Origin of the sequence: Dyella sp. ASV21, from assembly GCF_016428975.1 — a bacterium.
In the GTDB taxonomy this organism is placed as follows: Bacteria; Pseudomonadota; Gammaproteobacteria; order Xanthomonadales; family Rhodanobacteraceae; genus Dyella.
On sequence record NZ_JAELTT010000007.1, the window covers coordinates 57,672 to 109,702 of the forward strand.

At 63.1% G+C, this 52,031-nt stretch carries 37 protein-coding genes; 12 read left to right on the forward strand and 25 right to left on the reverse strand.

The genetic code is table 11. From position 1 onward, the window contains the following. Window positions 1–972: 972 nt before the first annotated feature. The 12 genes from JHD67_RS04160 to JHD67_RS04215 all read right to left on the reverse strand — a co-directional run bounded on the left by JHD67_RS04160 (window position 973) and on the right by JHD67_RS04215 (window position 22,152). Window positions 973–1,299 (reverse strand): MazG nucleotide pyrophosphohydrolase domain-containing protein, encoded by a 327-nt coding sequence (locus JHD67_RS04160; RefSeq protein WP_199097611.1) that lies wholly within the window; start codon window positions 1,297–1,299, stop codon window positions 973–975. 321 nt (window positions 1,300–1,620) lie between these two features. Further along, window positions 1,621–3,201 carry a response regulator gene (locus tag JHD67_RS04165; RefSeq protein ID WP_199097613.1) on the reverse strand — a complete coding sequence of 527 codons (1,581 nt, stop codon included), beginning with the start codon at window positions 3,199–3,201 and terminating at the stop codon, window positions 1,621–1,623. A 30-nt stretch (window positions 3,202–3,231) separates the two neighbouring features. Beyond that, complete coding sequence (locus JHD67_RS04170; RefSeq protein WP_199097615.1) at window positions 3,232–3,672, reverse strand: response regulator; 441 nt, start codon at window positions 3,670–3,672, stop codon at window positions 3,232–3,234. Then, complete coding sequence (locus JHD67_RS04175; RefSeq protein WP_199097617.1) at window positions 3,669–5,465, reverse strand: ATP-binding protein; 1,797 nt, start codon at window positions 5,463–5,465, stop codon at window positions 3,669–3,671. The genes JHD67_RS04170 and JHD67_RS04175 overlap by 4 nt, the downstream gene beginning before the upstream one ends. 176 nt (window positions 5,466–5,641) lie before the next feature. Continuing rightward, window positions 5,642–7,987, reverse strand: a complete 2,346-nt coding sequence (locus tag JHD67_RS04180; protein ID WP_199097619.1) for a GH92 family glycosyl hydrolase — start codon at window positions 7,985–7,987, stop codon at window positions 5,642–5,644. A 124-nt stretch (window positions 7,988–8,111) separates the two neighbouring features. Further along, window positions 8,112–11,015, reverse strand: coding sequence for a TonB-dependent receptor (locus JHD67_RS04185; protein WP_199097621.1), 2,904 nt, complete (start codon window positions 11,013–11,015; stop codon window positions 8,112–8,114). 173 nt (window positions 11,016–11,188) lie between these two features. Beyond that, complete coding sequence (locus tag JHD67_RS04190; protein WP_199097623.1) at window positions 11,189–12,277, reverse strand: glycosyl hydrolase family 18 protein; 1,089 nt, start codon at window positions 12,275–12,277, stop codon at window positions 11,189–11,191. A 21-nt stretch (window positions 12,278–12,298) separates the two neighbouring features. Continuing rightward, a complete protein-coding gene (locus JHD67_RS04195) occupies window positions 12,299–13,855 on the reverse strand; it encodes an alpha-L-fucosidase (RefSeq protein WP_199097683.1) in 1,557 nt (518 codons plus the stop codon). Window positions 13,856–14,008: 153 nt separating this feature from the next. Further along, window positions 14,009–15,046 (reverse strand): glucokinase, encoded by a 1,038-nt coding sequence (locus JHD67_RS04200; RefSeq protein ID WP_199097625.1) that lies wholly within the window; start codon window positions 15,044–15,046, stop codon window positions 14,009–14,011. 297 nt (window positions 15,047–15,343) lie between these two features. After that, complete coding sequence (locus tag JHD67_RS04205) at window positions 15,344–17,800, reverse strand: GH92 family glycosyl hydrolase (protein ID WP_199097627.1); 2,457 nt, start codon at window positions 17,798–17,800, stop codon at window positions 15,344–15,346. A gap of 56 nt (window positions 17,801–17,856) precedes the next feature. Further along, window positions 17,857–19,302: a glycoside hydrolase family 125 protein gene (locus JHD67_RS04210; protein ID WP_199097629.1), complete on the reverse strand. Its 1,446-nt coding sequence runs from the start codon at window positions 19,300–19,302 to the stop codon at window positions 17,857–17,859. Window positions 19,303–19,329: 27 nt separating this feature from the next. After that, window positions 19,330–22,152, reverse strand: a complete 2,823-nt coding sequence (locus tag JHD67_RS04215; protein ID WP_343214302.1) for a glycoside hydrolase family 2 protein — start codon at window positions 22,150–22,152, stop codon at window positions 19,330–19,332. A 311-nt stretch (window positions 22,153–22,463) separates the two neighbouring features. Here JHD67_RS04215 and JHD67_RS04220 point away from each other — a divergent pair, with 311 nt between their 5' ends. The 5 genes from JHD67_RS04220 to JHD67_RS04240 all read left to right on the forward strand — a co-directional run bounded on the left by JHD67_RS04220 (window position 22,464) and on the right by JHD67_RS04240 (window position 28,799). Further along, complete coding sequence (locus JHD67_RS04220; RefSeq protein WP_199097631.1) at window positions 22,464–23,516, forward strand: LacI family DNA-binding transcriptional regulator; 1,053 nt, start codon at window positions 22,464–22,466, stop codon at window positions 23,514–23,516. Window positions 23,517–23,531: 15 nt separating this feature from the next. After that, a complete protein-coding gene (gene gluP / locus JHD67_RS04225) occupies window positions 23,532–25,232 on the forward strand; it encodes a glucose/galactose MFS transporter (protein ID WP_199097632.1) in 1,701 nt (566 codons plus the stop codon). A 10-nt stretch (window positions 25,233–25,242) separates the two neighbouring features. Next, entirely contained in the window at window positions 25,243–26,220 is a 978-nt protein-coding gene (locus tag JHD67_RS04230; protein ID WP_199097634.1) for a carbohydrate kinase, read from the forward strand. Then, window positions 26,217–27,434 carry an AGE family epimerase/isomerase gene (locus JHD67_RS04235; protein WP_199097636.1) on the forward strand — a complete coding sequence of 406 codons (1,218 nt, stop codon included), beginning with the start codon at window positions 26,217–26,219 and terminating at the stop codon, window positions 27,432–27,434. The genes JHD67_RS04230 and JHD67_RS04235 overlap by 4 nt, the downstream gene beginning before the upstream one ends. A 408-nt stretch (window positions 27,435–27,842) precedes the next feature. Then, the gene (locus JHD67_RS04240; protein WP_199097638.1) at window positions 27,843–28,799 is read left to right on the forward strand and encodes a transporter; all 957 of its coding nucleotides are present in this window, start codon (window positions 27,843–27,845) and stop codon (window positions 28,797–28,799) included. A 61-nt stretch (window positions 28,800–28,860) separates the two neighbouring features. On the opposite strand, the gene JHD67_RS04245 is transcribed toward JHD67_RS04240, so the two are convergent. Continuing rightward, complete coding sequence (locus JHD67_RS04245) at window positions 28,861–29,490, reverse strand: hypothetical protein (protein WP_199097640.1); 630 nt, start codon at window positions 29,488–29,490, stop codon at window positions 28,861–28,863. A 307-nt stretch (window positions 29,491–29,797) separates the two neighbouring features. Here JHD67_RS04245 and JHD67_RS04250 point away from each other — a divergent pair, with 307 nt between their 5' ends. Together JHD67_RS04250 and JHD67_RS04255 are read left to right on the forward strand one after the other, a co-directional pair. Beyond that, window positions 29,798–30,613, forward strand: coding sequence for an SDR family oxidoreductase (locus JHD67_RS04250; RefSeq protein WP_199097642.1), 816 nt, complete (start codon window positions 29,798–29,800; stop codon window positions 30,611–30,613). 175 nt (window positions 30,614–30,788) lie between these two features. Further along, complete coding sequence (locus JHD67_RS04255) at window positions 30,789–31,202, forward strand: DoxX family protein (RefSeq protein WP_199097644.1); 414 nt, start codon at window positions 30,789–30,791, stop codon at window positions 31,200–31,202. A 91-nt stretch (window positions 31,203–31,293) separates the two neighbouring features. On the opposite strand, the gene JHD67_RS04260 is transcribed toward JHD67_RS04255, so the two are convergent. After that, on the reverse strand, window positions 31,294–31,614 hold the full coding sequence (locus JHD67_RS04260; RefSeq protein WP_199097646.1) for a hypothetical protein: 321 nt from the start codon (window positions 31,612–31,614) through the stop codon (window positions 31,294–31,296). A 388-nt stretch (window positions 31,615–32,002) separates the two neighbouring features. Here JHD67_RS04260 and JHD67_RS04265 point away from each other — a divergent pair, with 388 nt between their 5' ends. Beyond that, window positions 32,003–32,797, forward strand: a complete 795-nt coding sequence (locus JHD67_RS04265; RefSeq protein WP_199097648.1) for a TorF family putative porin — start codon at window positions 32,003–32,005, stop codon at window positions 32,795–32,797. On the opposite strand, the gene JHD67_RS04270 is transcribed toward JHD67_RS04265, so the two are convergent. From JHD67_RS04270 to JHD67_RS04280, 3 genes are all read right to left on the reverse strand, one after another. Continuing rightward, window positions 32,744–33,520, reverse strand: a complete 777-nt coding sequence (locus JHD67_RS04270) for a response regulator (RefSeq protein ID WP_199097650.1) — start codon at window positions 33,518–33,520, stop codon at window positions 32,744–32,746. The two genes, JHD67_RS04265 and JHD67_RS04270, sit on opposite strands and share 54 nt — an antisense overlap. Further along, window positions 33,520–35,097 carry a DUF4118 domain-containing protein gene (locus tag JHD67_RS04275; RefSeq protein WP_199097651.1) on the reverse strand — a complete coding sequence of 526 codons (1,578 nt, stop codon included), beginning with the start codon at window positions 35,095–35,097 and terminating at the stop codon, window positions 33,520–33,522. The genes JHD67_RS04270 and JHD67_RS04275 overlap by 1 nt, the downstream gene beginning before the upstream one ends. Before the next feature lie 165 nt (window positions 35,098–35,262). Beyond that, a complete protein-coding gene (locus tag JHD67_RS04280) occupies window positions 35,263–35,682 on the reverse strand; it encodes a hypothetical protein (RefSeq protein ID WP_199097653.1) in 420 nt (139 codons plus the stop codon). Window positions 35,683–35,917: 235 nt separating this feature from the next. Here JHD67_RS04280 and JHD67_RS04285 point away from each other — a divergent pair, with 235 nt between their 5' ends. The 4 genes from JHD67_RS04285 (at window position 35,918) to JHD67_RS04300 (ending at window position 41,364) form a co-directional block, all read left to right on the forward strand. Continuing rightward, window positions 35,918–36,436, forward strand: a complete 519-nt coding sequence (locus JHD67_RS04285) for an RNA polymerase sigma factor (protein WP_343214303.1) — start codon at window positions 35,918–35,920, stop codon at window positions 36,434–36,436. Further along, the gene (locus tag JHD67_RS04290; protein ID WP_199097655.1) at window positions 36,429–37,496 is read left to right on the forward strand and encodes a FecR domain-containing protein; all 1,068 of its coding nucleotides are present in this window, start codon (window positions 36,429–36,431) and stop codon (window positions 37,494–37,496) included. The genes JHD67_RS04285 and JHD67_RS04290 overlap by 8 nt, the downstream gene beginning before the upstream one ends. A 113-nt stretch (window positions 37,497–37,609) precedes the next feature. Further along, entirely contained in the window at window positions 37,610–40,084 is a 2,475-nt protein-coding gene (locus tag JHD67_RS04295; RefSeq protein ID WP_199097657.1) for a TonB-dependent receptor, read from the forward strand. Continuing rightward, window positions 40,084–41,364 (forward strand): histidine-type phosphatase, encoded by a 1,281-nt coding sequence (locus JHD67_RS04300; protein ID WP_199097659.1) that lies wholly within the window; start codon window positions 40,084–40,086, stop codon window positions 41,362–41,364. The genes JHD67_RS04295 and JHD67_RS04300 overlap by 1 nt, the downstream gene beginning before the upstream one ends. Before the next feature lie 344 nt (window positions 41,365–41,708). Here the strand turns inward: JHD67_RS04300 and JHD67_RS04305 are convergent, their stop codons facing one another. From JHD67_RS04305 to JHD67_RS04340, 8 genes are all read right to left on the reverse strand, one after another. After that, window positions 41,709–42,056, reverse strand: a complete 348-nt coding sequence (locus tag JHD67_RS04305; RefSeq protein WP_199097661.1) for a hypothetical protein — start codon at window positions 42,054–42,056, stop codon at window positions 41,709–41,711. Window positions 42,057–42,434: 378 nt separating this feature from the next. Next, window positions 42,435–42,701 carry a hypothetical protein gene (locus JHD67_RS04310; RefSeq protein WP_199097664.1) on the reverse strand — a complete coding sequence of 89 codons (267 nt, stop codon included), beginning with the start codon at window positions 42,699–42,701 and terminating at the stop codon, window positions 42,435–42,437. Window positions 42,702–42,768: 67 nt separating this feature from the next. Next, window positions 42,769–42,945, reverse strand: coding sequence for an antitoxin Xre/MbcA/ParS toxin-binding domain-containing protein (locus JHD67_RS04315; RefSeq protein WP_199097666.1), 177 nt, complete (start codon window positions 42,943–42,945; stop codon window positions 42,769–42,771). 14 nt (window positions 42,946–42,959) lie between these two features. After that, the gene (locus tag JHD67_RS04320; RefSeq protein WP_199097667.1) at window positions 42,960–43,325 is read right to left on the reverse strand and encodes a hypothetical protein; all 366 of its coding nucleotides are present in this window, start codon (window positions 43,323–43,325) and stop codon (window positions 42,960–42,962) included. A 2-nt stretch (window positions 43,326–43,327) separates the two neighbouring features. After that, the gene (locus JHD67_RS04325; protein ID WP_199097669.1) at window positions 43,328–43,729 is read right to left on the reverse strand and encodes a hypothetical protein; all 402 of its coding nucleotides are present in this window, start codon (window positions 43,727–43,729) and stop codon (window positions 43,328–43,330) included. A 569-nt stretch (window positions 43,730–44,298) separates the two neighbouring features. Beyond that, window positions 44,299–44,655 (reverse strand): hypothetical protein, encoded by a 357-nt coding sequence (locus tag JHD67_RS04330; RefSeq protein ID WP_199097671.1) that lies wholly within the window; start codon window positions 44,653–44,655, stop codon window positions 44,299–44,301. A gap of 8 nt (window positions 44,656–44,663) precedes the next feature. Then, a complete protein-coding gene (locus tag JHD67_RS04335) occupies window positions 44,664–46,682 on the reverse strand; it encodes an RHS repeat-associated core domain-containing protein (RefSeq protein WP_199097673.1) in 2,019 nt (672 codons plus the stop codon). Beyond that, window positions 46,679–50,473 (reverse strand): RHS repeat protein, encoded by a 3,795-nt coding sequence (locus JHD67_RS04340; protein WP_199097675.1) that lies wholly within the window; start codon window positions 50,471–50,473, stop codon window positions 46,679–46,681. The genes JHD67_RS04335 and JHD67_RS04340 overlap by 4 nt, the downstream gene beginning before the upstream one ends. Between the last annotated feature and the right edge of the window lie 1,558 nt (window positions 50,474–52,031).

A 52,031-nucleotide genomic window follows, 5' to 3' on the forward strand; every position in this document is an offset into this window, starting at 1 on the left:
ATTGCCCTTAAAGATCAGCCAATCGGCACGATCGGCTGAGATTACTTAAACTTCCTGCTTCGAACCGTAGGCCGATCCAACGAATTCATCATTCCAGGCCATCAACCTGTGCTTGAGCGCAGTGCGATTCATCACCATGGCGGCAACTTCCTTGAAATTGCATCCCTGCCAACCATCCGCCCTGGGTTGCGATTTCACCCGGTCAACGCAACACCCCGACACTGCGCCAGCAGAAGGTGCGTTGACGTGGCATCCAGGCTCAGATTCTTTGCTCGAGGGCCAGCAGGCTGGACGTGCCCTAAATCCAGTGCTACTCCGACCTATTGGCACAGCAGGATCGTTAGAGAGGCTGCCAAGAATGCGTGGAAGATTGATATTCCACGCAAAGCGATTTCTTCAAAGTGTTGCGTTGACCGGCTGACGCCGCACTTGAAAGCATACCCAAGCGCTACCGCCGAGAGGCTGCGCACATACCCGGCATTTCCGCCGAGGCACAGCGCCCTTTCGCCTTTATCGGCCGTCGAACCTACCGCGCCGAATAATCGCTGGCGGCTCGGCATCCACTACATGGCGGTATGCGTTGAGTGCTTCTTCTTCCGCCTCTAAGGTTGGCACCAATGCGCTCAGCCGGCCCGATGCCTCACAGAACTTCGTGAACTGAACAGAGCAAGCCTCGCAGCCGCACTCGCCGGCGCAGCGAAGCCCGCATGCCGGGTTACAAACGCAGGGGATGGGGCTGGCGAGATCCACGTTATATCCCGCCGTCTCGGGATAGCGCTTGAGGCCTTCAGCTGTTGGTTTGGACATTTCGCCTCCCTCTTATCGAACTCCCCACTTCGGATGCCTCGTGTCCAGCGTCCGAGACGTGTGTTGTTCCAAGTATCACGGATCCAGGTGATCTCAGTCTCTCCGCAGCCAGCCTGCAAGGCACTTTTCTGCGCGCTCTCAGCGTGCAGGAGTACTTCCTCTCGATTAGGTGCGCAACTCACCAGATACATACTCGACGAGCTCTTCGGTGTTCTTGACAAACGCCGCCTCCAAATCGATGCCACACTTATTTGCCAGAACCATGATCGACCACAGGCAGTCCGACAATTCATGACCAAGCTTGGCTTTGCAGTCATCAATATCTCGGATACCCGCGTTTGCCTGGATCAGTTTCGCCAGATCGCCCACGTCCCCCACGAAGCCAAGCGCGAGTTCTGTGGTGGTCCAGATGCGCCCCCATCGCTTGATCTCCAGCTGTTCATAGAGATCGTTTAGCTGTAGCGCTGACTTTTCAAGATCACTGAATTTCATGTTGATGGCACCTGACACTGATCATACGGCGCGGTGACGGCAGCGCCCCTGTACGCGTTTGCCTAGCTTGGTCACTCAATCATGGGCGTTGCCGAGCAGCCTCTTCCCGGGTGATAGGTTTGCCGCGCGCCCGAAACACACCGTAATCAAGGGAACGATAGTCACCTACTGAAGCCACGTCTTCTACAGCGACTGGCTTGGCGCCACGTGTAATGTTCCGGCAGTTGCAAACCGTAGCGCTGAAACGGCGATGTGTCGCCCTATGTGCCGCACTGGAACCACGCTCTCCCAGGCAGCCCCGGGGAAATGCGCACCGGCAGCCTACGGCGCGCCCTCTGGCAGGCTTCCCGCGCTCGCCTCCAATGCCTCGCGCACGGTGCGCAGCAGCTTCTGGGTCGAGATCGGTTTGTCGATCAGGTAGAGATGTTCCATCACCGGCAGCTCATCCATGTCGGGCGGTGCATCTGGCCGTGCCAGCAATAGCACGGCCCGGCGATAGCCATGATCGAACAGCGCGGCAAGAGTACGCACGCCCGTGAACAGGTTCATGTCGGCGTCCAGCACGACCAGATCCGGCACGCCTTGCGCCTCGATCCATTGCAGTGCCGCCGTACCGCTTTGGCTGGCGTGGGCCTGGTAACCCCAGGAGTCGAGCGTATCGACCAGCAGCGAGAGCTGGCCGGCTTCTTCCACCACCACCAGTACACGCTCGGCTTCGCCTTGCAGGTTATCGCTCTCGTCCTGCTCGCTGGCCTCGGCGCCGCGGTCCAGCAGGGGAATATACAGATGGAACTGGGTGCCGCGGCCCGGCTGGCTATCCACCCGCATGACACCGCCGTGCGCGGTAACGATGCGCTTGCAGGAGATCAGGCCCAGGCCGGTGCCGGTTTCCTTGGTGGTGTAGAAGGGTTCGAACATGTGTCGTAACGCGTCCTCGTCCATGCCGGTGCCGGTGTCGGCCACGGTCAGACACAGGTAGCTGCCTTCTTCGGCCTCTTCGTCGCCGACAAAGAAGGTGTCGTCGAGCACTTTCACGCTCGTTTCAATGCGCAGCTCGCCGCCCTCGGGCATGGCCTGGATCGCGTTGAGACTGAGGTTGAGCAGGCACTGCTGCAATTCGGTGTGGTTGCCGTCGAAGGTCAGTTCGGGATCGCTCGCGGACAAATGCAGCGTGACCGAACGCGGCACGCTGCCTTGCAGCAGCAGGTTCAGCGCCTCCAGCAACGCGCCCACGCGCACCTGTTCCGCGCGGCGCGCGCCACGTGCGAACGACAACATGGATTGCACCATGTCCAGGCCGCGCTTGCCGCAGTCGCGCACCAGGCGGCCCAGGCGCGGATCTTCCTGGTAGTCCTGCAGGCTGTCGCCGGCCAGCAGCAGCGGTTGCAACAGGTTGCGCAAATCGTGGCTGAGTCCGCCGGCCAGCATGGCGAGGCTTTCGAAGCGCTGCGCGCGAATCAGTTCGGTCTCGGCGCGGCGACGAGCGCGTTGCGCTTCGGCTTCGCGTAGTGCGCGACGCACGGCCGAGGCCAGTCGCGCGGGGTTCTGCTTGAGTATGTAGTCGGTAGCGCCGTTACGCAGTGCCTCGATGGCGGCTTCCTCGCCCAGCGTGGCGGAGACGAAGATAAAGGGCAGATCCTGGTCGCGCTCGCGCAATAGTTCCAGGGCGCGCTGGCCGGAAAAGCCGGGCATGCTGAGGTCGGACAACACGATATGCGGGCGAAAGCCTTCCAGGGCGGAGAGAAATTCCGGCTCCGCGTCGACCAGATGCACGTCGTAGTCGATGGCATCCGCGTCGAGCTCTGACAGCACCAGCTCCGCATCGAGTTGGCTGTCCTCGATCTGCAGTACGCGAATTTTCGGAAGTACCCGGTGTTGCCTGTCCACTTTCTGCGACTCCATCGTGAGCATCCTGCCCGGTCGTTGCGCGGCTTATTCGGGCGCCTGGTTCAACACAGCCCAGAACTGTCCAACTGTGCGCACCGCTTCAAAAAACTGTTCCACGTCGACGGGTTTGATCACGTAGGCGTTGGCACCGATATCCCAGCTGCGTGCCAGGTCGCTCTCTTCGCGCGAGGAGGAAAGAATCACTACCGGCACGCGACGGAAACGATCGTCCGCGCGCAATTGGGTAAGCACTTCCAGGCCGCTCATGCGCGGCATTTTGATATCCAGCAATACCACGGCGGGATCGATCGGTTCGCGCCCGGCCCATTCGCCTCGACAATAGAGGTAGTCCAGGCAATCCACACCGTCTTCCAGGTGCACCACGGGGTTGGCGAGGTTGGCTTCAGCAAGCGCATCCATCGCCATTTCGGCATCCGCAAGACTGTCCTCGACGAGCAAGATGGCTCGTATATCGCGATGGTTCATAACCGCCTCTGCGCAAAGCTTTCCGCCAGATCGGATGCGGGCAGCGTGAAATGGAAGCGTGCTCCCATCCCGGGCACGGCATCGGCCCAGACGCGCCCGCCGTGACGGGTAATGATACGCCGCACATTGGCCAGGCCAATGCCATTTCCCGGAAATTCGGAAGCGCGATGCAGTCGCTGGAACACGCCGAACAGCTTGCCGGCGTATTGCATGTCAAAGCCGGCGCCGTTGTCGTTCACTACAAACTCGTAACTGCCATCGCGGTGGCGCTGCACTTCCACGTCGATGCGCGCCACTTCGCACTTGCCGGTGTACTTGACCGCGTTGCCGAGCAGGTTCTGCCACACGGTACGCAACATGTTCTCATCGCCGATCACGATCGGCAGCGGCGCGATGGACCACACGATATGGCGGCCATGTGCATCGATCTCGGCGAGCACGCGCGCTTCGTCCGCCAGCGATTGCATATCTACCGGCTGGAGGCGTAGCGCACCGCGACCCAGGCGGGAGAACACCAGCAGATCCTCGATCAACAAGGCCATGCGTCGGGAGGCGTCGTTGATCACTTCGATGTAATGGCGTGAGCGTTCGTCCGCGCCCTCGCCCAGGTGTTGCTGCAACTTGCCAGCAAAGCCGCTGATGTGGCGCAGCGGCGCGCGCAGGTCATGCGAGACCGAATAGCTGAAGGCTTCCAGTTCTCGGTTCACATCGGAGACCTGCTCAACCTTGCCCTCGAGCTGGCGGTTGAGCTCCTTCACCTGCTGCTCCACCAGGGCGCGCGCGGTCACGTCGCTGAGCGTAATCAGCAGCACGGGATCGCCGCCGCCATCCTGTTCCAGGCGGCGGGCGTTGATCACCACGTGACGGTCCACGCCATCCACGGTGCGCTGGACCAGTTCGTAATCCCACAGCTCGCGATCCAGCAATAGCACGTCGTTGAGACGTTGCAGCAAGGCGCTGTCGGTCCAGGCGCCGTCGCCGATCTCGGTTAGCGGCATCGATTGGCGGAAATCGGGTGGCAAGCCATAGAGCTCGCCAAAGGCGGCGTTCACCAGCAAGGTGCCCAGGCTGGCGTCCAGCAAGGCAATCGGCTCGCGCACGGCCTGCACGATCAATTGCGAGCGCTGCACGGCCTGCCCTTCGCGTACCTCGGCCATCAGGCGACGACTGATCTGGCGCTCGGAGACGATCACCACGATGGTAAGCAGCACCACCTGCGCAATGGCGGTGATGGCCAAGGCCAGGCTGCTGTTGAAGGCCTCGCGGGAGGCTTCATCGCGACGCTGCAGCAGCACGCTGTTCTCGTTGCGCACGATGCCATCGATGAGGTCGTCCATCTTGAACAGCGCGCCGGAGTCGCGCATGGCCTCGACCGCGCCCTGCGGGTCGCCATGCTCATGGCGCAGCACCGCCTGGCCACTGAGCGCCATGCGCCCATTGACGGTGGCATTGAGCGAACCGATCAGGGCTTGCTGGTCGGGGCTATCGCGCGTCATGTCGCGCAGCTGCGCGAGCAGGCCGGGCACCTCATGTTCGGCGCGGGCGGCCCGCATGCGTACCTGCGGGTCGGTGTCGCCGTGGATCAGGCGGTAAATGGCCGCTTCGCTGTCGCGGGTGACATAGGCGATGCGATAGGTCAGCGATTTGACTTCGGACGAGTGCGTGACGCGCTCGTTGGCGCTGATGGCTTCTGCCGCGCCACTGCGCGTGACGATGTAGGGCAGCGCCACAATAACGAGCACGGCGGCCAATAGGCCACCGAGTCGCCAGCGCAAGGCCATGCGATCCCTCATGGCTGGCCGGAGTGTCGACGCTAATTTCCAGTGTGAGCGCAACATGTCCGGCATAGTTGCAGAATCACCTGGGCAATTGCCACCTTCCTGCCTCGGCTTTTTCCTAGGCCTTTAGTAAGCGCCCGCCGAGGGCGCGCGTTCTGCGCGCCATGTCACGGCAAGCGTCGCATCGGGCCTCAGAACCCGCCCTCGCTCATGGAGGAAGGACGGCTGCCGGGCTGCTGGCCCCAGGCCTGGTTGGGCTCGGCCTGCATGGTGAAGTGCAGTTCGCCACCCGCCAGGATCTCGCCATGGCGCAGGAACACGCGATCGAGCGGTTTGCCGTTGAGGGTGACACTGCCCACGTACGGGTGGCTGCCATCGAGGGGCGAGGCGGTCACCGTGAAGGACTTGCCGTTAGGCAGGTGCAAGGTGGCACGGGACACGAACGGGCGACCGATAGCGTATTCGTCGCTGGCCGGCGTCACCGGGTAGAAGCCCAGCGCGGTAAAGATGTACCAGGCCGACATCTGCCCCAGATCGTCGTTGCCGGCCAGCCCATCGGGCCGGGCGGCGTACTGGGTGTCCATGATCTGCTTGAGGCGCTTCTGGGTTTGCCAGGGGGCACCCGCGTAGTCATACAGATACGCCAGGTGATGGCTGGGTTCGTTGCCATGGGCATACCAGCCGATCAGGCCGGTGATGTCTTCGACATGGGCGAAGCGCGCCGGGTCGACCTTGGCATCGAACACGCTGTCCAGCTTGGTTACAAAGGCGGCGTCGCCCCCCAAGGCCTTGACCAGCGCGGCGACGTCCTGCGGCACGTACCAGGAGTATTGCCAGGCGTTGCCTTCGGTGTAATCGGTGCCGTAGCCGGCGGCGTCCGGGTCGAACGGCTCACGGAAGGCGCCATCGGTCTTGCGCGCACGCATAAAGCCGGTCTTGGGATCGAACGCGTTGCGCCAGTTGCCGGCACGCTGCCGGAAGGTGGCGGCTACGTCGGCGCGGCCCATGGCCTTGGCCATTTGCGACAACGACCAGTCGTCATAGGCGTATTCGAGCGTCTTGGACGCGCCCTCGGGTTCTTTGTCGATGGGCACGTAGCCTAGCTTCATGTAGTCGCCCAGGCCGCCATACGGCGCATAGGTGGCACTGGCCACCATGGCCTTCAACGCGGCGTCCGCGTCGAAACCGCGCACGCCCTTGACATAGGCATCGGCGATCACCGGCACGGCGTGGTAGCCGATCATGCACCACGTCTCCAGGCCCTGGTATGCCCACACCGGCAGGATGCCGAACGGGCTGGCCTCGCGTGAGGCGATCAGCGAGCGCACGAAGTCGGTGCTGCGCTGAGGCATCAGCAGCGCCATCAGCGGCTGCTGGGCGCGGTAGACATCCCATAGCGACCAGGTGGAGTGGAACTCGAACGATCCATTCGCATCGGTGGCCTGATGCACCGCACCGTCCGGACCGCGGAACTGACCGTTCACGTCCATGCTCAGCGTGGGCGACAACAAGGCGTGATAGAGCGAGGTGTAGAAACTGATGCGCTGTTCCTTGGGCGCGTCCACGTCGATCACCGACAGCGCGTGGCTCCAAGCGCTACGCGCTTCGGCGCGGCGGGCATCGAAATCCCAGCCCTGCCCTTCGGCATCCAGGTTGGCGACGGCATTGGCTTCGCTCACCGGCGAGATCGCCACCTTCACACGCAGCGGCTGCTTCAACTCACCGAAGTCGAACACGCCGACGAGTGCGCGACCGGCCTGGGCATCGTGATCCTCGGCTTGATGGCCGGGACCTTTGAAGCCCTTGTAGGTGACCTCGGCCTCGCGGTTGTACAGCGTGCGCGATTGCAACGGCTGGGAGAAGCGCATGGCAAAGCACAGCTCGCGACCCGGTGCCCAACCGCGCGTGGTGCGGCAACCGGTGACCGTGCCGTCCTCGCGCACGCGCAGGCTGGACCACAGCACTTTGCCATCGTAGTCGTAGATGCTCGGGCGCAGGTCGAGCAGCACATGCGCTGGCTTGCCGGCTGGAAAGGTGTAGCGATGCCAGCCGATGCGACGTCCCGCCGTAAGTTCGGCGCGCACGCCGTAATCGCTGAGTGTCACGGCGTAGTACCCGGCCTCCACCTGCTCGCTCTGGTGACTGAAACGCGAGCGATAGCCGCTGCCGGGCCGCGCCGGATCACCCGGCTCCAGCCGCACGTCGCCGGCGATGGGCATCACCAATACATCGCCCAGGTCCGAATGACCCGAGCCGGAAAAATGCGTATGGGAAAAACCGAGCAAGCTGGTGTCGCCGTACTGGTAACCAGCGGCCCATTTATAGGCCTGCTTGAAATTCGGCATTGCCGTGTCGGGCGACAACTGGATCATGCCGAACGGCACCGTGGCGCCAGGGAACGTATGACCATCGCCACCGGTACCGATGCGCGGATCGACCTCTGCTGCATGATCACTGGTACCAGCGGATGCCACCCCGGGCGATAGCGCCAAAGCGAGCATCAACGGGAGCCAGGAGCGGGACGGAAGATGAGCCATCGGATTCCCTTGCAGCGAGGTTGGATCGTTTGAAATCTAACAGCGTCCTTGCCCTCGTGCACGCCGCGCCGCGCATGGCGGCGCCGCGCAGGACGGGCCAACAGGGCCCGTCCTTGATGACACGTCAGTCGATCTTCCAATCCAGTGACAGGAACACCTCACGACCGGTGTAGTTCGCGCCCTGCTGGGTCGGAATGAACTCGAAGCCGCCCGAGTAGTACGGGATGGCGCCCACCTTGTTGAAGATGTTCGACACGTTGAGGCCGGCCTTGAGACTCTCGTTGATGCGATAAGACACCGAGCCGCTCCAGATGATCCACGGCGCCACATGACCGCGATAGACCACGCACTGCGGATCGCCCAGCGCCGGCTGGATGCCGTTGGGCAGCACTTCGCAACCGCCGTAGTTGTTGGCGCGCAGCTCACCCGAACGCTCGCCGTGCAGGCTCGCGTCCCAGGCGTTGTAGTGCCACGCCAGGTTGCCGGTGATCTTGCTCGCCACGTACTGGTAGCGGGTGTTCAGCAGCGGATCGGACGCGAGGTCACGCTCCTTGAACGAGAGGTTGTTGGTGTAGTCCAGGCCGAAGTTGAAGCTGCCCCAACGCGAGGTGTTGAACTTGTAGTTCAACGACGCGTCGACGCCGCTCACATACAACGACGCTTCGTTGATCGGGCCCACGGTGGCGCTGACGATATTGCCCGCGTTGTCGCGCACCACGTTGCGGATCGCCAACTGGCAGTACTCCGAGCCCAGCGGATGCGCGATATACGGCGCGCCGCTGACGGTCTGACCGGTGAGGCAGCCCGCCTCGTCGGTAAGCAGCGTGTTGGTGTCGATCCACTTGATCGCGTTGTCGATACCCATGTGCCAGTAGTCGGCCGACACCGACAGACCTTCCACGCCGGGTACGTCCCACACGAAGCCGTAGGTCCAGGAGTGGCCGGTTTCCGGCAGCAGGTTGCGGCTACCGCCCGAGTACTGATTGAAGAAGGTGGCGTGCTGGTAGTTCTGGCAGGTGCGATTGCCTGTCTGGATGCACTGCAGCGGATCGGCGTAGTCGCCCACGGTGGTCACCGAGTCGGCCAGGTAGATGGCCTGCATGTCCGGCGCGTGGAAGTTGGTGCCATAGGTGCCACGCAACAGCAGGCCATCCAGCGGACGCCACTCCAGCGACGTACCCCAGGTGCGGGCGATGTCGGCGAGGCTGGCGTCGCGATACTTGTCCAGGCGGCCGGAAATCGTCCAGGTCAGCGTCGATGCGAGCGGCACGCGGAACTCCGTCGCGGTCGACAGACGGCTACGCGTACCGCCGCCGGTGATGTAGTTCTGGAACGGATCGCCGAAGGTGGTGGTGTTGCCACGCGGATCGGGCGCTAGGCGGAAACCCTGATGGTTGCCTTCCACCACGCCGGCAAAACCGATCGGGCCGGCCCAGGTGTTGAACAGGTCACCGTTGACGTTGAAGGTGGCCTGATCCATCCAGGTATAGGCGCTGTTGACGCCGCCCACGGCAAAGCTCTGGTAATCCGACGGGGAAATCGGGCTCCAGAAGCGATTGCTGTTGAGTGCGTAGGTCGGGTACGCCGTGCCGTTGACGGTGGTGGTTCCGACCTGCGGTCCGAAGAAGTAATCGAACATGCCCTGTTCGTTCAGGCCGGTGTAGTGCTCATGCACGATGTACTTGCTGGTGCCGAGGTTCAGGTCCCAGTTGAAGCGGTCATCGAAGATGGTGCCCTTGAGGCCCGCATGAATATCCCAGTTCTGCTCGTAGTCGTGGGTGTTGCCGTAGCCGCCCAGTTCCTGCGGGGTAAGCTGGCGGTTGTAGTTGCTGATGACCTGACCCGAGGTCTGGTCATAGAAATTGTTCGGCAGGCCAGCCATGGGATACAGCGCGGGCAGCGCCGTATTGGTGATGCCGGTGCTGTCCTTGAGCGACACCGAGGCGTAACCCTGCAGCGAGGAGCTGAAGTCGTAGTCGCCCGCCACATACACACTGTCGCTGCGCAGGCCCGGCGAAAGCACCCAGTTGGCAAAGGCGGCATTCTGCGTGCACGACACGCCGGCATCGGTGATGTTGGTGGGGTCCACCGTGTTGCCATTGGTGGCTACGGTCTTGTGATCGTAGGCCGAGAAATTGTTGCCAAACTTGCCGCACGCGCCGGCGGGCGGTGCGATGTAGTTGCCGGCTGCGTTCTGCAGCGCCGCACCGTTGGAGGTGGGGAAGCCGAACATGCGCGCGCTCGCGTTCCAGGAGCCGTAGCCGGCGTCGCTTTCGGCGTCGGTATAGGTTCGGTCGCGGCCGAACAGCGCCGAGCGATTGGTGTGCTGGTAGTTGTAGATCACATGCCAGCCATCACCCGAACGGCCACCCAGGAAGTTGATGTCGCCGTAGTTGCGGCCGCCACGCGTGGCGCCGCCGCCGGTGATCTGCAGATCGTCGCCCTGGTAGGTCTTCTTGAGGATCACGTTGACCACGCCGGCCACCGCGTCCGAACCGTAGATCGACGAAGCGCCCGTAGCCAGCACTTCAATATGATCGATCATGCCGACCGGGATGTTGGCGTAGTTCTGGAACGTGCTCTGGCCTGCGCTGGGCTGCGGGTAATCGGGAATGCGATGACCGTCCACCAGCAACAGACTGTGGTCCGGACCCAGGTTGCGCAGGTTGATCGGGCGGGCGTTGACCGCCGTATTGCCCCAGGTGGATACGCGATCGGAGAACTCCGGCGTGGCGACCTGCGGCAACGAATTGAGGAATTCGAAAACGGTGGTGAAGCCCTGGGCCTTGATCTGCTCGGCGGTGACGATCACCACCGGCGCGGGGCCTTCGATCTCCGAACGCGGAATGCGCGAACCGGTGACTACGACCTTGTCCAGCGTCACGGGCTTCTTGTTGGCATTGTCTTGCGAGGTGTTCTGGTTCTGCTCGCCGGTCGGTGCGCTGGTGGTCTGCGCGTACAGCGGTGTGGCGAGCGCCCAGGCCAGCGAACTGGCGAGCATGGCGCGACGCAGGTGAATACGGTTCATCTTGATTCCCTCCCGAATGCTTTGTGTGGTGTTGGCCGTCATCGTTCTCTCCAAAGCGATGGCGGCTGGTGTTGTGCGTGTTGTTGTTCCGACGTTCGCAACGTAGGCCGGCGTCGGTTCCGGCCTGCCCCGGCAGGAAAACCCACGGCGAGGGGCTGCGCCGCGGGTGAGGTTCATGGCTGCTGGGCGGCGCCCTCGGCGGCACGCAGCGTTACCAGCGGATGTCGTTCGGGCAGTTCGTTCCACACTGCCGGGTCTTCGGCGCCGAGCACCCAGGAACAGAAGCCTTGCAGACCCTGCTGCTTGACCAGCGCATAGCGGTCGCGGAAGGCGTGCGCGTCGGGCAGGAACACCCATTCGCGCATCTGGTCACGGTAGAAGTAGAACCAGCTCTCGTGCTCCACCGGATCCCACTGCACCGTGGCGCCGTATTGGCGGGCCAGCGGCAACGAGACGTCCGCGTCGATGTATTCGGCGGTGATGTTGGAAGACTCCTTGCCGTCCTCGCGCACGGGGTTGCCCGCATACCAGTGATAGCCGTACAGCGCGATGCCCAGCGACAGCTTTTCCTTGGGTACGCGACCCAGTGCGTAGGTAAGGTGTTCCATGGTCCAGGGCATGCCCGCCACTGGACCGGGCGTGGTCCAGCGCGTGTGCTGGTCATAGGTCATCAGGCAGACCAGATCCAGCGCCTTGCCCAGCGCCTCCAGGTCATAGGCGCCGCGCCAGTATTCCCACATCCACTTGCTGAACTCGCCACGCCCGGCGTGGCCCGGCGCGTCGGGCACCACCGCCATCGAAAGCTGCAGGCCGTGTTTATGCAGGGCATCGGCGGTTTCGCGGGTCAACAAGGTAAGCGCATCGCGATCGGTCCAGGCGATATTTTCGAAGTCGAACTGGAAGCCACTGAACCGGTATTGCTGCGCCTGCACGATCAGCGCATCGATCATCGCGCGGCGCGCCTTCTCGTCGCCCAGCAGTTGGTGGAATGCCGCGCGATCGCCACCCGCCGAGACGATGGGCATCACCGTGACGTCGTTGGCCTTGGCGATGGCCATGACGCGCGGATTGGGCGCGCCCGATACCAGCCCATGCGCATCCACCGCATACCAGGTAGGCACCAGCACATCGATGCGGTTGGCGTGACGCTCAAACGCGTCGATCGATTTCTGCTGATCGAGCATGTAGAACATCGCGCTCGGCGCACGCGCATGAACCGCAACGGGCAACAACAGGCACAGCACAAGCAGAAGACGCTTCATCGGGCGGTTCCGTGCGATGGGTTAATGACTGTCCGCGCCAATGCGATAGGCATAGGCATGGACGCCCGACGGCTGGGCCGGGAGATCGAGATGCAGGCCTTGTGCGTCCTGCGTAAAGCGCACCGGTTTGCCGGTGGCAAGCAGGGTCACGCTGCGCACCTTGAGCGCGGGCGTGATGGAGCGAATCAACGCATGACCGTCGGCGGGCCAGCCCAGTTCAATGGCGTAGAGCTGCGCGCCCTTGGTGGTGAAACGGAAATCCTCGGCGGTATACGGCTTGGTCTTGGTGTCCTGCATGGTGCCAGCCACGACTTGCGTGGGGCCTTCACCGTAGTGCTGCCACGGCCGTGTGCCGTAGATGGCCTCGCCGTTGGCCTTCAGCCATTGCCCCACCGCCAGCAGGATGCCGCGCGCCTCCGGCGGAATGCTGCCGTCCGCCTTGGGGCCGATATTGAGCAGCAAGTTGCCGTTCTTGCTCACCACGTCGGCCAGCAACTGCACGATCTCATCCGGCGACTTGTAGGTATCGCCTTCGGCGTAGCCCCACGAATCGGGGCTCACCGAGGTTTCGGTTTGCCAGGGCAGTTCGCGGATATCCGCTGCCTGACCACGCTCGATATTCAGCGTGCCAGTGCCCGGGCTCATGTCGTTGAGCTTGTAGTTGAGCACCACGCCCTGCGCACGCGCGGTGGCCTGGTTGTAGTAGAAGGCCGCGAACTCCGCGAGCGCGCCACGGAAGCGTGGCTGGCCGATCCACCAGTCGAAATACATCAGGTCGGGCTGGTAGCGCTGCACAATCTCCGAGGAACGGGCCAGCCAATCGTCCAGATAGGCATCGGACACGTAGGTCCAATCCACTTCCTGACCATCCTCGCCCTTGGCCGAACGCGAGGGGTGCGCCGGGCCGTACAGCGCGGCGTAGCGCGGATCGTTCACGTCCGAGTCGTAGCCACGGCCGTACTCGAAGAACCAATCATGCTCGGCGCGATGCGAGGAAAGGCCCAGCTTCATGCCTTGCGCGCGGATCGCCTTGGCAAGTTCGCCGATCACATCGCGATGCGGGCCCATCTTCACTGCCGTCCAGTCCGACAGCTGCGAGTCGTACATGGCAAAGCCATCGTGATGCTCGGCCACCGGCACCACGTAGCGCGCACCCGCCTGGCGGAACAGCGCGGCCCACGCGGTCGGATCGAAATGCTCAGCCTTGAAACGCGGAATCAGATCCTTGTAGCCCACCTGCGGCATCGGCCCATAGGTGTCTACCTGATGCTGGTGATAGTTGGCGTATTCACCGCTGCGCTCGTACATGTGGCGCGGATACCACTCGCCCTTGTACGCCGCCACCGAATACACGCCCCAGTGGATGAAGATGCCGAACTTGGCGTCGCGATACCACTCGGGCGCGCGATACGCCCCCAGGCTTTGCCAGTCCGGCTGCATCGGGCCTTGCCAGGCGACCTGCCGCGCACGCGCGAGCACGTCGCGGCGCGCGGCGTCGTACGGCTGATTGGCGGCCACCCACTGGCGTTCGATGGTAGCGGTGTCGGGTGCCTGCGTGGCAGGCGCGTCGCCAGCCATCGCCGGCGCGATACAGCAGCCCAGTCCCACGGCGAGTAGGCGACCTAGCGAACGACGATCCAGCAGCGACGACAACACGGACATGGCGAGTACTCGTCAAACGTGGCGGAATGGATGGCGCGAAGAAGGAAAGAACGAGGAACGCGGCGGCACTTAGCCGGTGGCGGGCGGAATGGATCGCTCCATCAGCCAACTGGCGGCGCCGATCACCCCGAGCTGGGCGTGATCGACCACATGCACCGGCACCGTTTGCTGGAACGGGCGCATCACCCCCTTGTCGAGAAAGCGCTCGACGAAGGCGCTCTGCGCCAGGAAACCGGTCATGCGCGAGAGGAAGCCGCCGGCCAGATAGATGCCACCGGTCGCGCCATAGAGCATCGCCAGATCACCCACGAACGAACCCAGCCACGCGCAGAACAACTGCAGCGTTTCCGCCGCCTGTGCGTCCTGGCCGGCACATGCGGCGGCTACCACCGTCGCCGGCTCGTCGGCCACCGGCGGCACACCTTCCATGCGGCACAGCGTCTGGTACAGGCGCAGCAGGCCGGGGCCCGACAACACGTGGTCGTAAGGCATGTGCGTATCGACGGGAACCAGGGCCTGCAACACCTGCTGCTCGCGGCCCACGCGCGCGGCCAGGGCGATATGGCCCGCCTCCGTGGCAAGCACGCGCGAACGCGTACCGGGCAAGCGCACTGCCACACCCAGCCCGGTACCGGGCCCGACCACCACTACCGGACCGGGCGTGGTTATCACCTCGCGCGGCGCGTGGACGGTGGTGACACCACTGTCGTGCAGGTAAGCGGTGGCATGCGCCAGCGCTTCGAAGTCATTGAGTACGCGCACTTCATCCAGGCTGAGCGCCTGTTCCAGCGCGGCCGGCTCGATCGGCCAATGCAGATGACGATTGATGACGCGCCCGTCGTGCAGATAGCCCGCACAGGCCAGCGCGAAGCGACGCGGCTGCGCGTCGTGTTCCTTGCAGAAGGCGCGCACGATGGCGTCGATGCCGGGATACGCAGCGCACGGATAGACGCGATAGGCCGATACGTCCGGGCGCGTGATGCCGGCGCCCCGTTCGGTCTGCTGGAACGACACCAGGCCAAGGCGGGCATGGGTGCCGCCGACATCGGCGGCGAGCAGGTACGACGGCTCCGCCGTGGGGCGAAGTGACCAGGCGTGCTCAGCCATGCAGATGCGCTCCGCATTCCGGAGTCGGCCGGGGTGTCATCAAGCCATCCATCCGCTTTCCGCTCCGCATGTCCCCTCCAGCCGCCTGGGCGTCTTCTGAGTGCGCTATCCAGCGCGGCATTTAGATCGATACAAATTTTTGACCGCGATTTAGATCGAGGCAAGTTGCAGCGCAACACTTCTTGCGCGAGTCTTACGAGAGGGTGGCGCCACACCCCACCAAGCCCAACGCGGGGGCACCTCGAGCCTCTCCCCTACCCGTTCCGGCGGCCTGTCGACCGCCGGAAGCGAACTCACTCAGCCCAGCTGTACCGGCACCGTGGCGGCCTGCCCGAATGCAGGCGGTCGGTCGGCCGGGTCCGCACCGAACGCCTTGTTCGGCGTGCTGCCCATGCGGAACTCCAGCGTGCCGCCCGCGGCCAGTTCGGCGTGGCTGATCCAACTGCGCGTCCATGGTCGGCCGTTCCATTGCACCGACTGGATATAGGCCTGCCCCGGACCGTTGCCGACCGTGCGGATCTCAAGCGTGCGGCCACCCGCCAGCGTGATCTGCGCGCGATCGAGCACCGGGCTACCGAACACGTAGTTGGTGCTCACCGGATCGACCGCATACAGGCCCATCGCGCTCATCACGTACCACGCGCTCATCTGGCCGCAGTCCTCGTTGCCGGCCAGGCCATCCGGTTCGGCGGGATACATGGTTTCCAGCAGCATGCGTACGCGGGCCTGCGTCTTGTGATGCGAGCCGGTATACGCATACAGATAGGCCACGTGATGGCTGGGCTCGTTGCCGTGCGCGTACTGGCCAACCATGCCGGCGATATCCGGCGGCGCATCCGCCGGCAACTCCGAGCTGATGGTGAACAACTCATCGAGTTTGCGCTCGAACGCCTGCTGGCCACCGAACAGTGTCATATAGGCGTACAGATCGTGCTGGTTGAGGAAGGTCGCCTCCCACGCATTGGACTCGGTGAAGTCACGCCACTTGGAGGAGTGCCCCATGCCACGCGGGTCGAACGGCTCCAGCCACGCGCCATCGCTGCCGCGCGGACGCATAAGGTCCTGGCTCTTGTCGAACACGTGGCGATAGTTGCGCGAGCGCTCGCGCAGCGCCTTGGCATCGTCCGCGGCGCCGGCCGCGTCGGCCATATGCGCTACGGCCCAGTCGTCATAGGCATATTCCAGGGTCTTGCTGACCGCCTCGCCTTCCTTGTCGCTGGGGATGTAGCCCAGCTTGCGGTAATACGGCAGGCCTCGGTAATCGTCCTCCATCGCGCGCTTGCGATAGATCGGCCACGCGCGCGCGTAATCGATGCCGGTGAAGCCCTTGGCCTGCGCCTCGGCGATGACCACCGCCGAGTGGTAACCGATCATGCAGCCGGTCTCCACGCCTTGCAGCGGCCACACCGGCGGGCCATCCGGGCTCTCCTCCGCCATACGCACCAGGCCATTGACGAGGTCGGGCACGCGATCGGGCTGGAACAGCGTGAGCAGCGGATGCAGCGCGCGGTAGGTATCCCACAGCGAGTACGTGCTGTAGTTGTTCTGCCCCGTGGGGAGCTGGTGCACGGCCAGATCCATGCCGCGATAACGGCCATCCGCATCGCTGAACAGCGTGGGCGCCAGCATGGTGTGATACAGCGCGCTATAGAACGTGCGCAAGGTCGGCAGCGAGGTGGATTCGACCTGGATGCGACTCAGCTCGCGCTCCCAGGTGTCGGCCGCGGCCTGGCGCACGCCGTCGAAATCCCAACCGGGAATTTCCTCCAGGTTGCGCAGCGCGCCGTCGATATCCACTGCGGAAATACCCACCTTCACCAGCAGCGGGCCGTGGCCGACCTCGTTGAAATGCAGCACGGCCTTGAGATGCGTGCCCTTGGCCTCGCCCATGCCACTGGGCAGCGCGGCGTCTTCGGCATACAACGTCGCCTGCGAGAACGGGCGCGATACACGCATGGCGAAATAGATGTGGCGACCGTTCGCCCACTGGTGCACGCGTCGGCCACCCACCAGCAGATCGCTGCCTAGCAAACGCAACTGCGCATCGCTTACGGCGGCCGGCGTCTTCGCGTCATCGTGGTAGCCGTGCGCCAGGTCCACCACCAGATGCCCATCGCCATGACCTTGGAAGGTGTAACGATGCAAACCCGCCCGCAGCGTGGAGGTCAGCTCGGCAAGGATGTCGTGATCGGTCAGGTGCACGCGGTAGTAACCCGGGCGCGCCTGCTCGGAAGCCTTGTCGTAACGCGAGCGATAGCCGCGACCCGGCTGGGCTTTGCTGTCGGGCGACAGCTGAGGCGTGGCACTGGCGACACCATCGAAGCGCGAACGATAGTTGTGGTCCGGCAGACCACGCTCGCCCGCCTGGATCAGCACCGGGCCGCGTGCCGGCATCACCAGTACATCGAGCATGTCGCTGGCGCCGGTGCCGCTGAGATGCGTGTGCGAAAAGCCCATGATCGACCCGTCCGCCTGGTGATAGCCCGAACAGGCATCCCAGCCGGAATCGTGCGTATCGGGGCTGAGCTGCACCATGCCGTAAGGCATCGAGGCGCCCGGATAGGTATGCCCGTGGCCACCGGTGCCGACGAACACGTCCACATAGCGAGATACCCCTGTCGCCGGCGCCATCGCGCCGCCCGCACCGCTCTTGGACATGGCGGCATCCGCCAGTTGAGATGCCAGCGAAGGAAGCGGTGTGCCGAGTACGGCCAGCGCACCCATGCCTTGCAGGAATTGTCGGCGGGACACCATGTGGGGATTCTCCGTGGAAGCGTTCGTAGGGTGGCAGACAGGTGGTCGATATCGGCTTATCCGCCGCGCAAGAGCTGCGGGTAGCGCCGATGGATATCGATGAGGAGTTCGCCGAACAAGGTGTTGGCCCAGGCGAACCAGCTGCGGGTGAAATGCGTGGGATCGTCCTGATCGAAGGCTTCATGCATGAAGCCGGTCCCGGCATCCGTATCGCGCAGCCAGGCGAGGCATTGGCGGATCAGCGCGGGATCGTCGCTGGTCTGCGCATAGATCATGATGGACATGGGCCACACCATGCGCAGCCCTTCGTGCGGGCCGCCGATACCTTCCGCGGCGCGCCCCTTGAAAAAGTACGGGTTGTGCTCGCTCCACACCAGGGCACGCGTGCGCTGGTACAACGTATCGGTGCGATCGCAGCAACCGAGGTACGGCAGGCTGAGCAGGCTGGGCGCATTGGCGTCGTCCATGAACAACTGGTTGCCGTAGCCGTCGATCTCGTACGCCCAGTGTTCCTGTCCCTCGGCATCGCGCATGCGGCCATCGCGCTGCACCGCCTGTTCCACTTCGTTGGCCAGCGCGGCGCAGTCGCTCGCGAACGCTTCGTCGCGATGGATGGCGCGCGCCATCTGCGCCAACTGGCGCAGACTCACCACCGCGAACAGGTTGGCCGGCACGAACAGCGGATACAGACAGGCATCATCCGAGGGCCGGAACATGGAATGAATCATGCCGTTGGGCCGCGACGGGTTGCCGTAGCCCTCCAGAAACTGGCTTTCGGTCGGCCGCTCGGAGGTGCGCTGGAAGCTGTACGGCCCGCGCCCGTGCAAGCGCTGCTGCTCGCGGAACGTGCGCAGCACGAGTGCCATGGCGGCGCGCCAATCGTCATCGAACGGCGTGGTGTCGCCGGTCGCCTGCCAGTAGCTGTGCGCCAGGCGAATGGGATAACACAGGGAGTCGATCTCCCATTTGCGCTCGCCCACCCCTGGCTTCATGTCGGTGTGATCGTGCTGCGCCCAACTCAGCGGCGCGGCCTTGGGATCGGGCAGGAACGCATTGGCGTAGGGATCAATACGGATGCACCGCGCCTGCCGGCAGATCAAGCCGCGAAACATCCGCCGCAGTGGCGCGTCGTGCGAGGCCAGCGGCACGTACGGCATCACCTGGGCGGAGGAATCGCGCAGCCACATGGCTTCGATATCACCCGTAATCACGAACGTATCCGGCTTGCCGTCCAGCGTGCCCAGCTCCACCGTGGTATCGAGGGTGTTGGGGAAGCAGTTCTCGAACATCCAGGCGAGCTTGGGATCGACGATGGCCGACTTCACCCGGGCGAGCTGCTGCTCCACGGCGCCGCTGACGAACTTGCGCTGCCCCCGGGGCGGGCGACGGCTGGCGTATCGGGCGCCAAGCTTATCCACCGCGCCGGCCACCGTCGGAAACGCCAAGCCACCCGACGCGGCGGTAACGCCCAGCCATTTCAGCAACTCACGGCGCGTGGGCATAACCCTTCCCCTCGATCACGCTGGTGCTCATTTCGCGATTTCTCCATGCATCACGCCCGCAAGATCCTGGACCTGCAGCGCATGCAACAACTCATCCCGTGTCGCCTTGGTGCGTACCGTCACGGTGACGCTCTCGCCCGGAAGCAGATCGAACGCGTTCTCCGACAACTCGGTATCCACGTCGCCGAAGGACACCCATACATCGCGCGCCAATACGTCGCTGCTCAAAGTAAGCGCATAGCCATCCACCGATGGCTGCAATTGGGTATGGATAACCGGCGTTGGCAACGGCAGGCTCTTGGCGTGATCGAAGAACACCAACTGGCGCGACACCACCTGATCGCCTTCCACCAGCTCGAACACGGCCACGCTATGCATCGGGTCCGCGCCATGCAGCAGTTGCTGATCGGTGAAGCTGGCGACCTGGGTGCTGCTGAGCGGCGGCATGGTCACCACGCGCTGGTGATCCGACGACACCTTGCCGGCGAAATCCATCACCCGCACGCGCCAGTGCACGCCAGCCGAAGCCGGTCGATCCGAGACCAGCGACACGGTGGTGGCGCCATCCTGACGCAAGGCGGCGATCAGCAACGGCGCATAGAAGCGCCGGGCGTGGAACTGCAGCGCCTTCCAGCGACCGAAATAGTCGATGCTGGACCACGAGGCGCCCGGCCACACGTCGTTGATCTGCCAATACAGCGAGCCCATCGCCTGCGGGCGCGAGGCGCGCAGGTGCTCGGCCGCCAGGCCGATGCCATCGGCCTGCATCACCTGGCTCAGGTAGACAAAGCTGGGGAAATCGCGCGGCGTACCGTATTCGCGCTCGATATAAAGCAGCAGGCGCTTGTTGCCATTGCCGCCATCGTACTTCTGGTGCGCGCGCATCACCGGGGTTTCCACCGCCAGATCGTCAGGTGCGGCGAAGGCCCGCACGGTACGCATCACCGGGAACGATTGCAGGCCATATTCGGATTGGAATCGCGGCGTCACGTTGAGGTATTCGGTCACCGGCTTGGCGGCGCCGGACCATACGTCCCAATAGTGGTAGTCACCATCGGTGAGGACGTTGGCGGGGCCATCGTAGTCGGTGCTTGGCGTGCTCGCCCAGTAGGGCACTTCGGCGTCATAACGCGTCACGACATCACGCAACACATTGCCGAACAGGTTGACCATGCCGATCACGATGCGCTCACGGTCGTCCGCGCTGATCGATTGCTTGAACACCGCGCGATCCGCCCAGGATTCCCAGCCGGTTTGCACCTCGTTGTTGCCACACCACAGCACGATGCTGGGGTGATTGCGCAGCCGCGTGACCTGCTCGATCGCCTCCTGCCGTGCATTCTCCACAAAGGCGCTGTCGTTCGGTGGAATGGCGCCGCCGAACATGAAGTCCTGCCAGATCAGGATGCCGAAGCGATCGGCCAGCTCATAGAAGCGATCGGGCATGTAATAGCCGCCGCCCCACACACGCAACATGTTCATGTTGGCGTCGCGGGCGGAGGCCAGCACGTCGTGCATGCGCAGTTCGTCGTCGCGCGAGGGGAACATGTCGAACGGAATGACATTGGCGCCCTTGGCGAATACCGGGATGCCATTGATGACGAAGGCGAAGCTCTTACCCCAGCGATCGTTCTGGCGGCGCAGCTCCACGCTGCGCAAGCCCGTGGCGCGCTCAGCGACATACACGGTGCCGTCCGCATCGCGCAGGCGCAGCTTGAAGGTGTACATGTCCTGCGCGCCATAACCGACCGGGTACCACAGGCGCGGTTCGGCGAAACGCACGGGCAGGCTGATCTGCCGACTGCCTGGATCGACCGTGACCTCGCGCTCGATATGGCCGGCGACCTGGCCATCGGGCCCCACCACATCCATGCTCGCCTGCAGCGGCTGGCTGGTATCCACCTCCACATCGACCTTGGCATTGACGTGGGCGGACTCGGCGCTGACCTGGGTCTGCTCGATATGGAAGTCGGCGACACGCAGCGCATCCCAGCTGTCCAGATGCACGTCGCGCCAGATGCCTTCGGTAACGATGCGCGGCCCCCAATCCCAGCCGTACTGGTAGTTCGCCTTGCGCACGTAATTGGCGGTCTGCTTGCCCTTGGGCTCATCGCCAAAGGCGGAATCGAACTCTCCCGGCAACGCATACGGCTGCTTGAGCAACCACGGCTGCAAGCGCTTGATGGGCGAGTACAGGCGCACTTCCAGCGTGTTGCCGCCAGCGTGCAGCAGTGATTTCACCGGCACCGACCAGCGCCGGAACATATTGTCCGCCGCCAGCAACTTGCTGCCATTGAGATAGACATCCGCGTACGTATCGAGTCCGTCGAACACCAGTTCGACGTGCTCGCGTGACAAGGTCGCCGCGTCCACCGTGAAACTGGTGCGGTATTGCCAGTCGGCCAGGCCCACCCATTGGATCTGCGCTTCGTTGTCGCGATAGAACGGATCGTCCACCAACTGCGCCGCCAGCAGATCGGTCTGTACCGTGCCCGGTACCGAGGCGGCGCGCCAACGGGTGACCTTGGCACGCGTGGCCGCGGCGGCTTCGCCGGGCGCCAGCCGGAATTGCCAACCTTCATTGAGCAGCTGCGTGCTCAGCGGCGCGGCGGCGCCGATGGCGGGCCACAGACAGGCCAGCAGAAAACTCGCCCAACCGCCGAGCCGGCGCACGGCGCGCCCACTGCGATCAATCTTCTCCATGCTGCCTGCGTCGGCGCGGGTGCCCGGTGCGATCATCTGGATCCTTGAGTCTTCGGCCACAGGATCCGCGTCGATACGGCACGAGGCACGGCGGGCTGCCGCGCGGAGCACGGCCAGCGACACCAGCCACCCCGGCTGCAATGCCACGAATCCAACCACTATCGCTTACCACCAGCCGGCGAAATGGCCGCCCAAATACGTCCGTCGACATGCTCCGCCGAAGGCCGTACCGCACCGTCGCGAGCCCTGCTCGCGGCAAGTGCGAAAAGCTGCGCGCGAGCACTCATCCGACGTCGCGCGCCGGCTTTGAGCAATCGCAGCCAATCCCCGATTTAGATCGATCTAGGTCCTACGGTAGCATCGTGTCTCAAATCGATGCATGCCGCAGTGCAATATGGATTGCAGCGGTGGGATTTCGGTTACATTTGGATCGTTCCAATCAGCGGATTGTTGACGACATGGCCAAGGAAAGCTCCGCCCCTGTCCACCGCAAGACCACGCTCAGCGACATTGCCGCTGGCTGCGGCGTATCGCGCGCCACGGTGTCGCTGGTGTTGCGCGGCAGCCCGCTGGTGAACCAGCGCACGCGCGCCAAGGTGGAGGAGGAACTGCGCCGGCAGGGCTACGTCTACAACCGCGCGGCCGCCAACCTGCGTCGTCGCACCTCGTCTAGCATTGCGTTGGTGGTCAACGAACTGGCCAACCCGTTCTTTGCCGAATTCGCCGCCGGGGTGGACGAAGCGCTCGGCGAAGCCGGTTTCGTCACCCTGCTCGGCAGCACCGGCGAATCGGCGCAACGCCAACAGGCCGTGCTGGGTTCGCTGGTCGAACATGGCCCTGGCGGCATCATTTTGTCGCCGGCCGAAGGCAGCGAAGTGCGTGAAGTCCTGTCAGCCGTCGGCAGCCACACGCCGGTGGTGCTGTTCAATCGCGAACTCGGCGGCCGACTGCCGGCGTCCTCGCATTGGGATCGCCTGATGCTGGACAACGAGCGCGGCACGCGCATGGCAACCGAACACCTGATCGCGCATGGGCACCGGCGCATCGCGTTCTTTGGCGGCCACGACGATGCCAGCTCCAGCCGCGACCGCTACGCTGGCTACGCCAAAGCAATGCAGGCGGCAGGGCTGCCCATCGCGCCGCACTGGCGGGTGGAAAGCAAGCCCACGCGCACCGATGCGGTCGCCGCCGCGCACGCCCTGTTCCAAGGCGAGCCCAAACCCACTGCCGCCGTCTGCTACAACGACGCCGTGGCGCTCGGCCTGATGCTCGCCTTGCACCAGCGCGGCCTGCAACCGGGCCGCGACTTTGCCCTCACCGGCTTCGACGACATTGCCGAAGCCGCCCTGAGCATGCCGCCGCTGACCACGCTCTCCACCGCGCCGCGCGCGCGTGGCCGGCAGGCGGCGGAGCTGCTTCTTTCCCGCCTGCAAGATCCGCAGGCCAGCGCGCGCGCCATCGTGGCGCCCGTGGAACTGGTCGTGCGCGAAAGCAGCCGCACTCTTTCCTGACGAACGGAATCCACCATGGCCTTTGCTGCTCCACCCAACCCGTCGGCGGCGACGTCGTCGACCACCGGCAACACGCGCTACACCGATTTCCCGATGGCGATGGCGGTGCTCACCACCATCTTCTTCATGTGGGGCTTCCTCACCGTCCTCAACGACATCCTGATCCCCCATCTCAAGGCGGTATTCGAGCTCAACTACGCACGCGCCATGCTGGTGCAGTTCACCTTCTTCGGTGCGTATTTCCTGATGTCGCTGCCGGCCGGTCGCCTGGTGGCCGCGCTGGGCTACAAAAAGGGCATCATCGCGGGCCTGGCGATTGCCGCGCTGGGCGCGTTCGGCTTCTGGCCGGCAGCGCAGCTGCAATCCTATGCTGCCTTCCTCGGCGCACTGTTCGTGCTGGCCACCGGCATTACCGTGCTGCAGGTCGCGGCCAACCCGTACGTGGCGCTGCTGGGTCCTGAGCGCACCAGCTCCAGCCGCCTCACGCTCGCCCAGGCGATGAACTCGCTGGGTACCACGCTGGGTCCACTGTTTGGCGGCCTGGTGATTCTCGCCGCCGTTTCCGCGGGTGTGCCGGAAGCCGTGCGCAAGGCGCCGGAAACCGTGCAACTGGTGCAGACCATCAACAACGCCGCACCGGCCGACGTCGTCAACGCGATTCAGCAGGCACCGGCCGACCGCCTGGTCGCCGCGCTCAACGATGCCTCCGGCGCATCTCTCGACCGTCTGCCGGCCGCGCCGCTGACCGCGACGCTGGCGCATCTGCCGCCCGAGCAACTCGCCAACGTGCTCGACAAACTGTCGGGCGATGTGCTGCTCGATACCTTGTCCGCCCAGTCGCCCCAGCAATTGGCCGCCCTGCCCGCCAACCGCCTGACCGATGCGCTGGACAAGCTGATCGCTTCACGCCTGGACAGCGCCCAGGCCGCGCGCTTGAGCGCGCTGCGCGCCAGCCTGCTACCGGAGACCCAGCAGCAGCTGCAGGATTACCGCCAGAAGCAGGCGCAGATGGTACAGGTGCCGTATCTGGGCCTGGGCCTGGCCCTGCTGGCGCTCGCCGTCGGCGTAGGCCTGTTCAAGCTGCCCGCGCTTACCGAATCCACCGAACAGGCCGACGCCGGTCAGCACACCCTGCTCGATGCGTTGCGTCACCCGCACGTGCTGTTCGGCGTGCTGGCGATCTTCTTCTACGTTGGCGCCGAAGTCTCCATCGGCAGCTTCCTGGTGAACTACCTGTCGCTGCCCACCATCGGCCACATGAGCGAACAACAGGCATCGCATTACGTGTCCATGTACTGGGGCGGCGCGATGGTCGGTCGCCTGGCCGGCTCGTTCCTGCTGGTGCGCTTCAACCCGCGTCGCCTGCTGGCGACCTTCGCCGCCATCGCGGCGCTCCTGTTGCTCACCACCATCCTCACCAACGGTCCGGTGGCGATGGTCAGCGTGATCGCCATCGGCCTGTTCAACTCCATCATGTTCCCCACCATCTTCGCGCTGGGCATCGAGCGTATGGGCCCCCTCACCGGCAAGGCTTCCAGCCTGTTGATCATGGCCATCGTGGGCGGCGCCCTGCTGCCCTGGGCCCAGGGTTTCCTGGCCGACAGCATCGGCGTGCAGCATGCCTTCGTATTGCCGCTGCTGTGCTACGGCTACATCGTGTTCTATGGCCTGCGCGGTTCGCTGATCCGCACGGCCACGCCCGTCGCTTCCCGCTGAGTGCTGCCCGATGTCACGTACCATTCTTTGTTTCGGTGAAGCACTGATCGATTTCCACAGCGAAGGCGGTGACGCCTTCGGGTTTCCGCGCAGCTTCGTGCCCTATGCCGGCGGCGCGCCGGCCAACGTGGCAGTGGCCGTGGCGCGCCAAGGCGGCGCGGCGGCCTTCGCCGGCATGCTTGGCAAGGATCTGTTCGGCGACTTTCTGCTGGACAGCCTGCGCCGCGCGGGCGTCAATACCCACAGCGTCGCACGTACCGCCGAGGCCAACACCGCGCTGGCTTTCGTCTCGCTGGATGCACATGGCGAACGCAGTTTCAGCTTCTACCGCCCGCCATCGGCCGACCTGCTGTTCCGTCCGGAGCATTTCCACGCCGATACCTTCCGCGACCTTGCCGTGTTCCACGTCTGCTCCAACAGCATGACCGACGCCGCGCTGGCCGAAACCACACGCGAGGGCATGCGCCGCGCACGTGCGGCCGGCGCACTGGTGAGTTTCGACCTCAACCTGCGCCCGGCGCTGTGGCCGCACGACACCGACCCGCGCGCCGCTGTGTGGCCCGCGTTGCATCTGGCCGATGTGGTGAAGCTGAGCGCGGAAGAGTTCGCCTGGCTCGCTGTCGATGGCGAAGAAGCCGCGCTTGAGCAGCTTTGGCAAGGCCATGCGCGCCTGCTGGTGGTAACCGACGGCTCCCAATCGCTGCGTTGGTTCCATCCGGATGCCGATGGCGAACTGCCCGTGTATGCCGTGCCCGCCGTGGACACTACCGCTGCCGGCGATGCTTTCGTGGGCGGCCTGCTCTGCCAGCTGGGCAAGCTCAGCGGCGGCGCAGCCAGTCTCGACCACCTGGTCGCCGAACTGCCGCGCCTGCACGCCACGCTGCGCTTTGCCGCCGCCTGCGGCGCACTTACCGTGACCCGCCAGGGCTCGTTCACTGCGATGCCGGACGAGGCCGAGGTGTACAGCTTCATGGAGACTTACGCATGACCACGTCGACGCTGCCCGATTTCCGCAGCGAAACCTTTCTGCGCGAACACATCGCCCGGACCATGGCCTTCTACCATCCGCATGCGATCGACCCCGCGGGCGGCTTTTTCCACTACTACAAGGACGATGGCACGATCTACGACCGCAGCCACCGTCACCTGGTGAGCAGCACGCGCTTCGTCTTCAACTACGCGATGGCGGCACGCGAGTTCGGCAAGCCCGAATACCTCGACGCCGTCCATCACGGCCTGCGCTACCTGCGCGAGGTGCACCGAAACCCGGTCACCGGTGGCTACGCCTGGACCATTCGCGACGGCCAGCCCGAAGACCGCACCAATCACTGCTACGGCGTGGCCTTCGTGCTCCTTGCCTACGCCACCGCGCGCAAGGCCGGTGTCACCGAAGCCGATGCCTGGATGGACGAAACCTGGAACCTGCTGGAGCAACGCTTCTGGGACGCCGATGCCGGCCTGTACCGCGACGAAGCCGACGCCGAATGGCATTTCAGCGACTACCGCGGCCAGAACGCCAACATGCATATGTGCGAGGCGATGCTCGCGGCCTACCAGGCCAGCGACGAGCCGCGCTATCTGGAGCGCGCACTCACCCTCGCCGATCACATGACGCGCCGCCAGGCCGCCAAGGCCGATGGCCTGGTGTGGGAGCACTACGACGTGCACTGGAACGTGGACTGGAACTACCACCTGGACGACCCCAAGCATCTGTTTCGTCCATGGGGTTTCCAGCCCGGCCACCAGACCGAGTGGGCCAAGCTGCTGCTGATCATGGAACCGCTGCTGCTCGAACGTGGCCGCGAGGAAAACTGGCTGGTACCCACCGCCAAGCATCTGTTCGACGTAGCGCTCGCCCGCTCCTGGGACGAAACGCACGGCGGCATGTGCTACGGCTTCGCCCCGGACGGCACGGTGTGCGATGACGACAAGTACTTCTGGGTACAGGCCGAGTCGCTCGCCGCCGCGGCCCTGCTGCACGCACGCACGGGTCTGGCCGAATACGACGCATGGTATGTGAAGCTGTGGCAATACGCCTGGCAGCACTTTGTCGATCATCGCTACGGCGCGTGGTTTCGCATCCTCACCCGCGACAATCGCAAGTACGACGAGGACAAGAGCCCTGCCGGCAAGACCGACTATCACACCATGGGCGCCTGCTACGAAGTGATGGAACTGGTGCGCGAAGGCGGCGTGCCCTGAATCCACACGGCTGGCTGCCGTCATCGACGGTAGCCAGCACTGGCGCAGGTGACGCCGCTTGCGCTGTCTTGGCTGCTCAGCGCTTGCCACGCCCTTTCGCGCATCGGCACGCCATCGCCAGCCACCAGGGCATCGCCAGGGCGGCCCTACCGCCCCAAGTCAAGACATCCAGACGTCCCTATGGATCGTCATCGCCTCGATACACAACGCACACGCGCGCTTAAGAAGCCGGTGCACGCGCGGTTGACGCACAGCATGCTGCAATGCGCGAGGGAGTGAGTGCTTTGCCGTGGGGACGGCAGGCATTGCGCAACGGGGTAATGGGGGTATCGACAGGCGGCGCTTTCGTCGGCCACCGACCAGACGCACCGTGCGATGCCGAGGGTGGTTCCGCACTTTTCCGAGGGCATGGCGATGCGCCCGTGGTCGTTCGTGGCTGGGCTGGCGATGCTGATGGGCGCTCAACCGACGCTAGCGGCGGCGGAAGAGTCCGGACATGCGCTCGTCATCAACCCTGACCCTGGCGACACACCTGGCTTCGCTACGGGCCCGGCCTGGGCCTGGTACAGCGGCGCGATGTACAGCCGGGGTGCCCTGCTCCCCTCTCCCGCCCTGGGCGAACTCAGGCAACTGGCGCCGGACATCCCGGTGATGGCACCGTTATCGGCGACCGTGGGCGTGCACTTCTGGGGACTTTCGCGCGGCGGCTGGAGCTTTGCCTCACTGATCGTGCAGCCTTACCTGGTGCCGACCGCGCCCGTCATGCTCGGACCGGCCAGCGCCGATGCACAGGCAGCGGATGGCTGGGGCCGACCGGCGAGCGTGGCGTTTACTCCCCTGGTGGCGAGCTATCGCATCAATGCCACCGATCGCATCGCGTTCTCGCTTGGCGTTTCCGCTACCACCAACAGCTATCAGGGCGGTACACGCAGCAGCAATACGCTCAACGTGTGGTCGCTGGTGCCCAAGGTCGCCTATACCAAGGAGTTTGCCGGGGCAGACGTGGAGTCCTCCACGGTCCTGGCCGTGGGTACCTTCTCGCGCGACGCCGTAGCGACATATCAGAACGGAGCGATGGGGCGCATCGAAACACTGCTGATGAAGCGCGAACCGGGCGGCTGGAGTTTCGGGGGCGTGGCGGCGGCGATCGAGCAGAGCACCATTCCCACCGGCATCCTTCCTGGCCACATGCCCGGCTACAACAGCGTGGGCGGCCTGGCCATCGGCGCAGGACCGCAGCTGAATTGGAGCACGCACTGGCAAGGCAGTCGCGTCGAGCTGCAATACCGCTGGATTCATGAGTTCCGCGCACCCAACGGACGCACCGACCAACCCATGCTGCTATCGGCCACACTGCACCTGTAGCGGCGCGCCACGCTGACCATGGCGCCCCGGGAGAGCCTCGGCACTCCCGGGGGCAACCTCATCAGCCCTTGGGCTTGGCCTTCGGCGTTACCGTCACCGCCAAGGCTTCCACATAGGTAATACGTACCATGTCGCCTACTTTCAGCTTGCTCATGCGGGCCTGACGCGCGGGGTCCTTCACCTCGATCACGCGCTCCTTGCCGTCGGCGCCGGTAAGCGTGACCGTGTGATGCTTGAGGTCCACCGCGGTGAGCTTGCTGGTGACCGAAATGGAGCGACCGGTGGCCATGCCCGGCTTGCCCTGCAGCGCACCGGACGACGTACCCGATTCCACCTCGGTGCCCGCCGCCACGCTATCGGCGGGCAGCAACTCCAGCGCAATGGCCGACTGATAGTGCGCGGTGACCTGATCGCCCGGCTTGAGCTGGTCGATATGCACCTCCGGCCCGGCCTCCACCGTCACCTCCTTGCCCTTGGGGCCTTTGAGCGTGACAAAGCGGCTCTGCTGATCCACCGCCACCACGGTCGCAGTCAGCGTCTGCTGGTCGCGCGCCAGCTCGCTGGCGGTACTGGTCACGGTGGATGCGTGAGCCATCTCTTGCGGCTGCGCCATCGCCGCCATCGGCAGGGCCAGCGCCAGCGCCAGCGCTGCGCCACGCAGGGACGAAACGGAAAGTTGCGACTTGCTCATGCGGGATCTCCTTTTGAATGTCATGGGCCGGCTCGGTCAACGTCAGCACCGGCCGGTACAACGCATTGCCGGCAGCCGCGGGAAACGAAACACCTCGACGCTACGCGCGCCAGCACGTGTCGTGCGGGCTATCCCCAGGTATCAGAAGGACCTTGCGCGCAAAACCACGCTACCGCGCCAGGTACTTCTACCTACCCGCCAGTGAAGGCCGCGTCCCGCCTTCACTCGTTAGGGGCGTGACATCCACCTGCCGGCATGCCTAATGTGGCGAGCCGCGCTCGCCCGCACCCGCTACTGGAGGTTCGTTGTGTCATTCACCGAATCGATCGATACCGCGCTGGTTACCGGCGCCTCCGCCGGCATCGGCGCCACCTACGCCGACCGCCTGGCCCAGCGCGGCCATCCCCTGGTGCTGGTGGCACGCCACGCGGCCCGGCTAGAGGCGCTGGCGGAACGCCTCGTCCGCGACCATCGGGGGCGGGTGGAAATACTGACCGCCGACCTTACCGTGCCGGCCGAACGCCTGCGCGTAGAGCAACGCCTGCGCGAAGACACGCGCATCGGCATGCTGGTCAACAACGCCGGCATCGCCAGCGGCAGCGCCATCGCCAGCACGCCGGCCGACGTGCACGAGGCCATGATCCAGCTCAATGTGGTCGCCCCGACGCGGCTCGTCGCCGCCCTCCTTCCCCGTCTGCTGCACCAAGGCCGTGGCAGCATCATCAACATCGGCTCGGTGCTGGCACTCACGCCGGACACTTTCGGCGGCAGCTATGCGGCCAGCAAGAGCTATCTTTTGAGCTATACGCAGGCCTTGCACGCGGAGATCGCCGAACAGGGCGTGCGCGTGCAGGTGGTGTTGCCCGGCGTCACTCGCACGCATCTGCAAGGCGAAGCGGGCGAGCGGCTGGCGCGCATTCCCGCCGAATGGGTAATGGAAGTGGATGAAATGGTGGATGCGGCGCTGGCCGGCTTCGACGCAGGCGAACTGGTCACGCTGCCCTCGCTGCCGGACCCCGACGACTGGGAGCGCTTCGAAACCGCGCGTCATCGGTTGGCGCCGATGCTCTCTCGTGACCACGCCGCCGACCGTTACAAGAGCGACATCCCCGAGGATGCCTGAGCCTGCCTGGCACCGCAGGTCGCACCTGCATGCCGCAAGCCCCGCGAACATCGCCAGATATCTCTCCCGTGCTCCGCGTGGCGCGATATAGTGTTCGCGACCGCGTGGATTCGCCGACGCGGTCGGCGCGGGCGGCATGCCCGCACCCTTCACGTACATACATGGGAGAACGACCATGCGATATACGTTACTGGAGGGTAGCAAGGACGCTCTGACCCTTGTCGCACGCGTATTGCTGATGATCCTGTTCGTGGTGTTCGGCTGGAGCAAGCTGATCGGCTTCTCCGCTACCGCCGGCTACATGGCGTCCACCGGCGTGCCGATGCCCACGATTTCCGCGGCCATCGCGGTGATCATGGAGTTCTTTGTCGGCGTCGCCATCGTGCTGGGCTTCTACACGCGCCCACTCGCGCTATTGCTCGGCTTGTACACGCTGGCCGCGGCACTGATCGGCCATCCGTTCTGGAACATGGATGATCCCGAGCGCACCAGCGCCATGATCAATTTCTACAAAAACGTAAGCATCGCGGGGGGCCTGCTGCTGCTCTGTCTCCACGGCCCGGGCCGCTACTCACTCGACGGCAGGTAGCCATCACGCACTCAGGAAGCCCGCAGCCGCGGGCTTCCCGTGGCCATCGATGAGCTGGCTTCGTCCGACTTCCAGGCCACGGGCGGGCGCCTCAACGGCGCTCGGCCGAAGCCTTCTCAAACGCCCGAAACAACGAGGCCGTGCCCCACACCCCAATCGCGCACTGCGCGGTAAGAAACAGCGCGCCAGCCACGTAGAAGAACCAGCGCAGCGCCATATCGCTGGCGAGCACCAGCGTCATCAGGATCAACGCCGAATAGATCATGCCCAAGCCAGAGCTGGCGGCCAGCACCACCAGGCTGCGATGGTCCACCCGCCAGTAAGTGCGAAGCTGGAGGAGGAACATGGCAAGCGTGGTGAAAAACCCCAGCAGTACCGTATAGAAGATGAGCGCGTGCAAATGGCCAGCCATGGAATCCTCACCATCAAGATAATGTCACTTGCATGCCAACGCGCATCCCCTCGTCCGCGCTGACCGACGCCCTGCGATCGACGCGCTTGGCACCCCGTGCGGCACCACCAAACGCGAAGACGTGCGCAAAGACGACCATGAACTTGCGACGTCATGTTTGGCGAATGGCAATGCATCGATTCATCGATCCCCATGCCCCCGCATCCCTTCCCCATAAAGAAGCGCCCAACCGATGCACGCTCGGCTAGCGCCCGCAGCTCTTGATATGGCCTTGATAGCCGCACGCGAAACTCAGCGCCGTCTTTAGACAGCCGTTCCTAGCATGTGCCGCAGTTTCCATTCGGTACGCGTGAACGATCGCATACCGCAACGTGCGGATGAATCACCCATGAAAAAGTCTCTCTTTTGGATGCTGGCGGCGCTGCCGCTCGGCACGACCGCTTTTGCTCATGCCCAGGACGCCAACTCCGCGGTGCCGGTGGATGAGTTCGCCGCACCCCCCATGCCGGCGTCGACGCCGATCCCGGACTGGCAGCTGGCATTCAACGTAGGTGCGCAGAGCGACTACGTATTTCGAGGTATCAGCCAGACCAATGAGCGCCCCTCCGGCTTTGCCGGCGCCGACCTTACATACGGTAGCCAGTGGTACCTCGGTGCATGGACATCGAACGTGGATTTCTCGCCATCCGGCGATAGCAGCACAAGCCAGGAATACGACCTCTACGGTGGCTGGCGGCCCACCGTGGCAGGCATCAACCTGGATCTTGGCTATATCTACTACGGCTATCGCGACCAGCCGCGCACGCTGCGCGAGTCCTATGCGGAAACCTATTTGCGTGGTTCCCACGCCTTGGGCGCGTGGACGCTAGGCAGCGCGGCGTACTACTCACCCAACTTCCCAGGCAGCGCCAAGCACGCGTTGTATGGTGAGGCCAATCTCAGCTACGCCTTCGACCCGGCATGGACCGCATCGACCGCGTTTGGTCGCCAGTTCATCGCGCACTCGGTAACGCGCCCGGATGGAAGCACCGCGCGCTTCGCGTACAACACCTGGAACCTTGGCGTGACGTGGGCGATCAATAGCCACACCTCGCTCGATGTGCGCTATTGGGATACCGATACGCATGGCTCAGGCGACATCTACCACACTCGCGTGGTGGCAAGCCTCAAGGCCACGTTCTAGTACGCTCCGCACTGTCGCCTCGCCTGGATGGATGCCGGCGAGGCGATAGCCCACCTGCAACTCGGTAACCAGATGTTGCGGACGCGCAGGATCTCGTTCCAGCTTCTGGCGCAGGTTGTTCATATACACGCGCACATAGTGGGGCCGATCCGAATAGCCCGGCCCCCATACCGACAGCAGCAGCTGGCGATAGGTAATCACCTTGCCCTGACCGCGAATCAGCGCCGTGAGCAAACGAAACTCATTGGGTGTGAGGTGCACGGGTACACCGTCACGTGACACTTCGTAGGTAGCCAGATCTACCGCCACCGCACCGAAGCGTACTATCGACGGCGCGGCACCATCCGCGCTGACCAGGCTCGCCCGACGCAGATGGGCGCGTACACGCGCCACCAGCTCCGGCACACCAAACGGCTTGGTCAGATAGTCGTCCGCGCCCACTTCCAGCGCCGCCACTTTCTCCTGCTCGTGCTCGCGCGCCGACAGCACCAGCACGGGCGCGCTGGACCAGCCACGGAGATCCTGGATGAATCCCTTGCCATCGCCATCCGGCAAACCCAGATCCAACACGACCAGCTGCGGTTGCCGGCTCGCCGCGCCAATGCGCGCCTCCAGCGCGCTGGCCGCTTCGAACACGGCCATGCCTTCGCGCTCCAGCGCAAGCCGGATAAAGCGTCGGATATCGGCCTCGTCTTCCACCAGAAGAATGCGTGGGCGCGTCATCACTGCGGCTCCGGCTCTACCATGGGCGGACGGTGCAGCGGCACGTGGATGGCAAAGCGCACACCCGTCGGCTCGCGCGCCTGCGCATCCATTACCCCACCGTGGGCTTCCACGATGCTGCGACACAACGCCAGCCCCAGCCCCACGCCACTGATGGCCGACTCCTGCACACCCCGCGCAAAGGGAGCGAACAGCGACTCGGCATCCACGCCCGCCGGAAGGCCAGGACCGTCGTCCTCGACATACAGATGCAACGCACCCTCATGCACACGCGCGCCCACTTCCACGCAGGCATCGCACGGCGTGTATTTGGCCGCGTTGTCCAACAGATTCGCCAGCACGCGCTCGAACAGAGCGGCATCCAGCTGCACTAGCGGCAAGTCTGCATCCAGCGTGACGTGGATGCATCGCTCCCCCAGGGATGCCGCCGCGCTGGCCAGCGCCGACTCGACCACCTCACCGATCGCGTGCCATTCCGGGTAAAGACACACCCCATGCCCCTGTATCCGCGCCAGATCCAACAAGTTGATTACCTGTCGGTGCAAGGCATCTGCTTGATGGCGGATGGCACCGGCCACCGCGACGCGATCACCCACCGGTAGCGCGTCCGCCAGTTCCAGGGTTTCGGCCATGCCACGAATGGCGGTGAGCGGGGTTTTCAGATCGTGCGACACCGCAGCCAGCAAGGTATGCCGAAATCGCTCGCCTTCGACGCGAACCTGCGCCTCACGCGCCATATCCGCAAAATGGATGCGCACCAGTGCCTGGCCGATCAGGGCAGAACACGCTTCCAACAACCGCTGCTGCTCATGGCCAAGCGATGACGCCAGCGCGTCACCACGCCATACCAGCACACCACCCGCACCCATCGGTGAGATCAGCGGAACATAGCGATACCACGCACCCGACGACACGCTGGCGCATGGGGCTGAGCGCGCATGCTCACCTACCCAATGCGCTACCGCTTCATCGAAGCCCTCAACCATTGGCGTGCGCATGTCCGCATGGCGAGAGAACCACAGGTAACCCTGGGCATCGAACATCGGCGCCATAGCCTGTGCACAAACGGCCTGCACCTCTTCCACGCTCGATGCGGCCGACAATTGGCTTGCGATGCTTGCCAGCGCCGTCGCGCGCTGCTCGCCCGCTGCCGCCGATGCGGCCTCCTCGCGCAAGCGGGCCGCCAACTGCCCGGTAACCAGCCCCACCACCAGGGTCAGCGTGAAGGTAAACAGATACTGCGTATCCGATACATGGAACGAGAAGATCGGCGGCACAAAGAAGAAGTCGAAGCTGACCACGCCCAACAGCGCAGCCACGGCGCCGGCCATGCGACCCCAGCGCAATGACACCAGCACCACGGTAAACAGAAACAGGATGACGACGTTGGACAGGTCGAAGACACGGAGCAACAGGGCCGCCAGCAACGTCGCCGCACCACAGGCCAGCAATGCCGGCAGCAGCCCACGCCATGGCGTGCCGCCGACAACACCGCGCTCGAAGTCCCAGGCGCGGCCCAGCCATGAGGCCCGCGATGCTAGCCAGGGCATGAAGCGCATAGACTTGAGATGGGGCACGACAAAGCGATCCTGAGGCAAGCGCAAAGCTGCCGGCCGTGGATGCCCATCGTCTTGCAGCGTTTCATCCCGCCATTCTGGATGGGGCTCGCATAAAGATTCGATAGGCGCGCCTGCGCCCCAGCGTATAAATGTCGTAAACCGCCGGCACAGGCTCGCCCGGCGTCAGGCGGCCAGACTGCGTAGCGCGATACCCAGCGCGATGCGATAACCGGTGGCGAGGTCGCCATTGCTCACGATGGTGGCGATGGGGGCGCCGTGTTGCGGGTCGACTGGCTCAAAGGCGGTGGCGCAGTCGTCATGCACATCGATGTACGGCGAATCGAGCTGCGCCAGCGCATCCACGAGCCCCTCTTCCGGGTGCTCGCGTGCGGCTTCGGCCAGCTCGCCCGGGTCAATCAGCATGAACTCGGTATCCACCGCACGCGCCGAGCGAATCGACCCCACAAACTCCCTCAGCTGCGAGCAGCGATGGATCGCCAGCGTGCGGCCCGCCGCGCGTGCGCGTTGCGCCAATGCACTTACCCAATCCTCGCCCAGCGAACGCTGGCCGGCATGAGGTCCCTGCACAATCAGAATGGTCACGTTGCGTTACCGCCGTCGATCGGATGCGATGCGTCATGCTGCGCGCGCCACCGGTAAAGGCGCCACATCCAATCGGCCCCCACGCGTAAATTCTCCGCATGTTTTCCGGTGCAGCGCCGGCTTGCTCCCAGAGCTTAGAGTGCCGCGTGCCCATCGCGCATTTCACACAACGGTCATATACGCCCTCTAGGGTTCACCCTCCGCCGCCGCGCAGCCGGCCACCTTGCGACCGCCTGTGACTTTCAAGCCCACGACCGAACTGACGCACCTGTTCGAGGCGCAGCGCGACACGCTGGATCGCTACTTTCGTAAGCGTACCGCGCACGCGTGGGACGCGCAGGATCTGGTGCAGGAGCTATATCTGCGGCTGCTGCGTGCCGACCGCCACAACCCCGATGCCATCCGCAACCCGGAGGCTTATCTGTTCACCATTGCCGCCAACCTGATTCGGGAACACGCGGCGATGCGCCAGCGCACTCCGGTCGGCGGCGAAGAGCTGGAAGACGTGCTCGAAAAACTGGCCACTCCCTGCGAGGCGGCGGCACAGGTGGATCGCGCCGTGCGCCGCCAGCGCCTGGGCGAGTTGATTCAACGCCTGCCGTCCAAATGCCGTGCCGTGCTGGTGATGCACTACCGCGACGAGCTGGGCTATCGGGAAATTGGCGAGCGCCTGGCCATCTCGCCCAATATGGTCAAGAAGTACATCATGAAGGGCCTGGCCGCCTGCCGCACCGGGATGGCGCGCTATGACTGAACATCGATTGCAGCACGCCGCCGACCTTCGCCGCATGGCCGAACAGGCCGCCAGTTGGTACCTCGACCAGCGTGATGGACTCTCGCCCGACCAGCAGGCGGCGTTCATGGCGTGGCTGCGCGCATCGCCATTGCACGTATCCGAGTATCTGGCGATGGCGCAGATGCACGGCGATCTATCAGCGGCGGCGGCGCTCGACCCCCTGGATGCGTGCGAACTGACCGAACTGGCGAGCCAGCAAGGTCAGGTGGTGCCGCTAGGGGTAGCACCCGTGCCGCGCCCTGCCCAACGCCACACACCAAGACGCGTATGGCCGTGGCATGCCGCCATGGCCGCATGCCTGCTCGCGGTCGCCGCGCCCACACTGTTCATGCGCGAGCCCGAGCCGGCTGCGATCTATACCGGCGACGCGCAAGCCATTCGCGAAGTGAGGCTGGCCGATGGCACGCAGGTGACCCTGGACCGTGGGAGTCTGCTTGCGGTGCGCTACGACGCTAGCGAGCGCCGCATCCGCGTCGCGCGCGGCGCGGCGCTGTTCGACGTAGCGCACGAATCCCGGCCACTGCGTGTGAGCTTGGGCAACAACGTGCTGGAAGACGTGGGCACCGTGTTCGATGCACGCCTGGAGGAAACAGGCGGCAGCGTCACCGTGCTCAGCGGCCGCGTACGCGTCTGGCCGCACGACGCCGAGGCCGGCACCCGCGCACTGGCCGACCTGGGTGGCGGCGAGCGCGTGCACATGAGCCAGCAAGGGCAGGTGCGCACACTGGAGCGCCACGCAGACCTGGCCGCCGCCACCGCATGGCTGCCGGCGGATATCCACTTTCAGAATGCCACCGTGGCCGACGTGGCCCAGCGCTTTCACAGCTATGGCGCACCGCCGCTGCTGATCGAAGACACCGCGCTTGCCCAAACGCGCATTTCCGGGCGATTCCACGCGCGCGACGTGGATGCCTTCATCGCCTATCTTCGCTCGCTGCCCGGCGTCACCGTGCAGCACCAGAACGACGCCATCCGTATCGACCGCGCACCCGCCGCGTCGCGCACGCGGCGACTGTAAGAAAAAATTCATGCAAATAGCGGTACCCGACCGGTGCCGCCCGGACTCGTAAGTAGGCATGGGCAGCGCAAACAGTGCCTTGCCAGCGAACCGTTCACTTACAGGGTCCACTCATGCGTCGTCCTTTGCCGCTTCAGATCGCGCTGCTCCTCGGCAGCGCCCTTCCCTTTCACACCATGGCGCAAACGGCGCCCGTTGCCATCGCACCGATGCCGCTCACCCAGGCACTGGATCAGCTTGCCCAGCGCCAGGGCTTGCAGATCGTCTACGCCGCCGATGTGGCCGGCAGCGTACGCACACGAGGCACGCACGCCACCGATACGCGCCAGCAGTTGCGCGATCTGTTGCAGGGAACCGGGCTGGATTACCGCTTTGTCACCCCCACCACGGTCACCATCGTGCCGGCGACCGCGTCGGGAAACGACCAAGCCGCGGCAGCATCGCGCGGCATGGGCAGCATTGATACCGATAGCGGCACACGCGACCTGGCGCCGATCAGCGTGCACGCCAACCCGGTGGATACGCTGGCGCCAAGCGCTGCGCCGCTGGACGCGATACAGCCCACCTCGGTGATCGATGAACGCTTCATTCGCGACGGCCTGCGCTTCAACGCCAACTTCGACGACATCATCAAGTACGCGCCGAGTGTCACGGTGACTTCGCCGGAAGGCCCGGGTCTGGGCAAGAACGAAGGCATCAGCATCCGTGGCTTTCAGGATGGCCAGTTCAATATCACGTTCGACGGCATTCCGTTCGGCGACGCCAGCGACCTGCATCACACCACCTCGGCGTACTTCAACAACCACGTGCTTGGTCAGGCGGAGATCGACCGTGGCCCGGGAGGTGGCTCCACCATCGGCAATGCCACCTTCGGCGGCACCGTGGCACTGCGTTCGCGCGAGCCCAGCGAGGTGCCTGGCATCACGCCCTACCTCACCGTGGGCAGCTGGAACACGCGGGCCGGCGGCGTGAGCGCGGATGAGCGTTTCGGCAACACGCGCGTGTTCGCGGATATCTCCAAGGAACGCAGCGACACCTACCTGGAGGGCACCGACGATCGCCGCGAGCATGTATTCATCAAGACCATTACCGACCTGGGCGCCGCGACGCAGCTGACCTTTCTCACCAGCTACAACCAGGAACACCAGAACACCGTGCAGGGCGCCACGCTGTCCGAGATCGCCCAGTACGGCTGGCGCTATGGCCTGCGCGATGATCCCACCTTGCAGTCCTACAGCGGCTACAACAACGCCGCGTACTACTCCAGCTTCACCTACCTCGGCCTTACCTCACGCCTGGGCGCGTGGGATATCGACAACAAGGTCTACTACAACAGTTTCGACCACTGGTCGAACAAGACCAGCGACGCCACCGACAATAATCCGGCCGACAACGGCGTGACCTTCTACGATGCCAAGGGCAAGAAGGTCGGCAAGTCCGCCACGGATGTACCGGGCAAGCAGGCCGACGCAGGCTTCCATGCCTTCGGCGACGTGCTGCGACTGGCCCGCGAGCTGGGACCCGGCAGCTTCCAGACCGGCATCTGGCTGGAGCGCAATATAGATGCGCGCTATCAGCTACCGCTGGATATGACCACCGGCCGGCCCACCGGCACTAAGTACGGCAACCAGTACAACTACCTGCTCAACGACCGCACCGACACCGTGCAGCCGTATGTGCAATACGACTGGAGCATCACCGACCGTCTCACGCTGAGCCCGGGCCTGCGCTACTCGGAAGTTACCCGCTCGCTCAACGCCACGCTGAACAAGGTGACACCGCCGGCGCCGGCGCATACGGACGCGACCTATAGCGACACCTTGCCGTCCCTGAGTCTGCATGAGCGCATCACCGACGAATGGAGCGCTTACGCCCAGGCGGCCAAGGGCTTTCTCGCGCCGCCCATCGACGTGATCGAACTCAACGGCTCGCGCGGCCTGAACCCGGAAACCACCACGAACTACCAGATCGGCACCGCCTACGCGACGCGCCAGTTCACTTTTGGCGCCTCGCTCTATTACATCGACTTCAACAACTACATCACCGAAACCACCGTTCACACTTCCAACGGCAATGAGAGCGCGTACGTGAACGGCGGCGGCGCGATCTACAAGGGTGCGGAGATCGAGGGCACCTACGCCATCAGCCCGATGCTGAGCCTGTACGGCAACGCCAGCTACAACAAGGCTACCTATAAGGGCAGCGACGTGCGTGTGGCGGCCACGCCCAAGATGACCGCTGCGCTCGGCGTACTGGTCAGCAGCCCGCAGGGGTACTTCGGTTCGCTGATGGGCAAGTTCGTGGGTCGTCAGTACGGCCTGGACAACGACACCGACAACAGCGGCAACACGGTGTTCGTCAACAGCGCGCCGATCGGCGGCTATCTCGCGGTGGATGCAGCACTTGGCTTTCGTGCCGATCACGGCCCGTGGGGCGCCAAAGGCTGGTCCATCAGCATGGATGTGAACAACCTCTTCAACGCACATAAGATTGCCGGCTACGCGGGCACGCAGTCGGTGAGCGGCCAGAACCTCTACTTCGGCCTGCCGGGCCGCGGCGTGTTCCTCGACCTGTCGGTGAAGCTGTGATGGCGCGCGCCTCCATGCTGTTCTGCCGCGTTCTGCTCGGCGTCGCGGCGACGCTGGGCGGGCATGCTGCAGCGACCGCGACCACACCCGACGATGGCGAGCTGCGCGTGCGCATCGTGCTGATGCGCCACGGCGTGCGTTCGCCCACCAGCGCGCCGTCGGAGTTGTCGGTGTATTCGCGTGAACCCTGGCCGACGTGGCCGGTGGCGCCCGGCGTCCTTACCGAACACGGCAGTGAGGGATTGCGCGCGCTGGGCTTGCGCTATCGCCAGCTATTGATGGCCGATGCATTGTGGCAGGGCGATTGCGCCACGCTGGATCGCAACGTGCGGGTGATTGCCGATAGCACACCGCGCAATCGCGCCAGCGGCGAAGCCTTGGTTCGCGGCTTGGCCCCCGCGTGCAACGGCCGCTTTCAGGCGCTGCCTGCAGACACCAATAACCCGTTGTTCCATTTCGGCGCCAAGGACGAAGGCAAGGACGACAGCGGCAGCATGGCGCCCCCGCGTGACTGGCCGCCACCGGCCTTCGATGCATTGCAGCAGGTGCTGCTGGGCTGCCAGGACGAGGCCTGCCTCACGCAGGCCATGGCGCGGGGTCGCCGTCCCTTGCTCGATCCTGCCAAGGCGGGCGATCCCTCCGCGCGCGCCAAGGCGCTCAAGACCGCCGGCAGCCTCAGCGAAAACCTGATGCTGGGCTATGCGCAGGGCTTCGCACTCAGCCATGTCGCATGGGGGCGGGCCGATGGCGCGCTGATCGGACAACTCATCACCCTGCACAACCTGCAGTTCGCGCTGGCCAAGAAATCGATGCCCGCCGCCGCACAGATGGGCTCCAACCTGCTCTCGCACATGCTCGCCACGCTGCAACAAGCCGCGGGGGAAAAGCCTGTCGCGACACCGCTGGCGCCGGCATCCACACGCACCGTGTTCCTGCTGGGCCATGACACGAACCTCGCCAATATCGGTGGCCTGCTGGATGCCGATTGGCATGACGCGCGCCAACCGGACGATTACCCGCCCGGCGGTGCCCTGGTGTTGGACCTGCGCCGCACGCACGGCGTGGACATGGTGTCCTTGTCGAGCGCAATGCCCACGCTGGAAGCGCTTCGCCAGGCCAACTTCACCCGTGACGATGCGCTGGTGCGCCGCTCGATGCCGCTGCCACCCTGCCCCGGTGAGACGAGCTGCCCGCTGGAAAAAGTGGAACACTGGCTGTCAACGCGCATCGATGGCACATCGGTGGATGCCGACATACCCGAGATGCCCTGGGTTCAGTGACGCAAAAACGGCGGGGCATGCACCACCCACGCCCCGCCCGCTTGAAACGCCTCAGCGTTCTGACGTCGGCGCAACGGCAAGCGCGGACCGTCGCCCAAGTTGCTACAACAGCTAGAGCAAGTCAGCCAGTTGCCCAAGGCGCAGCAGAAGTTCGTTAGCCAGATGATCGATACGGTACTGCAGCAAGCAGGCCGCTAAAAGATAACGATTCGGCTCTCGATAGCCTGTCGCATAAACCTACCTCGCAGGTCGCGTGAGCGGCCTGTGAGGTAGGTTTTTTCTATTTCTAAAGATATTAGCGGGCTAATAATTCCAGCCTGATCCGAGTCGGGCCACGCCTGCCGCTAGGCTTTTCCTCGCCATATATCGACACCGATGCGCTGCAGTTCACTCTGCACGGCACGCACACGGCCAGGATCGGCCACCGCGCGAAGCAAGAGCAGGACTTCGAGCAGCATCTTCGACGTGTCGGCCTGCGATGCATCGAGACTCGGCGGCGGTGCCTCGCGGTCGGCCAGATCCTCGACCGTCTGACGAAGCATCATCATCGCTTCGGCCGTGTTGTCGCCGGCGGCCAGTCGCTTCTTGAGGTACGTGGACACCGGCAGCGGCTCGGGGAACGCCTGGGCGGCCATCGCTTCGTAGCGCGCATACGCCTCGTCACTGAAGCGGATCGGGACTATCTTCGCCATCGTTGTTTGCTTCCACATGCACTGTATAGCGGCATGTATAGCAAACGATCGCGCTGCGAAGCCATCAGTTTCGCCAAGCGTATAGATGGCCATATACGCAGGCGCTTGCATCATATTTGCAATTGTTCTTGCGCGTCATGCACTTGCTGCACCTGACTAGGTGCGTATGGTGTATGGCGGATCGGCTTAAGGGATAAGGGGCCTAAGCCGGCCAAAAACACCCGTAAAAAGCCGCTCCGCGCACGCCAATAAGGTCAAGCATAATCACGTGGCCCAGCGGGCCACGGCGCGATGCACGGATGATGCAGCGATAGTGCAGATATGATGCATCGTTGATGCAGATATGCGGCAAAGATGATGCAGGGATGATGCAACCGGTCAGCGCGAGGCCGACGTGTAAGCGGCTTTGATCAGCATGCCGTAGAGCAAGCGGACGCGTGTGGTCACAGCGCGATTACCGGCCGTGACGGCATCGATTTCGTCGTGCAGCTGGGACATCACCAGCTCAAGGTCAGCCAGGCGTTGCGCATCCGGCTGACGACTACGGGACTTCTCCTGACGGATCGCCGCCCAGATCTGGCCACGGCAATGGAAGAGGATTTCCCGCGCGCTCGACATTTCAGCATCGTCGGTGGCGTAGCTCATCAATCTCTCCGGGCACGTGACATCGGTAGCGGAGTATCGCGCTACCGATGTCACGTGCTCGTGGTGTTCATCCGACGTAGCCGGATTCGAAGGATTGGAGGTAGCGGATCACGTCATTGGCGCGGCCTTCGGCGTTTAGCTCAAGCGCTGTCTTGCCGCCAAACGTGGCTAGCGGCTGGCTCAGCCACCAGACCGCTTTGGCTCTATCACCGGAGATCGATTCGACGGCAGCGATGACAAGCATGTCCTGATCCATAGCTATCTCAAACTGAAGCTATGCCAATCTGGCCCAAGAACGGGGGAACCATCATGCTTCACTAGCTCAAGCTCCAGAACTCTCTTGTTCTGGTCTGAGAACAGAAGGACATCCATTTCACCGCCGTCGGCATCTTTGATCACGCCTTCTACTGGAAATCCGTCCTTGCCGCGAAACGTATCCTGTCCTCGATATGGCGGCCGATCGTATCCTTCGATAAAAAACTTAAGCATCGACCCGTCGGACAATGCGTCGTCGACAACGCAGTGTTTGAGATCTTGCAAAAGCTGGCCCCTCTGATCATCTGGGCCAATTTGGTTGGCCAACGCCGAGATGGCCTCATGCTCTAAATCGTTCAGTGCGCGCATAGTCATCTCACTGGAAAAATCGTTCCGACATTAATTGTTCCATTGGATAGCGGGAATGCTCGGTACTCCAATAGGACGTTGTCGACAGTCAGTCGACCACTGAATGACCCAAGGGCACTGCCCGCAGTTGCGCTCGATACGGTGGCACTGACTTCGCCCGCAACCGCAGCTTCCGCACCCGCTACATCCAGACCTTCTGCCAACAAGCGGGAAGCATAGTGGGACGTTTGGAAAGCAATTTCCGCCTCGCCCTCTCCATCAGCTAATCCAGCAACAATGCCCGCCATCTGGCCGCCGGAGTAACCCGACGAGCATTCATCAACTCCGCCAATTCCCAGGTGATGGCGCGCAAATCCCGTCAAACCAAAGCTCAACGCATCACCAAAGCCTGCTGAAGCATTCACGAACCCTTGCGGCAGGGACGGCAATTCCCACAAGCCAAGCGGATCGGTTGCACTAAGCGGATTGCCCCCGACATAGGCATAGAAATTCTACGCACGCCAAATCCTCAGAAAACAGCTCATCATCTCTCTACTGAGTTCACGCAACCCTCCCTTGTATAGCCATGCGAGTCCCAAGAGAAAGAATGTTGGAAACGACGTCGCAAAATTCTCCTCACGAATCATTCGGTGGTGCATGAGAGTGTTGTAAACAGTGTACTCACCGTCCGCCACCAGGTAACCAATAAGGAGTGCGGTGCCGGCGCATATTGATCGCAACCCGAATCCTCCCCCCCCAACTGAAATAAGGAGTCGAACGCACGGGCTAGCGAGCACATAAGTACTCGTTCCCATCAGGATGCTGATCCCCACATCCCAATCGTCAAACCGATACCAATATGCGCCGAATATGAGTAAGCCAAGCCCGATAAGAAAAGTTAGGAGCTTCCACGGACGAAGAAGTTCAACTCCGATGCCAGTGAAAGCCTCTCGGACTGGCATGGCAGATTCAAAGATTCTAGAGATACTAATATTCAAGATGGCTTGACTGGTCTTCGTTGAACGACGTAGAGCCCAATCGACAGCCCAATGCAAACCGTGGAAATGCCGATAAAGGCCAAGACCCTTACCCCAATGCTAGTCGTGCTTTCTTCGTAGGGCGGGAAGCAGAGGAAGATCGAGAATAGGTTGACCAGTAGCACGAGGAATGTTGTGGATTGAGCTGCCCAGCGACGCTCTCTCCAATGGCCGATCGCCAGGGAAATCGCGCTCACCATCACAAGAAGTATCGAGAAGTAATGCTGATCGAGCAGCTGTATGTAGGCTAGCGTAAATCCAGCGACGGACCAAGCCACGGACATTGCTTGATTCAATAATCTCTTCAGATTCATGGTTGCTCTCATTGGCCCTTACATCCGCAGTCCGACGGCTTACCACCTCCGCTCTTGCCATCCAAACTACCTTCGATGCCAGACTTAACCTCATCCATGGAAGGATAGTCATCGCTGTAGGGTGAAGATGACCCTTGGGCCGTGTTGCGAGCGATCTTGTACCCGGCATAACCAATGGATAGTACTGCGGCGGTACTGGTCCATTGACCTGATCTCGCTTCCTGGTAGGCGTAGAGATAGTGCTCTGCGTTTCTCAGTGCTTCCTGCGGAGTGCCCGGATATACGGGACCCTGATTCTTGTTCCGATCTTGCCTTGCGTGACCCCATGCGTCGTCGCCATACTGATCGAGATAGCTCTGTGCCAAACACTTTCCGAAGAAGTCTAGGCCCAATGGATCCACGTTACTCAACGGATTCCCACCCACATAGGCATACGTATTCACGCCAGCCGCCTGACCCAACGGATCACTTTCCACATACCGCCCAAGGGCCGGGCTATAGTCACGAAAACCGTTATTCCATAGTCCCGATTCAGCGTCGTAATACTGACCAGGGAAGCCTAGGTTGAGCGGCGTCGTATTGGCCACAGTCACCGTGCGATCAAATGCAAAGTTCCTCGCCCGCCACACGACGATACCGCTGCTGTCGGTGATCGCCTCCGGGCGACCCACCTGGTCGTCATGGATGGACTGGAACTGCCCACCCGTGATGCGTCCGATCAGGCGCCCATTGAGCCACACGTAATCCGTCCAGGCGCCAGGATTCTCTGCGAGCAGCGGCCCTGCTTCACTCGGCGCGAAATACGTACTCGTTCCACCGACCGTCTTGCGCAGGCGCTGCCCTTCGCCCCCCACGTAGTAGCTGGCATTGGGCGCGGTGCTCAAACGATTGAATGCGTCGTAGCCAAATGTGGGAGCTCCCGACACCGTCGTTATATTGCCCTTTGCGTCGTAGCCATAGCTGGTGTTGACACTTCCGGCGAGGGACACGATCTGATTGTTACCACTGCCTGGTGTGAGCGTCGCCGAGGCACCATTCAACACTTGGCTGGTGCGATTGCCATTGGCGTCATAGGTGAACGCCTCATTGTCCGCCTGCGCATACACCGACGCGAGCCGGGACATGCTGTCGTAGCCGAAGCTTTGATTCATCGTGGCATCGATGCTGTTACTGATCCCTACGATGCGATTGGCTGTATCGTAGGTCAAGCCGAGACCCTGCACACCCGGCACCACGATGCCGGTCAGGCGACCGTCAGTGTCGTAGGTGAGCGTGTTGGCCAAGCCATTCGCCGAGGTCCAGCCCGCCATCGGCCCGTTGCCCGGCCGATAGCTGATGGCCGTCGCGGCGTTGGATACCGTACCGCCGACATTAACCTGTACGGCCGACACTACCCCGTTGCTGTAGCTATAGATCGCTTGATTGCCGTCCGGATACACCACTGTTTGGAGCTGATCGAGGTTGTTGTACCCATAACCATAGGCATAGTTGGTTCCTTGAATCGCAAACCCTCTACCCGTGATCAAACCCTCCGGGTTATAGGTGTAGGACACCGACCCCGTGGGGTCCGCCACCGAGCAAAGTCGACCCGCCCCATTCGTACAACTATCGTAAACAAAGGTCTGGGTGACCCCGCCCGCGCTTTTGCTGGTGCGGCGACCGATGGCATCGTAGCCAAACGTGGTTTGGCTGCCATCGGCACGCGTCAATGTGGCGAGACGGCCATACGCGTCATAGGCATAGCTGGTCGTTCCGCTATCGGGGCTTACCTGCTGCCACTTCTGTCCCAGGCCATCGTAGGCATAGCTCGTCACAAAACCACGCGGATCGGTGACTGACGTGACGTGGTCGCCGACATCGTAGGTGTAACTCGTTGTTGTGGTTTGCGCCATAGCACTTGGCGCAACAAGCAGCATGGCAACCACCACACCCGACACAAGGCCAGTGCACATCGCACGCTTTCCCATAGAGCGCATTCCTTTGGCTATCCGGAGGGAGGCAATACCGTCTGCAATCCGGGCACTCATGCCTTTTGCCCCTGTGTTTCAGCAATCATGGTGAAGGTGGACGAGGAAACATTGACACCATTGGCATCAAAGAAATCCACGCGCAGCGTGTACTGCTGCCCCTTGCTACCCTGGGTGTAGCTGGCACTACCTGTCGTGTAATTGCTGCTTGGATTGCTGCCCACGCCGGTGGGTGAACTTGCGCCATTCGTCACAGTGCCGCCCGCACTGGTGTCGCTGGCCGGCACGCCAACGTAGGTCCAGGTGTACTGAACCGTTACGGCTCCCGGAGGAATTGCTCCGGACGCCATCACCGATTTGCTCGTTTTGGACGTGTACTTGAAGACCTCCCACGTGTTGCCATTGGCGATGTCGAAGCCAATGGACGAGGTCGCAGTACCCGACGTAATGACGTACAGGTTGTCGTAAGACTGTCCGTTAGCCGCAATGGGCGTGGGAATGATGACGATGCTCGAACTCACCCCGCTCCAAGGGCCGCAGCCGCTCGCATTGCATGCCTGCACCTGATAGCCATAAGTGGCGTTGCCATGACCGGATGCGGTCCAGCTCGTTGCACCATTGGCCTGCACCGTGGCCCAGCCACTGCCGTTGACTTGCTCCTGGAGGGTATAGCTGGAGGCCGTCGCAACTGCATTCCAGCTCACGACGTAACTGGCTGCATAATTCCGGGCCGCAACACTCAGCGACGGCGCGCTGCCAGGCGGCCAGAGCACATTCACGGACGCAACGCCGCTCCATGGACCGCAACCGCTCGCATTGCATGCCTGCACTCGATAGCCATAAGTGCCATTGCCACGCCCGGTCGCACCCCAGCTTGTGGATCCATTGGACTGGATGGTCGACCAACCGCCGCCATTGACCTGCTCTTGCAGGGTGTAGCTGGTAGCTGTGGCCACGCCACTCCAGCTCGCGGTATAGCTACCGTTGGTACTACTACCTGGAACACTGAGGCCAGGCGCACTCGCCGGTGGCAGGAGCACGGTTGCCGAACCGGCGCTGCTCCACGGTCCGCAGCCGCTGCTATTGCAGGCCTGTACCTGGTAGCCATAGCTTCCGTTGCCATGCCCGCTAGCTGTCCAACTGGTCGCGTTACCCGATAGCACGGTCGTCCAGCTACCACCATTGACCTGTTCTTGCAGGTTGTAGGTGGTCGCGGTGGCAACGCTTCCCCAACTCACCGTATAGCTACCCGAGGCGCTATTGGCCGGAACGGACAAACTGGGCGCGCTAACCGGTGGATGCAGAACAACCGTGGTGCTTACGCTACTCCACGCACTGCAGCCACCGCTGTTACAGGACTGCGCCTGATAACCGTAGGTGCCGTTGGCTTTACCCGAGGCGCTCCAGGTGGTCGCACCACTGGACTGTACGGTCGTCCAGCTCCCGCCATTCAACTGCTCTTGGAGGGTATAGCTCGTCGCATTGGTGATGGTGCTCCAGCTGACGGTATAGCTTCCCGAGCTATTGGTACTCGGGGAATTGACCGACGGTGCACTGCCGGGCGGCAATAGCACCACCGTGGTCGCCAGCGCACTCCATGCACTACACCCGCCCCCATTGCACGCTTGCACCTGATAGGCATAGGTGCCATTGGATTTACCTGCGGCGCTCCAAGCAACGCCTGCATTGGATTGCACGGTGGTCCAGGTTCCGCCATTGACCTGCTCTTGCAGGTTGTAGCTCGTTGACGTGGCCACGGCGCTCCAGCTCACGCTGTAGGCGCCAGAACCGTTGTTGGCCGGAGCGCTGAGCGAGGGTGCGGTCGCAGGGGGCAACAATACGGTTACGATGCTAGCGGCGCTCCACGCACTGCATCCGCTCGCGTTGCACGCCTGGACTTGATAGGCATACGACCCGTTCGCGTTGCCGGTGGGAGCCCATGACGTGGCGGTGTTCGATTGTACGGTAGCCCAGGAGCCACCATTCACTTGCTCCTGCAGGGTATAGCTGGCGGCGGTGGCAACACCGCTCCAACTGACGGTATAGCTCCCCGTGTTGTTGGAGGCGGGAGCCGAAAGGCTCGGCGTAGCCGGCGGATACAACACGCTGACCACGGCGACGCTACTCCAGGGCCCGCAACCCGTGACATTGCAGCCGTGTGTGCGGTACGCGTAGGTGCCATTAGGCTTGCCACTGGCGGACCAGCTCAACACGGAACCACTTTGAAGGGTGGACCAGCCACCGCTATTCACCTGTTCTTGCAGCTCGTAGTAGGTCGCTCCCGAGATACTCGTCCAGCTCACGGTGTAGGCGCCATTGATATTGCTGCCCGGCGCATTGATCGCCGGTGCGCTCGCAGGCATAACGGGGCTTGCCCCGCCCGATTCCTGGGTCTGGGAGACACGGTCCAGGGCGTCGTACTGGTGGGTCACGGTATGGCCAACAGCGTCCGCGACCGACAGAACATTACCGTTGCCGTCATACGCGTAGGTCAGCAACTGACCATTTTGCCCCACCTTCTGATAGAGGCGCCCCAGCGCATCGTAGTGAAACACTTCGTCCACCCCCACCGTGCCGCTACGGGTGACTTCGCGCTCGATGATGTCACCGTTGGCGTCGTAGCTGAAGCTCTCCGTGGACGTCCCGTCCTTGTCGTTACGGGTAATAGAGGTAACGCGCATCGTCACGTCGCGATTCCAGGTGGTCACTTCTCCATCGGGTGAGGTCTGGGTGTAAAGCAAACCAAAGCCATCGTAGGTATAAGACGTTGTTGCCGAAGAACCGTTCGGATAGGTCGTCTTGCTCGCCACGCGTCCGCGAGCATCATAGGTGTAGTCCGTCGCATCACCGTTCGGGCCAACGACGTGTCCCGCCAGACCAAGACCGTTGTAGTTGCTGTAGGTGGTGGATTGCCCGAGGCCATTGGAAAAGGACGTGAGATTACCCAAGCTGTCGTACTGGTACGTATCGACATCACTCCCGTTGGGCGAGGGCTTCGTGACCGTCATGGTTTGCACCATGCCGTTACCGTAGAACGCGTAGTTATAGGCCGTCGTCAACGTCTGGTTCGCGCTTCCAGCCCCCGAAAGATTCGTAACTGCGACAGAGGCCAGGCGATTCTGGCTGTTGTATGTGTAGGTGGTGCGTTTCCAGCCCTCCACCGTCTCACTCAGCAGTCGATTGAGCTGGAGATTGCTGTCCCAAACATAGTCCGTGGTCCGGGCGGAAGAAGTGCCCTGCGCTTCCGTCTCGGATTGAAGTTGTCCGTTGATATCGTAGTTATAAGTATGGACGTTGCCGTTATTGTCGATCTTCGTCGACACATGTCCATTGGCGTCATAGGCAATGCCATGCGTGGTTGCGCTGCAGGTCTGCACGGCGGTATCACTCACCAGGCTTAACTGGCTGTTGAAAGCGCCACCCGAGCCATTGGTGCCGGCGTAGTTCTGCGTGGCCTGGTGGCCTAGCGGGTTCGTGATTGTTGCGACGAGATTGCCCGACGCGTCCGCAGCATAGTTGACGGTATTCGTCATCGACCCATCGGCCAGCGACTCGGAAGTGGCCCAGCCGTAATACGGGCCCGTCGCTGTTATATAGGTTGTATAAGCGTAGGGGTTGCCGTTGTAGTCCACTTCCGTAAGCACAGCGGGAAACGGCGAAGTAGGCAGCGTTTGATACTTGAATGAAATTGTGGTCGCGGGTAAGCCCGGATAGCTAATCGCCGCCACGTCGTCAGAAGTAGCGCTTGGAGTATAGAGGTTGCCAAAATTGATAGTGTAGGCATTGCCACCAGGGTCAGTGACAGTCGTCGACGATCCAGTAACGCGTACACCGTTGACAAGCTCACTCACGAAGGGGGTTCCCGTTATCGTGAATGACTGCCCGCTCGTATGCGTCACCGTTGTGGTGGCATTTGCGCCAGTAGTCGAAGCGAAGTACCAACCCACACCCGACGCATCGACGATCGACAACAGCGCCCCGCTTGAAGAGTAAACCTGTGTGGTCGCGTCTTCATCGTGGAAGGTAAAGTTACCCGAGTTCGGATCACGCGTCAGGATGGCGACGTTACCACCCGATACCTGTCTATAGGTGGTCGCTTGCGGTCCGCCATTGAACTTGATCTTGGACCCGTCCGGCCGATAGACACTGACAAAATTGCATTGCCCTGCCAGATCGCCCATGTCTGAGCACGTGGTATCTAGGTTGTAATCAAGATTGCTTGCCCACTTTGAGCCCTGCCTTGATGAGTTGTAGTACAGCACGTACTTCAGCCCCATCTCGCCCGGAAGAGCGAACAACGGATAGACAAGCGTCTTAGTGCCCGTGCGCGGAAGAATCGGGTCGCCGACTTTGTCACAGGGGTTTTGATTCAACCAGGGAACGGCCGAGGCGTACACGTTGGCGGTGATAAAGCCATGCCACGCACGCTGCGTGCCGTTGCCCGTCGGCGCGATGTATACACCGGGCATGACTCCGGTTTCGCCGGGCGTAAAGCTGACATCTGGCGGACGAAAGCCCTCCACATCGGTAGCTGAAAGGAGTGGTGCGTCCTTTGGATCGGCAACATCGCGCGACCCAACGAGCTGCGCCCGCGCAGTTCCGTAGGGAACGCATGCAACGCACAGCCCCATAAGGACAATCCGCGTGACATACCGCTTTACCGCAGGAACACGCTGGATGGAAACCGCCATCCGAACGCTAGGCAGCTCCCGCAACGACGACTCATGCTCACCATGCGGCTCGATCCTTCTATCTGGATGGACTGGACGGAACCGAGCGACAACCTTGGAAGTGAAAACACGCAAGTGGCAAATCAAACGCCCTGGCAACATAACTGTCCCTGTTTGAGCATCGGGGTGAGGCGTCACACAAGCGAGTCCACAGACACGGGCACAACAACTCGAGGCCCGGACGGGCCTTAGCGAAGCAGTGATCCGACTCCCCAGGTAACGATTCGCACAAAATGAATGTGCGGAGCGTATTCATGCGCGTGTGAGCGCGTCTCGTCAATACCCCACCGAAGAGCAAATTCTTGCGACGCGATTGTCATCTCAAGATCTTAAGCGGTGCGCTGTCCTAGATTCCCGGACGGCCGCAGCACTAGGGTTACGTTGCTAGCTGATCAATCACTCATGCGGCCCATACAGCCCATCGAGCAGGGAGCCCAAACGGATAGATCCCTAAGAAATCAGATTTCACTATTTCAATGACTGGGGATCAGCCTTTCCGAGTGTCAGTGCCGTCTATCTTTCTCCAGCTTGAAGAGTCCACAGGAGACAACAGTGGTACGCCCCCGATTCCGTAGACACCTGATAGTGTCTATTGAGGATCGGAGGATCTATGACCAGCAAACGTTTCACCGACGAGTTCAAGGCTGAAGCGGTCAAGCAAGTCAGCGAGCGTGGCTAC

Bases quoted from the DNA above. Each gene is read 5' to 3' on its own strand.
- JHD67_RS04330 (WP_199097671.1), bottom strand. From the start codon at position 44,655: ATGAATCTGAAGAGATTATTGAATCAAGCAATGTCCGTGGCTTGGTCC.
- JHD67_RS04195 (WP_199097683.1), bottom strand. From the start codon at position 13,855: ATGGCTGGCGACGCGCCTGCCACGCAGGCACCCGACACCGCTACCATC.
- JHD67_RS04300 (WP_199097659.1), top strand. From the start codon at position 40,084: ATGGCGCGCGCCTCCATGCTGTTCTGCCGCGTTCTGCTCGGCGTCGCG.
- JHD67_RS04335 (WP_199097673.1), bottom strand. From the start codon at position 46,682: ATGAGTGCCCGGATTGCAGACGGTATTGCCTCCCTCCGGATAGCCAAA.
- JHD67_RS04315 (WP_199097666.1), bottom strand. From the start codon at position 42,945: ATGCTTGTCATCGCTGCCGTCGAATCGATCTCCGGTGATAGAGCCAAA.
- JHD67_RS04260 (WP_199097646.1), bottom strand. From the start codon at position 31,614: ATGGCTGGCCATTTGCACGCGCTCATCTTCTATACGGTACTGCTGGGG.
- JHD67_RS04265 (WP_199097648.1), top strand. From the start codon at position 32,003: ATGAAAAAGTCTCTCTTTTGGATGCTGGCGGCGCTGCCGCTCGGCACG.
- JHD67_RS04175 (WP_199097617.1), bottom strand. From the start codon at position 5,465: ATGAGGGATCGCATGGCCTTGCGCTGGCGACTCGGTGGCCTATTGGCC.
- JHD67_RS04220 (WP_199097631.1), top strand. From the start codon at position 22,464: ATGGCCAAGGAAAGCTCCGCCCCTGTCCACCGCAAGACCACGCTCAGC.
- JHD67_RS04235 (WP_199097636.1), top strand. From the start codon at position 26,217: ATGACCACGTCGACGCTGCCCGATTTCCGCAGCGAAACCTTTCTGCGC.
- JHD67_RS04230 (WP_199097634.1), top strand. From the start codon at position 25,243: ATGTCACGTACCATTCTTTGTTTCGGTGAAGCACTGATCGATTTCCAC.
- JHD67_RS04185 (WP_199097621.1), bottom strand. From the start codon at position 11,015: ATGAACCGTATTCACCTGCGTCGCGCCATGCTCGCCAGTTCGCTGGCC.
- JHD67_RS04295 (WP_199097657.1), top strand. From the start codon at position 37,610: ATGCGTCGTCCTTTGCCGCTTCAGATCGCGCTGCTCCTCGGCAGCGCC.
- JHD67_RS04180 (WP_199097619.1), bottom strand. From the start codon at position 7,987: ATGGCTCATCTTCCGTCCCGCTCCTGGCTCCCGTTGATGCTCGCTTTG.
- JHD67_RS04200 (WP_199097625.1), bottom strand. From the start codon at position 15,046: ATGGCTGAGCACGCCTGGTCACTTCGCCCCACGGCGGAGCCGTCGTAC.
- JHD67_RS04190 (WP_199097623.1), bottom strand. From the start codon at position 12,277: ATGAAGCGTCTTCTGCTTGTGCTGTGCCTGTTGTTGCCCGTTGCGGTT.
- JHD67_RS04170 (WP_199097615.1), bottom strand. From the start codon at position 3,672: ATGAACCATCGCGATATACGAGCCATCTTGCTCGTCGAGGACAGTCTT.
- JHD67_RS04310 (WP_199097664.1), bottom strand. From the start codon at position 42,701: ATGAGCTACGCCACCGACGATGCTGAAATGTCGAGCGCGCGGGAAATC.
- gluP (WP_199097632.1), top strand. From the start codon at position 23,532: ATGGCCTTTGCTGCTCCACCCAACCCGTCGGCGGCGACGTCGTCGACC.
- JHD67_RS04290 (WP_199097655.1), top strand. From the start codon at position 36,429: ATGACTGAACATCGATTGCAGCACGCCGCCGACCTTCGCCGCATGGCC.
- JHD67_RS04240 (WP_199097638.1), top strand. From the start codon at position 27,843: ATGGCGATGCGCCCGTGGTCGTTCGTGGCTGGGCTGGCGATGCTGATG.
- JHD67_RS04165 (WP_199097613.1), bottom strand. From the start codon at position 3,201: ATGGAGTCGCAGAAAGTGGACAGGCAACACCGGGTACTTCCGAAAATT.
- JHD67_RS04245 (WP_199097640.1), bottom strand. From the start codon at position 29,490: ATGAGCAAGTCGCAACTTTCCGTTTCGTCCCTGCGTGGCGCAGCGCTG.
- JHD67_RS04305 (WP_199097661.1), bottom strand. From the start codon at position 42,056: ATGGCGAAGATAGTCCCGATCCGCTTCAGTGACGAGGCGTATGCGCGC.
- JHD67_RS04205 (WP_199097627.1), bottom strand. From the start codon at position 17,800: ATGGTGTCCCGCCGACAATTCCTGCAAGGCATGGGTGCGCTGGCCGTA.
- JHD67_RS04255 (WP_199097644.1), top strand. From the start codon at position 30,789: ATGCGATATACGTTACTGGAGGGTAGCAAGGACGCTCTGACCCTTGTC.
- JHD67_RS04210 (WP_199097629.1), bottom strand. From the start codon at position 19,302: ATGCCCACGCGCCGTGAGTTGCTGAAATGGCTGGGCGTTACCGCCGCG.
- JHD67_RS04160 (WP_199097611.1), bottom strand. From the start codon at position 1,299: ATGAAATTCAGTGATCTTGAAAAGTCAGCGCTACAGCTAAACGATCTC.
- JHD67_RS04320 (WP_199097667.1), bottom strand. From the start codon at position 43,325: ATGCGCGCACTGAACGATTTAGAGCATGAGGCCATCTCGGCGTTGGCC.
- JHD67_RS04270 (WP_199097650.1), bottom strand. From the start codon at position 33,520: ATGACGCGCCCACGCATTCTTCTGGTGGAAGACGAGGCCGATATCCGA.